The organism is Micromonospora sp. NPDC050795, from assembly GCF_044456785.1.
Lineage (GTDB): Bacteria > Actinomycetota > Actinomycetes > Mycobacteriales > Micromonosporaceae > Micromonospora.
Genome location: NZ_JBITGE010000043.1, coordinates 1 through 49,248 on the forward strand (window position 1 = coordinate 1; position 49,248 = coordinate 49,248).

General features: G+C 71.0%; 43 protein-coding genes, 1 tRNA gene and 2 pseudogenes. 30 read left to right on the forward strand and 16 right to left on the reverse strand.

All coding sequences use genetic code 11. From position 1 onward, the window contains the following. Positions 1-91: 91 nt before the first annotated feature. From ACIBEF_RS28280 to ACIBEF_RS28290, 3 genes are all read right to left on the reverse strand, one after another. Positions 92-742 carry an NAD-dependent epimerase/dehydratase family protein gene (locus ACIBEF_RS28280; protein WP_396796285.1) on the reverse strand — a complete coding sequence of 217 codons (651 nt, stop codon included), beginning with the start codon at positions 740-742 and terminating at the stop codon, positions 92-94. A gap of 91 nt (positions 743-833) precedes the next feature. Continuing rightward, the gene (locus ACIBEF_RS28285) at positions 834-1,256 is read right to left on the reverse strand and encodes a hypothetical protein (protein ID WP_396796286.1); all 423 of its coding nucleotides are present in this window, start codon (positions 1,254-1,256) and stop codon (positions 834-836) included. 363 nt (positions 1,257-1,619) lie between these two features. Then, positions 1,620-1,694: transfer RNA gene (locus tag ACIBEF_RS28290), tRNA-Leu, on the reverse strand. Positions 1,695-1,791: 97 nt separating this feature from the next. Between ACIBEF_RS28290 and ACIBEF_RS28295 the strand changes: the two genes are divergently transcribed. The 11 genes from ACIBEF_RS28295 to polA all read left to right on the forward strand — a co-directional run bounded on the left by ACIBEF_RS28295 (position 1,792) and on the right by polA (position 14,241). Then, complete coding sequence (locus ACIBEF_RS28295; protein WP_091408093.1) at positions 1,792-2,412, forward strand: ANTAR domain-containing response regulator; 621 nt, start codon at positions 1,792-1,794, stop codon at positions 2,410-2,412. Positions 2,413-2,425: 13 nt separating this feature from the next. Next, positions 2,426-3,595: a hypothetical protein gene (locus ACIBEF_RS28300; RefSeq protein WP_396796287.1), complete on the forward strand. Its 1,170-nt coding sequence runs from the start codon at positions 2,426-2,428 to the stop codon at positions 3,593-3,595. 257 nt (positions 3,596-3,852) lie between these two features. Further along, a complete protein-coding gene (locus tag ACIBEF_RS28305) occupies positions 3,853-5,013 on the forward strand; it encodes a branched-chain amino acid ABC transporter substrate-binding protein (protein WP_396796288.1) in 1,161 nt (386 codons plus the stop codon). A gap of 109 nt (positions 5,014-5,122) precedes the next feature. Continuing rightward, positions 5,123-6,073 (forward strand): branched-chain amino acid ABC transporter permease, encoded by a 951-nt coding sequence (locus tag ACIBEF_RS28310; protein ID WP_091407906.1) that lies wholly within the window; start codon positions 5,123-5,125, stop codon positions 6,071-6,073. Continuing rightward, entirely contained in the window at positions 6,070-7,179 is a 1,110-nt protein-coding gene (locus ACIBEF_RS28315; protein WP_091407909.1) for a branched-chain amino acid ABC transporter permease, read from the forward strand. The genes ACIBEF_RS28310 and ACIBEF_RS28315 overlap by 4 nt, the downstream gene beginning before the upstream one ends. Further along, positions 7,172-8,017, forward strand: coding sequence for an ABC transporter ATP-binding protein (locus ACIBEF_RS28320; RefSeq protein WP_396796290.1), 846 nt, complete (start codon positions 7,172-7,174; stop codon positions 8,015-8,017). Before ACIBEF_RS28315 ends, ACIBEF_RS28320 begins: the two co-directional genes overlap by 8 nt. After that, positions 8,007-8,717: an ABC transporter ATP-binding protein gene (locus ACIBEF_RS28325; protein ID WP_355007597.1), complete on the forward strand. Its 711-nt coding sequence runs from the start codon at positions 8,007-8,009 to the stop codon at positions 8,715-8,717. Before ACIBEF_RS28320 ends, ACIBEF_RS28325 begins: the two co-directional genes overlap by 11 nt. Positions 8,718-8,752: 35 nt before the next feature. Then, entirely contained in the window at positions 8,753-9,664 is a 912-nt protein-coding gene (locus ACIBEF_RS28330; protein ID WP_396796292.1) for an ABC transporter substrate-binding protein, read from the forward strand. A 3-nt stretch (positions 9,665-9,667) separates the two neighbouring features. After that, a complete protein-coding gene (locus tag ACIBEF_RS28335; protein ID WP_355007595.1) occupies positions 9,668-10,645 on the forward strand; it encodes an amino acid ABC transporter permease in 978 nt (325 codons plus the stop codon). 53 nt (positions 10,646-10,698) lie between these two features. Next, positions 10,699-11,451, forward strand: a complete 753-nt coding sequence (locus tag ACIBEF_RS28340; protein ID WP_396796326.1) for an amino acid ABC transporter ATP-binding protein — start codon at positions 10,699-10,701, stop codon at positions 11,449-11,451. Between the two features lie 90 nt (positions 11,452-11,541). Then, positions 11,542-14,241, forward strand: coding sequence for a DNA polymerase I (polA, locus tag ACIBEF_RS28345; protein ID WP_396796294.1), 2,700 nt, complete (start codon positions 11,542-11,544; stop codon positions 14,239-14,241). A gap of 161 nt (positions 14,242-14,402) precedes the next feature. On the opposite strand, the pseudogene ACIBEF_RS28350 reads toward polA, so the two are convergent. The 4 genes and pseudogenes from ACIBEF_RS28350 to ACIBEF_RS28365 all read right to left on the reverse strand — a co-directional run. After that, positions 14,403-14,747, reverse strand: a pseudogene (locus ACIBEF_RS28350) (DUF3140 domain-containing protein); the annotation flags it as partial. Continuing rightward, entirely contained in the window at positions 14,740-14,952 is a 213-nt protein-coding gene (locus tag ACIBEF_RS28355; protein WP_357199453.1) for a DUF2945 domain-containing protein, read from the reverse strand. The pseudogene ACIBEF_RS28350 and the gene ACIBEF_RS28355, both read right to left, overlap by 8 nt. Before the next feature lie 36 nt (positions 14,953-14,988). After that, complete coding sequence (locus ACIBEF_RS28360; protein WP_357264418.1) at positions 14,989-15,540, reverse strand: Uma2 family endonuclease; 552 nt, start codon at positions 15,538-15,540, stop codon at positions 14,989-14,991. Positions 15,541-15,646: 106 nt separating this feature from the next. Then, positions 15,647-16,453 carry a class I SAM-dependent methyltransferase gene (locus tag ACIBEF_RS28365; RefSeq protein ID WP_366342419.1) on the reverse strand — a complete coding sequence of 269 codons (807 nt, stop codon included), beginning with the start codon at positions 16,451-16,453 and terminating at the stop codon, positions 15,647-15,649. Between the two features lie 520 nt (positions 16,454-16,973). Between ACIBEF_RS28365 and rpsA the strand changes: the two genes are divergently transcribed. Continuing rightward, positions 16,974-18,485: a 30S ribosomal protein S1 gene (gene rpsA, locus ACIBEF_RS28370; RefSeq protein WP_396796295.1), complete on the forward strand. Its 1,512-nt coding sequence runs from the start codon at positions 16,974-16,976 to the stop codon at positions 18,483-18,485. A 760-nt stretch (positions 18,486-19,245) separates the two neighbouring features. Beyond that, the gene (gene coaE / locus ACIBEF_RS28375) at positions 19,246-20,427 is read left to right on the forward strand and encodes a dephospho-CoA kinase (RefSeq protein ID WP_396796296.1); all 1,182 of its coding nucleotides are present in this window, start codon (positions 19,246-19,248) and stop codon (positions 20,425-20,427) included. 8 nt (positions 20,428-20,435) lie between these two features. Here coaE and ACIBEF_RS28380 read toward each other — a convergent pair whose 3' ends face one another. Further along, positions 20,436-22,292 carry a hypothetical protein gene (locus ACIBEF_RS28380; protein WP_396796297.1) on the reverse strand — a complete coding sequence of 619 codons (1,857 nt, stop codon included), beginning with the start codon at positions 22,290-22,292 and terminating at the stop codon, positions 20,436-20,438. A 206-nt stretch (positions 22,293-22,498) separates the two neighbouring features. On the opposite strand from ACIBEF_RS28380, the gene uvrB reads away from it, so the two are divergent. The 4 genes from uvrB (at position 22,499) to ACIBEF_RS28400 (ending at position 27,012) form a co-directional block, all read left to right on the forward strand. After that, positions 22,499-24,607 (forward strand): excinuclease ABC subunit UvrB, encoded by a 2,109-nt coding sequence (gene uvrB, locus ACIBEF_RS28385; RefSeq protein ID WP_357230845.1) that lies wholly within the window; start codon positions 22,499-22,501, stop codon positions 24,605-24,607. A gap of 82 nt (positions 24,608-24,689) precedes the next feature. After that, positions 24,690-25,499, forward strand: coding sequence for a helix-turn-helix domain-containing protein (locus ACIBEF_RS28390; protein ID WP_396796298.1), 810 nt, complete (start codon positions 24,690-24,692; stop codon positions 25,497-25,499). A gap of 90 nt (positions 25,500-25,589) precedes the next feature. Continuing rightward, on the forward strand, positions 25,590-25,958 hold the full coding sequence (locus ACIBEF_RS28395; RefSeq protein WP_396796299.1) for a VOC family protein: 369 nt from the start codon (positions 25,590-25,592) through the stop codon (positions 25,956-25,958). A 196-nt stretch (positions 25,959-26,154) separates the two neighbouring features. Continuing rightward, the gene (locus tag ACIBEF_RS28400; protein WP_396796300.1) at positions 26,155-27,012 is read left to right on the forward strand and encodes a helix-turn-helix domain-containing protein; all 858 of its coding nucleotides are present in this window, start codon (positions 26,155-26,157) and stop codon (positions 27,010-27,012) included. A gap of 122 nt (positions 27,013-27,134) precedes the next feature. Here ACIBEF_RS28400 and ACIBEF_RS28405 read toward each other — a convergent pair whose 3' ends face one another. Further along, positions 27,135-27,428 (reverse strand): antibiotic biosynthesis monooxygenase family protein, encoded by a 294-nt coding sequence (locus ACIBEF_RS28405; protein ID WP_396796302.1) that lies wholly within the window; start codon positions 27,426-27,428, stop codon positions 27,135-27,137. A gap of 117 nt (positions 27,429-27,545) precedes the next feature. On the opposite strand from ACIBEF_RS28405, the gene pnuC reads away from it, so the two are divergent. The 3 genes from pnuC to ACIBEF_RS28420 all read left to right on the forward strand — a co-directional run bounded on the left by pnuC (position 27,546) and on the right by ACIBEF_RS28420 (position 30,638). Beyond that, positions 27,546-28,202, forward strand: coding sequence for a nicotinamide riboside transporter PnuC (pnuC, locus tag ACIBEF_RS28410; protein ID WP_396796303.1), 657 nt, complete (start codon positions 27,546-27,548; stop codon positions 28,200-28,202). Then, complete coding sequence (locus ACIBEF_RS28415; protein WP_396796305.1) at positions 28,199-29,323, forward strand: AAA family ATPase; 1,125 nt, start codon at positions 28,199-28,201, stop codon at positions 29,321-29,323. The genes pnuC and ACIBEF_RS28415 overlap by 4 nt, the downstream gene beginning before the upstream one ends. 316 nt (positions 29,324-29,639) lie before the next feature. Beyond that, positions 29,640-30,638, forward strand: a complete 999-nt coding sequence (locus ACIBEF_RS28420; RefSeq protein ID WP_396796306.1) for a TerC family protein — start codon at positions 29,640-29,642, stop codon at positions 30,636-30,638. A gap of 118 nt (positions 30,639-30,756) precedes the next feature. Here ACIBEF_RS28420 and ACIBEF_RS28425 read toward each other — a convergent pair whose 3' ends face one another. Continuing rightward, positions 30,757-31,680 carry an NlpC/P60 family protein gene (locus ACIBEF_RS28425; RefSeq protein WP_396796308.1) on the reverse strand — a complete coding sequence of 308 codons (924 nt, stop codon included), beginning with the start codon at positions 31,678-31,680 and terminating at the stop codon, positions 30,757-30,759. 59 nt (positions 31,681-31,739) lie between these two features. After that, positions 31,740-32,837 (reverse strand): mandelate racemase/muconate lactonizing enzyme family protein, encoded by a 1,098-nt coding sequence (locus tag ACIBEF_RS28430; protein ID WP_396796309.1) that lies wholly within the window; start codon positions 32,835-32,837, stop codon positions 31,740-31,742. A gap of 44 nt (positions 32,838-32,881) precedes the next feature. Here ACIBEF_RS28430 and ACIBEF_RS28435 point away from each other — a divergent pair, with 44 nt between their 5' ends. Further along, positions 32,882-33,679 (forward strand): tyrosine-protein phosphatase, encoded by a 798-nt coding sequence (locus tag ACIBEF_RS28435; RefSeq protein ID WP_357200524.1) that lies wholly within the window; start codon positions 32,882-32,884, stop codon positions 33,677-33,679. Here ACIBEF_RS28435 and ACIBEF_RS28440 read toward each other — a convergent pair. The 3 genes from ACIBEF_RS28440 to typA all read right to left on the reverse strand — a co-directional run bounded on the left by ACIBEF_RS28440 (position 33,648) and on the right by typA (position 37,260). Then, positions 33,648-34,349 (reverse strand): lysoplasmalogenase, encoded by a 702-nt coding sequence (locus tag ACIBEF_RS28440; RefSeq protein ID WP_396796310.1) that lies wholly within the window; start codon positions 34,347-34,349, stop codon positions 33,648-33,650. The two genes, ACIBEF_RS28435 and ACIBEF_RS28440, sit on opposite strands and share 32 nt — an antisense overlap. Positions 34,350-34,424: 75 nt before the next feature. Next, a complete protein-coding gene (locus ACIBEF_RS28445; RefSeq protein ID WP_396796311.1) occupies positions 34,425-35,276 on the reverse strand; it encodes a serine hydrolase in 852 nt (283 codons plus the stop codon). Between the two features lie 115 nt (positions 35,277-35,391). Continuing rightward, the gene (gene typA / locus ACIBEF_RS28450) at positions 35,392-37,260 is read right to left on the reverse strand and encodes a translational GTPase TypA (protein WP_396796312.1); all 1,869 of its coding nucleotides are present in this window, start codon (positions 37,258-37,260) and stop codon (positions 35,392-35,394) included. Between the two features lie 133 nt (positions 37,261-37,393). Here typA and ACIBEF_RS28455 point away from each other — a divergent pair, with 133 nt between their 5' ends. Both ACIBEF_RS28455 and ACIBEF_RS28460 read left to right on the forward strand, forming a co-directional pair. Further along, complete coding sequence (locus ACIBEF_RS28455; RefSeq protein WP_396796314.1) at positions 37,394-38,815, forward strand: DedA family protein; 1,422 nt, start codon at positions 37,394-37,396, stop codon at positions 38,813-38,815. Positions 38,816-38,849: 34 nt separating this feature from the next. Continuing rightward, positions 38,850-39,725, forward strand: coding sequence for a transglycosylase SLT domain-containing protein (locus tag ACIBEF_RS28460; RefSeq protein WP_396796315.1), 876 nt, complete (start codon positions 38,850-38,852; stop codon positions 39,723-39,725). Between the two features lie 46 nt (positions 39,726-39,771). Here the strand turns inward: ACIBEF_RS28460 and ACIBEF_RS28465 are convergent, their stop codons facing one another. Next, a complete protein-coding gene (locus tag ACIBEF_RS28465; protein WP_396796316.1) occupies positions 39,772-41,892 on the reverse strand; it encodes an MMPL family transporter in 2,121 nt (706 codons plus the stop codon). Positions 41,893-42,015: 123 nt separating this feature from the next. Between ACIBEF_RS28465 and ACIBEF_RS28470 the strand changes: the two genes are divergently transcribed. The 5 genes and pseudogenes from ACIBEF_RS28470 (at position 42,016) to ACIBEF_RS28490 (ending at position 47,204) form a co-directional block, all read left to right on the forward strand. Further along, complete coding sequence (locus tag ACIBEF_RS28470) at positions 42,016-42,531, forward strand: MarR family winged helix-turn-helix transcriptional regulator (RefSeq protein ID WP_393222824.1); 516 nt, start codon at positions 42,016-42,018, stop codon at positions 42,529-42,531. Positions 42,532-42,534: 3 nt separating this feature from the next. Beyond that, positions 42,535-44,210 (forward strand): annotated as a pseudogene (locus ACIBEF_RS28475) (CocE/NonD family hydrolase). A 158-nt stretch (positions 44,211-44,368) separates the two neighbouring features. Beyond that, positions 44,369-45,244 (forward strand): hypothetical protein, encoded by an 876-nt coding sequence (locus tag ACIBEF_RS28480; protein WP_396796318.1) that lies wholly within the window; start codon positions 44,369-44,371, stop codon positions 45,242-45,244. A gap of 107 nt (positions 45,245-45,351) precedes the next feature. Then, entirely contained in the window at positions 45,352-45,927 is a 576-nt protein-coding gene (locus ACIBEF_RS28485; RefSeq protein ID WP_396796319.1) for an ArsR/SmtB family transcription factor, read from the forward strand. Further along, positions 45,924-47,204: an MFS transporter gene (locus ACIBEF_RS28490; RefSeq protein ID WP_396796321.1), complete on the forward strand. Its 1,281-nt coding sequence runs from the start codon at positions 45,924-45,926 to the stop codon at positions 47,202-47,204. The genes ACIBEF_RS28485 and ACIBEF_RS28490 overlap by 4 nt, the downstream gene beginning before the upstream one ends. A gap of 48 nt (positions 47,205-47,252) precedes the next feature. On the opposite strand, the gene ACIBEF_RS28495 is transcribed toward ACIBEF_RS28490, so the two are convergent. Further along, positions 47,253-47,456 (reverse strand): cold-shock protein, encoded by a 204-nt coding sequence (locus ACIBEF_RS28495; RefSeq protein ID WP_007462771.1) that lies wholly within the window; start codon positions 47,454-47,456, stop codon positions 47,253-47,255. A 193-nt stretch (positions 47,457-47,649) separates the two neighbouring features. On the opposite strand from ACIBEF_RS28495, the gene ACIBEF_RS28500 reads away from it, so the two are divergent. Both ACIBEF_RS28500 and ACIBEF_RS28505 read left to right on the forward strand, forming a co-directional pair. Further along, the gene (locus ACIBEF_RS28500; RefSeq protein ID WP_396796323.1) at positions 47,650-48,333 is read left to right on the forward strand and encodes a class I SAM-dependent methyltransferase; all 684 of its coding nucleotides are present in this window, start codon (positions 47,650-47,652) and stop codon (positions 48,331-48,333) included. A gap of 101 nt (positions 48,334-48,434) precedes the next feature. Next, a complete protein-coding gene (locus tag ACIBEF_RS28505) occupies positions 48,435-49,043 on the forward strand; it encodes a VTT domain-containing protein (RefSeq protein ID WP_357230442.1) in 609 nt (202 codons plus the stop codon). Positions 49,044-49,248 lie beyond the last annotated feature (205 nt).

Here is a 49,248-nt window from a genome sequence, read left to right on the forward strand (position 1 = left end):
GGTCAGAAGGGTGTTGAGGTCTGTCGTCACAAACAGATCTTCAACACCCTTCGTCTATGCCCACACCCCGGGATCGTTAGGACTTACTCGTCTAGCGCAGCTCGCGGTTGCCCAACACCCGCACCGGCGAACCCTGCCGAGCCACCCGCACCATCGCCCGACCGATCCCGTCGGTAGTGGTGACCTGGTTCGGCAGCAACCGCCGCAGCACCGGAAACAGCGGGCGGGTGACCGCATACCCGAACCGGTACCACCGCGTCTTCGACACCGCCCCGTACGTCGGCTGGATGAACCCCGGCCGCGCCGCGTAACCGTTGGGCAGCAAATCCATGATCGCGTTCTCGGCACGCCCCTTGACCCGCGCCCACATCACCCGACCCCGACCCGACGAGTCCGTCCCCTGCCCCGAGACGTAGACGAAGGTGACCTGCGGGCTCACCTGCGCGAACAACCGCGCCGCCGCGAGGGGGTAGTCGTAGCTGACCCGCGTGTACGCGGCCTCATCCAAACCCAATGAGGACACTCCGAGGCAGTAGAAACACGCGTCGACACCGGTCAACTCGGCCCGCACCGCGTCCAACTCGCCCACGTCCGCGACCGTCAGCTCCCGCAGCTTCGGATCCCGCGCACCGGTCGGCCGCCGACCGACAGTCAGCACCTCGCGCACGTCATCGGCGAGCAGACACTCGCGCAACACACCCTGACCGACCATCCCGGTCGCACCGAAGACAACCACCCGCATCAGATCGCACCCCTGTCGCCGCCACCGCCACCGGCCTTCCGGCGGCGCCTCAGCCAGGCTGCCACGGTCGGCATGATGTGCGCGGTGCCGGTCAGGACTTGGGACCGACGTGCCGGTCCAGCGTGGCGACGGCGTCGCGCCGTGCCACCGACAGCGAGTTGCGTCGGTTCATCCGCCAGGTGACGCCGAGCAGGTCGAGGCTCCACTGGCAGAGCCGCATGATGTCGGCCGACTCGTTGACGAACATGTAGCGCGGGTAGATGTAAAGCCGGCCTCTCGTCGTGACCCGGTTGGCGACGCGGCAGCCGTCGGAGTGGAACAGCCCTCGCAGGAAGTCGCCGGGGTGTTGTTCGATGATCGGTCGTTGCCAGTCGGCGAGGACGATCGGTCGCTTGTGCTTCTTGCCGGGACCGTGCTGCGGGAGCAGACAGGGCCAGTGGAGGCCGTAACTCTGCACGCCCACGCAACCCTGCTTCTGGACCCGTTGCACCTTCGAGGCCAACACGGCTCGCATGGCCACATCGCACGCTTCGATGAGCCCGGGCCAAGCATCGGAACAGTAGATGCGCAACACCGGAACGCGTGCCGTCGTCACGAGGTGACCGTCGCCCAGGTAGAGACCGAGCAGGTACGCATAGGCTTCGGGGTCTGTCGGACTGTCGACACCGTCACGACAGCGGAAGCACCGGAGCTGGGTGCCCGCGAACGTCGCCTCCGGCCGGTCGTTGCACCAGTGCCACACTGTCCGGTAGGGCAGCCCGACAGCCCGGGCGGTGTCGGCGACAGAGCCGCCAGCGAGGAAGAGCTGCCGCGCACGAGCACGGATCTCAGGTGGATGCACGAGACCATGCTCGAACGCCCGTACGACATTAATTTGTGCCCTCGGTGGGATTCGAACCCACACTGTATGGAGTTTGAGACCATTGCCTGCTGCCAGTTGGGCTACGAGGGCGCTTCCCTGATTCAGCCCTGACAGGATACCCACTACGCTGAAGGCGGTGACACCCGGCTGGGCGGGTGCCTCGTTCGAACTGGTGGGGGTAGGGCTGGTGGCTGAGACGCCGACGGATGCCGAGCGTAGGCGCGTACTGATCGCCGAGGACGAGGCGCTGATCCGGCTGGACCTCGCCGAGATGCTCGTCGAAGAGGGTTACGAGGTGGTGGGGGAGGCCGGTGACGGCGAGACAGCCGTCCGCCTCGCCGAGGAGCTGAAGCCCGACCTCGTCATCCTCGACATCAAGATGCCGATCATGGATGGGTTGGCCGCCGCCGAGCGTATCGCCGGCGCCCGGATCGCCCCGGTGATCATCCTGACCGCGTTCAGCCAGCGCGACCTGGTGGAGCGGGCACGGGCGGCGGGCGCGATGGCGTACCTGGTGAAGCCCTTCCAGAAGAGCGACCTGGTCCCGGCGGTGGAGATCGCGCTGTCGCGTTACTCGGAGGTCGCGGCCCTGGAGGCGGAGGTCGCGAGCCTGACCGACCGCCTGGAGATCCGTAAGTCGGTGGAGCGCGCCAAGGGCGCGCTGATGACCACGTACGGGATGACCGAGCCGCAGGCGTTCAAGTGGATCCAGCGCACGGCGATGGACCACCGGATGACCATGAAAGAGGTTGCCGAGCGGATCCTCGCGGAGACCGCCGGCGGCGAGGTGACCCTGCCGGCACCCTGACCGGCGTCGACCCGTGTCGAGGCGGATGGGGGCGGTGCTCGGCGTTCTCGCCGTGCTGGTGGCGGCCTGTGAGTCCTCGGCCTGTCCCGCCTGTCCGGAGCCGCTACCGGTCCGGCCGGCCTGGCAGTCGGTGGTCCTGCCGGACACACCGGGTGTGCCGGGTCGACCGGTGCTGCGCGACGCCACGGCCTGTGCCGGCCGGTGGTACGTGGTCGGGGGTGTGGTCGATCCGGCCGGGGAGACCCACCCGGCCGCCTGGACCGGCCCGGACGCCAGTTCCTGGGTGCCGCTGCCGACGGCGCCGGTGACGTTCTACGGCCGACAGCACGTGCTCTCCGCGGCGGCCTGCCGAGACGGACGGTTGGCGGCGGTCGGGGCGAAGAACGGGGGTGCGCACGGCAATCCCCGCACGGGCACCTGGAGGCAGGCGTCGGACGGCTCGCTGCGCGAGGTGGACGCGCCCTTCGAGCGGTACGCCGGGCCGAAAGCGGTCAGCGTGGCCCGGCTGGCGGCGGGGCCGCGGGGCTGGTTGATCGCCGGTAGTCGGGTCGACGGTGCGGCGGTCTGGATCTCCCCGGATGCGGCCGCGTTCGCGCTGGTGGAGGGCGCGCCGGAGCTGGCCGGTGACGAGCGGGGTCGGACGGCGGCGTACGACGCGGTAGCCGTGCCGTCGGGCTGGCTGGTGGTGGGTTCGTTGCTGCCGCCCGGGGGTACGGCGCTGGTGCCGCTGGCCTGGTCCTCGCCGGACGGCCGGAGTTGGCGGCGGGCCGCCCTGCCGGTGGTGGATGGGCGGGGGCAGGCGCAACGGGTGGCAGTGGCTGGCGGCGTGCCGGTGGCGGTCGGGCCGGTGCGGGCTGGATTCGGCAGTTGGCGGCTCACGGCGCAGGGTTGGCGGCCGGCGGGCGGGTTCGGGGCGGTCGGGCCGGGTGTGGCGTCGGTGGCCGGGCTGGTGGCTGTCGGGCAGAGGTTGGTGGCGGTGACGAGGGACGGGGACCGTCACGCACTGTGGCTCTCGGTCGATGTGGGCGAGTCATGGCGGGCGGTGAGCATGCCGCGGCCCGTGCCGGACAGCGGAGATACTGCGGTCTCGGTGACCTCGACTGGAGATCGACTGCTGGTGGTGGCCGACGATGGAGAAACGTCGCGTGCCTGGTGGGCCGGGGTGTCGGACCTTGATCGGTAGCTGACGGAAGCCCTCTGGCCGGTGCCGACGAAACGAAGGTGAGAAAGCTTCACGACCGAAGGTTCTTACAGGGATCGTTTCCAATCCGCCACGGCGTGTAACGGTTCGGTCAACCCGCTCGCTTGGGGCTTACGTCACAGCTCCACGGTGGGATAACGTCCGGCCCCAGACCGGCGACGACGGTCTGGTTCGTCCGCCCCCGCAAGGGCCAATAGCCAGCGGGTGGTTCGGACCATGGGACGAGGAGGGTTCGGGCCTTGAGGCAAAAGCTCGCGCGCGTTATCGGTGGGGTCGCCATGGTGGCGCTCGTCGCCGGCGGAACCGCATGCTCCAGTGGCGATGATTCGGCAGGCGGCGGCGGTGACGCCTGCGGCAGCAAGATCGCGTTCTTCGGCGCGCTGACCGGCAGCTCGGCCGCGCTCGGCATCAACGAGAACAACGGTGTCAAGCTCGCCGTCGACAAGTACAACAAGGAAAACGCCGACTGCAAGGTCGAGCTGGCCGCCCTGGACTCGCAGGGTAGCCCCGACCAGGCGCCTGGTCTGGCGCAGAAGGCGATCGACGACACCAAGATCCTTGGCATCGTCGGCCCGGCCTACTCGGGTGAGTCCGAGGCTGCTGGCCCGCTGTTCAACGAGGCCGGCCTGGTGACCATCACCCCGTCCGCGACCCGGCCGAGCCTGGCCGACCAGAAGTGGAAGACCTTCTTCCGCGCGGTCGGCAACGACTTCAGCCAGGGCCCGGCGGCCGGCAACTACATGAAGAACGTGATGAAGGCCGACAAGGTCTACGTCATCGACGACCAGTCCGCGTACGGTGCCGGCCTGGCCGACGAGGTCAAGAAGGTGCTCGGCTCGGCGGTTGTCGGCTCGGACAAGGTCCAGGGCGAGGGCAAGCAGACCGAGTTCTCCGGTGTGGTCACCAAGGTCAAGGCCGCCAACGTGAAGGCGATCTTCTACGGCGGTTACTACCAGGAGGCCGGCCTGATCCGTAAGCAGCTCACCGCTGCCGGGGTCACCGCGCCGCTGGTCGCCGGCGACGGCGTCAACGACGGTGCGTACGTCACCTCCGCTGGCCAGGCGGCGGCCGAGGGCACCATCCTCACCTGCCCGTGCCAGCCGGCCGCTGAGGCCCGAGGCACCTTCGTGCAGGAGTTCAAGGCGCTGACCGGCACCGAGCCGGGCACCTACAGCGACACCGCCTACGACGCGGCGAACATCCTGCTGGCCGGTATCAAGGCTGGCAAGACCACCCGTGAGGGCCTGCTGGAGTTCGTGAAGGGCTACAGCGGCGAGGGTGTCGCGGCGAGCTACAAGTTCACCGAGACCGGCGAGCTGGACCCGGCTCAGGTCAAGGTGTGGGCCTTCAAGGTCACCGGCGGCAAGGTTGTCCCGGACCAGGAGATCCCGAAGTCCTGATGTTGGTCGCTGCTTCGGCGATTGAGTTGTGATCGCGGGTGCGGCCGGGAGCTGCTCGCTCCCGGCCGCACCCCAATTTTCTCTCCAGACGTGATGGAGCGTCCCTCCCTTGGACTTCAATGGACTGTTCTCCAACTTCGGGGAACTCACCACGACCGGCCTGACCCAGGGCGCGATCTACGCCCTGGTCGCGCTCGGATACACGCTGGTCTACGGCGTGCTGAGACTCATCAACTTCGCTCACTCCGAGGTCTTCATCGCCGGCGCGTTCGCGGCGATCTGGACCTGGAACGGCTTTGGACTCGACCAGAACTCACAGGTCAGTGGGATTGGATCGATCCTGTTCTACCTGCTGGTGGCGATGATCGTCGCCGCCATCGCCTCGGCGGGCACGGCGACGGTGATCGAGCGGGTGGCGTACCGGCCGTTGCGTAAGCGCAACGCCCCGCCGCTGGCCTTCCTGATCACCGCGATCGGCGCCTCGATCGCGATCTCCGAGGCCTTCGGCATCTGGACCCGCCGACTGCCGGAGGGCGCGCCCAGTCTGGTGAGCAGCAAGCCGCTGTTCCACCTTTTCGGCGTGCCGATCGACTCGGTGCAACTGCTGACGATCGGCGCGGCGCTGCTGATGATGGTCCTGCTGGACCTCTTCATCAACCGCAGCCGTACCGGTCGGGGCATCCGGGCCGTGGCCCAGGACGCCAACACCGCCGCGCTGATGGGTGTGAACAAGGACCGGATCATCCTGATGGTCTTCATCACCGGTGGTGCCATGGCCGGCGTGGCCGGTCTGCTGTACGACGTGCGGATCCAGACCCTGACCTACAGCGTCGGCTTCCTCCTGGGCCTCAAGGCCTTCACCGCCGCGGTGCTGGGTGGTATCGGTAACCTGCGCGGCGCGCTGATCGGTGGCCTGCTGCTGGGCGTGGTGGAGAACTACGCCGCCGGTCTGTTCGGCAGTCAGTGGAAGGACTTCGCTGCCTTCGCGGTGTTGGTGGTGCTGCTGATGTTCCGGCCGACCGGTCTGCTGGGCGAATCGCTGGGGAGGGCACGGGCATGACGACCGTCCTGGAGAGGGTGCGCTCTGGCCGCGAGGCGGCCGGAGAACGGTGGCGCGGTGCTCCGCGCTGGGTGCGTTGGGCGTTGCTGGTCGCGGTGATCGCGTTCTTCTACGCGCTGCCGAACAGGGAGTTCTACCAGTATCTCGGGCCGATCCCGACCCCCGGTGCGAACTTCACGCAGGTGCTGTTCACCGTCTCGATCTACGTGCTGCTGGCCGTCGGGTTGAACATCGTGGTCGGTTTCGCCGGCCTGCTCGACCTGGGCTACTTCGGCTTCTTCGCCGTCGGCGCGTACACCGTCGCGGTGCTGACGTCGCCGAGCAGCAACCTCAAGACGCTCTGGCCGTGGCTGCTCGTGGTGCCGCTGGCGATCGGGCTGACCATGCTCTCGGGCGTGATGCTCGGTACGCCGACGCTGCGTCTGCGCGGTGACTACCTGGCGATCGTGACGCTCGGCTTCGCCGAGATGATCCGGATCGCCGCGGTGAGCTCTGAGTTCCTCAAGGGCCAGCGGGGCTTCAACCAGATCCCGCACCCGCCCGGCAAGTACGCCGACGGCAAGCCGTTCTTCGGCGTGCTGGACGCCCGTCCGTACTACTGGCTGGTGCTCACGCTGATCATCCTGGTGGTGATCGGTGTGCGGAACCTGACGCACAGTCGGGTCGGTCGGGCCTGGATCTCGATCCGGGAGGACGAGGACGCCGCGCAGCTGATGGGTGTGCCGACGTTCAAGTTCAAGCTCTGGGCGTTCGCCTCGGGTGCCGCGATCGCCGGCCTGGCCGGCGCGCTCTTCGCGGGTAAGCAGAACTTCGTCAACTCGCAGAACTTCGAGCTGCTCAACTCGATCATCATCCTGGCGGCGGTGATCTTCGGTGGTTCGGGCAACATCGTCGGCGCGATCGTCGGTGGTGGTCTGGTGGCGTACATGATCGAGCGGTTCCGCGGCATCGAGCTGTTCGGCGTGGAGCTGTACGAGTACCGGTTCCTGATCTTCGGTCTGGTCCTCGTGGTGATGATGATCTTCCGGCCGGAAGGCCTGATTCCGAACCGACGACGGGCGGCGGAGTTCAAAGACCGTCGCAAGGAGGTGATCGTCGGTGAGTGACACCGATCAGACGCCGGCTGTTCCGGCGCAGGCCGGCGCGCCGGCGGTGGAGGCAGTCCCCAACCGGGAGCCGCTGCTGGAGGTCGACAATGTCACGCTGCGCTTCGGCGGCGTGGTCGCGCTCGACAACGTCAACTTCACCCTCTACAAGGGGGAGATCCTCGGGCTGATCGGCCCGAACGGCGCTGGCAAGACCACCTGCTTCAACGCGATGACCGGCATCTACCAGCCCACCAATGGTGAGATCCGGTTCCGTGGCGGCAAGATCAGCGGGAAGAAGCGCCACCAGATCACCCAGATGGGTATGGCCCGGACGTTCCAGAACATCCGCCTGTTCCCGGAGATGACCGCCCTGGAGAACGTCCAGGTCGGCGCGGACGCGCACCACAAGACCAGCGTGCTCTCCGCCCTGTTCCGGTTGCCTCGGCACCGGCGCGAGGAGCGTGAGGGACGGGAGAAGGCCGAGCGGCTGCTGGAGTTCGTCGGCATCCGGCACCGGCTGCACGAGTTCGCCCGCAACCTCTCCTACGGGGAGCAGCGGCGGCTGGAGATCGCCCGGGCGCTGGCCACCGATCCGGTGCTGCTCTGCCTGGACGAGCCGGCCGCCGGCTTCAACCCGGCGGAGAAGGAGGAGCTGCTCCAGCTCATCCGGCAGGTCCGGGACACCGGCGTGACCGTGCTGCTGATCGAGCACGACATGCGCCTGGTCATGGGCGTCACTGACCGGATCGTCGTGCTGGAGTTCGGAAAGAAGATCGCCGAAGGGCTGCCCGCCGAGGTGCGGGACAACCCGAAGGTGGTCGCGGCGTACCTGGGGGTGCCGGACGATGTTGCTTGAGATCGACGATGTGAGCCTGCTCTACGGGCGGATCCAGGCGTTGCACGGCATCAGCCTGACCGTGGCCGAGGGTGAGATCGTCGCGCTGATCGGCGCCAACGGCGCCGGGAAGTCGACCACCATGCGGGCGATCTCCGGGATCCGGCCGATCGCCACCGGCAGCATCCGCTTCGAGGGTGAGGACATCTCCAAGCTCCGAGCCGACCTGCGGGTCCGGCGGGGGCTCTGCCAGGCGCCCGAGGGCCGGGGGATCTTCCCCGGCATGTCGGTGCTCGAGAATCTGGACATGGGGGCGTACACCCGGCGCGACCGCGCCGGGATCGCCGAGGACCTGGCCCGGGTGCTCGACCTCTTCCCCCGGTTGGCGGAGCGACGTAAGCAGGCCGGCGGCACCCTGTCCGGCGGCGAGCAGCAGATGCTGGCCGTCGGTAGGGCGTTGATGAGCCGGCCCAAGCTGCTGTTGCTCGACGAGCCCTCGATGGGGTTGGCACCGATGCTGATCCAACAGATCTTCGACATCATCAAGGAGATCAACGAGCAGGGCACCACAGTCCTGCTGGTGGAGCAGAACGCGCAGCAGGCGTTGGCCCGAGCGCACCGGGCGTACGTGCTCGAGACCGGCCGGATCGTCAAGACCGGAACCGGCGCCGAGCTGCTGCACGACCCGGCGGTCAAAGAGGCATACCTCGGCGTGGCCTGAGCGGCCGTCACACCCCTCACGCAAGGAGTGCAGAAATGTTCAATACCAACGGTGCCCGGCGGGCGGCGCTCGGTGCCGCCAGTGCGGCGCTGATCGCCCTCTCGCTGACGGCGTGTGGGGAGAAGGAGAACAGCGGCTCGCCCGGTGCCGGCCCGACCGTCACGGCGGCGGCCGACTCGGCGTTGGCCGGCAAGGTGCCCGACGCCATCAAGGCCGACGGTGTGATCAAGGTCGGCACCGACTCGACGTACGCCCCGGCGGAGTTCCTCGACCTCGATGGCAAGACGGTGGTCGGCTTCGACGTCGAGCTGTTCAACGCGGTGGCGCAGAAGCTCGGTCTCAAGGCCGAGTACGAGTCGGCACCGTTCGACGCGATCCTGCCCGGTGTCGACTCCGGCAAGTACGAGATCGGCGTGTCGTCGTTCACGATCAACGCCGAGCGCCTCACGAGCGTCAACATGGTGAGCTACTTCTCCGCCGGCACCCAGTGGGTGACCAAGGCCGGTAACGCGGCCAAGGTCGACATTGACAACGCCTGCGGCAAGAAGATCGCCGTGCAGACCGGCACCGTGCAGGTCGACGACATCACCGCCCGGTCGAAGAAGTGCACCACCGGTGGCAAGCCGGCGATCGCCATCGACCAGTACCAGGCGCAGAGCGACGCCACGGCCGCCGTGTTCAGCGGCAAGAACGACGCCATGCTGGCCGACTCGCCGGTCGGGGCGTACGCGGTGAAGCAGAGCAACGGCTCGCTGGAGCTGATCGGCGACATCTACGAGTCCGCCCCGTACGGCTACGCCGTCAAGAAGGACCAGACCGCCTTCGCCGAGGTGCTCAAGGAAGCCGTCCAGGCGGTCATCGCTGACGGCTCGTACCAGACCGCGTTGAAGAAGTGGGGCGTCGAGGGCGGCGCCATCACCTCCTCGGCGCTGAACCCCGCCAGCTGACGCATGTCGTCGGAAACGGACACAACCGAACGGGCACGGCCGGAACCCATCCAGGCCGTGCCCGTCCGGCATCCCGGGCGTTGGGTAGCGGTCGCCGTGATCGGGGTGCTGGTGGCCATGTTCGTCCACCTGCTGGTGACGAACAAGGCGTTCAACTGGGCGTTCATGGTCGACGAGATGTTCCGGCCGCCGATCATGGAGGGTCTGCGCGGCACGCTCGCGTTGACCGTGCTCGCGATGCTGATCGGCGTCAGTCTCGGCGTTGTCGTCGCCATCATGCGGTTGTCGGAGAACCCGATCCTGCGGGGCGTCTCCTGGGCGTACACCTGGTTCTTCCGGGCCGTGCCCCGGCTCGTGCTGGCGATCCTCTTCGGCAACCTCGGCATCCTCTGGGCCCGGATCGAGTTCGGTCTCCCGTTCGATCGGCAGATCGGCGCGCTCTTCGGCGTCGACGACTTCGAGGCACGTCTGTTCGGCTTCTCCGCGCTGGAGATCCTCACGGGATTCGTCGCCGGCATGCTGGCGCTCGGGCTCTCCGAGGCGGCGTACATGGCCGAGATCGTCCGGGCCGGGATCCAGTCGGTGGACGAGGGGCAGACCGAGGCGGCGCAGGCGCTGGGTCTGAGCCGTACCCAGATTTTGCGTCGGATCGTGCTGCCGCAGGCGATGCGGGTGATCATCCCGCCGACCGGCAACGAGACCATCGCGATGCTCAAGGACACCTCGCTGGTGGCCTTCGTGCCGGTCTCCACCGAGCTGTTCTTCCAGCTCAAGGCCGTGGGTAACCGGACCTTCCAGGTCTTCCCGATGTACGTGGCGGCCTGCCTGTGGTACCTGCTGCTGACCAGCGTGCTGCTCGTCGGGCAGTACTACCTGGAGCGACACTTCTCCAGGGGATTCGGCAGGAGCGCCCAAGCGAAGATCAGACTGCGCGGGATCACCGCTGAGGCCGGCGGCAGCGCGAGCGAGGCGGGTCGGTGATGACGCAGGTGACGACATCGGCGGAGGCCGCGGATACGGCCGGCGACGGCGTGATGGTCCGTGCCGAGCAGGTGCACAAGTCGTTCGGGCCGGTGGAGGTGCTCAAGGGCATCGACCTGGAGGTCCGCAGCGGCGAGGTCTGTTGTCTGCTCGGGCCCTCCGGCTCGGGCAAGTCGACGTTCCTGCGCTGCATCAACCATCTGGAGAAGATCAACGCCGGCCGGATCCGGGTGGATGGCGACCTGATCGGCTACCGGGAACGCGGTGGCAAGCTGCACGAGATGCGGGAGAAGGAGATCGCCGCCCAGCGCCGCGCGATCGGCATGGTGTTCCAGCGGTTCAACCTCTTTCCGCACATGACCGCCCTGCAGAACGTCGCCGAGGCGCCGGTGCTGTTGGGCCGGGAGCGCAAGGCCGCCGCCCGGGAGCGGGCCGCCGCGCTGCTCGAGCGGGTCGGGCTCGGCGACAAGCTGGGCAACTACCCTGGGCAGCTCTCCGGCGGGCAGCAGCAGCGCGTCGCCATCGCCCGGGCGTTGGCGATGCAGCCGAAGTTGATGCTCTTCGACGAGCCCACCAGCGCGCTGGACCCGGAGCTGGTCGGCGAGGTGCTCGACGTGATGAAGGACCTCGCCCGCGACGGCATGACGATGATCGTGGTGACCCATGAGATCGGCTTCGCCCGGGAGATCGGCGATTCGCTGGTCTTCATGGACGACGGTGTGGTGGTGGAGTCCGGCGCGCCGCGCGAGGTGATCGCCAACCCCCGGCACGACCGGACGAAGGCGTTCCTGGCCAAGGTGCTCTGAGCCGACGCCCGGCGCGGCCGTTCCGTTCGGCCGCGCCGGGCGTCGTGCCGGTGTCCCGTCCTGTCGTAGCGGCGGACTAGAGTCGCTGCCGTGACAGCTACGACGCCGCGCCTGCTTCTCGTTGACGGACATTCCATGGCATATCGGGCGTTCTTCGCCCTGCCCGTGGAAAACTTCTCCACCACGACGGGGCAGCCGACCAACGCGGTGTACGGCTTCACCTCGATGCTGATCAACGTGCTGCGCGACGAGCAACCCACCCACATCGTGGTGGCCTTCGACGTCTCCCGCCACTCCTTCCGCACCGACAGGTACGCGGAGTACAAGGCCGGCCGCAGCGAGACCCCGACCGACTTCAAGGGGCAGGTCAGCCTGGTCAAGGAGGTCCTGGCCGCGCTGCAGATCCCCGTGGTGGAAAAAGAGGGCTTCGAGGCCGACGACGTCATCGCCACGCTCGCCTGCCAGGCCCGCGACCAGGGCATGTCGGTGTTGATCAGCAGCGGTGACCGCGACGCGTTCCAGCTGGTCGACGATCAGATCACCGTCCTCTACCCGCGCAAGGGCGTCTCCGACCTGGCCCGGATGGACCCGGCGGCGATCGAGGCGAAGTACGGCGTTGCGCCACAGCAGTACCGGGACCTCGCCGCGCTGGTCGGCGAGACCAGTGACAACCTGCCCGGCATCCCGGGCGTCGGCCCGAAGACCGCCGCCAAGTGGATCACCACGTACGGCGGGGTGGAGGGCGTCATCGCCCGGGCCGACGAGATCAAGGGCAAGGCCGGCGACAGCCTGCGGGAGCGGCTCGCCGACGTGATCCGCAACTACGAGATCAACCGCCTCGTCTCCGACCTGGAGCTGCCGCTACGCGCGGAGGACAGCCGCTGGACGGGTTGGGACCGGGAGGCGGTGCACCAGGTCTTCGACACCCTGGAGTTCCGCATCCTGCGCGACCGCCTCTACCAATACCTGGAAGCGGTCGAGCCGGAGGCCGAGTCCGGCTTCGACCTCACCGGCGAGGTGCTCACCGAGCCCGGCGCGCTGGCCGGGTGGCTGACCACGCACGTCCCGACCGGCACCCCGGTCGGGTTGGCGGTCAAATTCGACACCGGCCCAAACCGCCGGCACACCGCCTCGATCACCGGTCTCGCGCTGGCCACCGCCGGCGGCGCGGCGGCCTGGGTCGACCCGGCAAGGCTCGACCCGACCGACGAGGACGCCCTGGCCAGCTGGTTGGCCGACGAGCAGCGCCCCAAGGTGCTGCACGACAGCAAGCCGGCCGTGCTGGCCTGCGCCGCACACGGCTGGCAGCTCGCCGGCATCGTCCGGGACACCCAGATCGCCGCGTACCTGGCCCGCCCCGATCAGCGGTCCTACGACCTGACCGACCTGGCGCTGCGCTACCTGCACCGGGAGCTGCGGGTGGACGTCCCGGAGTCCGGCCAGCTCACCCTCGACGGCCTCGGGGACGAAGGGGTGGTCGAGCAGAACCTGATGCTCCAGGCCCGTGCCACCCTCGACCTGGCCGACGCGATCGACGCCGAACTGTCCCGCGACGGCGAGCAGTCGGCCCGGCTGATGGCCGGCGTGGAGCTGCCGCTGATGCGGGTGCTGGCCACCATGGAGAGCACCGGCATCGCCGCCGACACCGACTACCTCTCCGAGCTGGAGGCCCACTTCGCCGCCGAGGTGAAGGCCGCCGCGCAGGGCGCGTACGAGGCGGTGGGTCGGGAGTTCAACCTCGGCTCGCCCAAGCAGTTGCAGGAGATCCTCTTCACCGAACTGGGTCTGCCGAAGACCAAGAAGATCAAGACGGGCTACACCACCGACGCCGACGCCCTGCAGTGGCTCTACGCGCAGCAGCCGCACCCGGTGCTGGCCCACCTGCTGCGTCACCGCGACGTTGCCAAGCTCAAGTCGACAGTCGACGGGCTGCTGAAGTCGGTCTCCGACGACGGCCGGATCCACACCACCTTCAACCAGACCGTGGCGGCCACCGGTCGGCTCTCCTCCACCGAGCCCAACCTGCAGAACATCCCGATCCGCACCGAGGAGGGCCGTCGGATCCGTCGGGCCTTCGTGGTCGGAGACGGCTACGAGTCTCTGCTCACCGCCGACTACAGCCAGATCGAGATGCGCATCATGGCGCACCTCAGCTCGGACGACGCGCTGATCGACGCGTTCAACTCCGGCGCCGACTTCCACGCCGCCACCGCCTCGTCGGTCTTCGGGGTGCCGCTCGGCGAGGTCACCCCCGACCAGCGCCGGAAAATCAAGGCCATGAACTACGGCCTGGCGTACGGCCTGAGCGCCTTCGGCCTGTCCCAACAGCTCAGCATCAGCACCGAAGAGGCGCGCGGGCTGATGGAGAACTACTTCGCCGGCTTCGGTGGGGTGCGCGACTACCTCCAGCAGGTGGTCGCCCGGGCCCGCCAGGACGGCTACACCTCCACCATCCTCGGCCGACGCCGTTACCTGCCCGACCTGGTCAGCGACAACCGGCAGCGCCGTGACATCGCGGAGCGGATGGCGCTCAACGCCCCCATCCAGGGCTCCGCCGCCGACATCATCAAGGTGGCGATGCTGCACGTCGACACCGCGCTCCGCGAGGCTGGGCTGGGCTCACGGATGCTGTTGCAGGTGCACGACGAGTTGGTCTTCGAGGTCGCGCCGGGTGAGCGGGAGGCGTTGGAGGCCCTGGTCCGGCGGGAGATGGGCGAGGCTCACCCGTTGTCGGTGCCGCTGGAGGTGTCGGTCGGTCTGGGACGGGACTGGAACAGCGCTGATCACTGACCCTGTGTTGGTTGCGGTGTGGGGGTGCCCCGGAACCCCTGACCTGGTCGCCCTGGTCGCGGCCGCTGGCGTGGTTGGGCACTCGCCGACGGGCGCGGATCGTGGTTTTCTGAGCGACCAACGTCACCGGCGTTGCGCAGATCGTGCGGCCTGACCAGCTACTTCATGGGGTCGTGGCCCCAGTTCATGAGCGACCAGCGCCACTTGGTGTCGCGGACGTTGCCGGAGGGGCGCTGCGCCATGTGCCGGCGTACGTAGCCGACGACCTTGCGCATGTGCTTGTAGTCGGCCTCGGACAGATCGCCGCGTTTGCGACGGAGCAAGTTGATGATCTTCCGGCCGGACTCGTGCCCGACGGACTCGCCACCACCCGCACGACCGCCCTTGTGCCAGCCGACCTGTTTCGACTCGTCGGTCTCCAGCCACGTGGACAGCTCGCCGGGCTTCATGTTCACCGCCTCGGTGAACTCCCGGTAGGTGTCCCGGCCCTCGTCACTCTTACTCATGGCGCAGCGCCCCGGGGCGGTGGGCCACGTCGCGGCCCGTGCCGTCACTGCGGACCCGGTACTGCGGGTCGTCGGGGGCCGCGTTCACCGCCCGCCCGCTGACCCTGGTCCGTTCGGTGATCGTCTCCTGCACCACGCCGTACGCGCGGCTGCCGTGGGCCGACCAGGAGACATGGTCGCCCTTGTGAAATCTCGGTTCGGCCATGGTCCTCGGCTACCCGAGCCGGCTGGGGCGAAACGACTACGGCGTGATCTCGGCGACCGGCAGCTTGATATCGAACGGCTCAGCCAACTCGATCACGTCGGCACCGTCGGCGACCAGCTCATACTGCCGCTCACCGCCCGGCCCCACCCGATCGCCGATCCGGTACGCGTACACGTGCACCGGGTCCTGCTCGATCCGCCAGTAGAACGGGATGCCCGCCGCGGCGTACTCACCCGGTTTCGCGAACCGGTCGATCCGTCGCGTTCCCGGCGAGACGATCTCCACGGCGAGCACGACATCCTCCGGCCGCAGAGTGGACCGGGAAGGAGCCACGCCGGCCCGCCGTAGGAGCACGTCCGGCTGTCGGCTGGTATTGGGACTCAGCCCGACTCCGACCGCCTGGACGACTCGTAGGTCGGCCGGCGCGTGTTGCAGCAGCCAGTGCGCTAGCAACAGCGAGATGTCCTGATGGCCCAGGGTGGGGGAGGGCGTCACCTGGATGACTCCGTCGACGAGTTCGACGCGGGGGGCGTCGTCCGGCAGGGTGAGCAGGTCCTCCAGCGTGTAGTCGGCACGCTGCTGCCGCATCGGATCCGGACACCAGGGGCCAGGTGATGTCGGGACCGGCTCGGCGCTCATGGGCACGAGACTACCGGCGGTCGATGGCTCGCACGTCGGACAACGGGTGTGGCGCTCACCCGGAGGGCTTCTCGGTGACGAAGATGGCGGTGCCGGGGAAGAGTCGTCCGCGCAGCGGGCTCCACTGCCCCCAGATCCCCTCGTGTCCCTCCGGCCACTCCGGCTCCACCAGGTCCAACAGCCGGAACCCGGCACCGACCAGCTCACGGATCCGGTCACCGAGGGTGCGGTGCTGCTCGACGTAGGTGGCCACGCCGGTCTCGTCCTGCTCGACGTACGGGGAGCGGTCGAAGTACGAGTGCACGGCCGTCAGGCCGCCCTCGCCGGGGTCGTCGAGGAAGATCCACCGCATCGGGTGGGTCACCGAGAAGACCCACCGGCCACCCGGGCGCAGCACCCGGTGCACCTCGGCGAGCAGCGCCGCCGAGTCGTCCACGAACGGGATCGCGCCGAACGCGGTACAGGCGACGTCGAACGACCGGTCGGCGAACGGCAGGGCGAGCGCGTCGGCCTGCACCAGCGGTACGCGTACCCCGGTGCGGTCGGCGGCCTCGGCGGCGTGCCGCAACATGCCGGCGGACAGGTCGAAGGCGACCGGCCGGGCGCCCTGGGTGGCGAGCCAGCGGGCGGCGGCCGCGGCGCCGGCACCGACCTCCAGCACCCGCCGCCCCGACACGTCGCCGAGCAGCCGGGCGTCGGCCTCGCGCAGGCCCTCGGGGCACCACACGAAGTCCACGTCGCCGAGGAACGCGCCGTGTTCGGCCTGGTAGTCGTCGGCGTCGGTGTCCCACCAGCCGCGGTTGGCGCGCCGGGCCTCGGCGTCACCCACCCGGCGCCGGGTAACCCGGCTGTCGTCATCCACGCGCTCACGCTAGGCCCCACCCAGCCCATTGGGCACGGCGGCGCGTCCAGGATCTGCGCGACTCCTCGCGCGGTGGGCTTGATCGACTCGGCTTTGGCGACGTCGCGGTGTCCGAGCCGCTTCGAACCGCGCCGGCGGGCCCGGCTGCGACACCGCAGCGACACCCAGGAAGTCGGGGCGACCGGGCGCGGCCCGTGGTGCGCACCGCCGGGGCGGGAGGGGCTGCTGTGACGCAGGAGACAGCAGCGGTGTTTTCCGGGCGATTGTTCGGCTTTCGCAGGTCATCGCACGAAGAGAACCCGGGAGGGCTTGCACGCTGTGGTAATGCGCACGGTAGGCTAGACGATGCGCTCGCGGATCGCGTTGCCTCGGCAGGGAGCAGGTGCGCGGTCGACGGAGCCACATCATGATCTCACTAGGCGATCGTTCGGTGTGCCCGGCGACGGATCCGCTGGCGCGAACAGGTCACTGCGACACACCAGCCTGCTGTGACAACCCACCGACCGGAGCAACCGCCCACATGACGAGCAGCATCGAGGCCCCCTCGAGCGCCACCCGGGTCACCCACGACGATCTCGGTTCCGAGGAGGCATTCCTCGCCGCGATCGACGAGACCATCAAGTACTTCAACGACGGCGACATTGTCGAAGGCACCGTCGTCAAGGTCGATCGGGACGAGGTCCTGCTCGACATCGGCTACAAGACCGAGGGTGTCATCCCCTCTCGGGAGTTGTCGATCAAGCACGACGTGGACCCCGCCGAGGTTGTGACGGTTGGCGACCACATCGAGGCCCTGGTCCTCCAGAAGGAGGACAAGGAGGGTCGTCTGATCCTCTCCAAGAAGCGGGCACAGTACGAGCGGGCCTGGGGCACGATCGAGAAGATCAAGGACGAGGACGGCGTCGTCCGCGGTTCGGTCATCGAGGTGGTCAAGGGCGGCCTCATCCTCGACATCGGGCTGCGCGGCTTCCTGCCCGCGTCCCTGGTCGAGATGCGTCGTGTGCGCGACCTGCAGCCGTACGTCGGGCGGGAGCTCGAGGCCAAGATCATCGAGCTGGACAAGAACCGCAACAACGTGGTCCTGTCCCGCCGGGCCTGGCTGGAGCAGACGCAGTCCGAGGTGCGCACCGAGTTCCTCAACAAGCTGCAGAAGGGCCAGGTCCGCAAGGGCGTCGTGTCCTCGATCGTCAACTTCGGCGCCTTCGTGGACCTCGGCGGCGTCGACGGTCTGGTGCACGTCTCCGAGCTGTCCTGGAAGCACATCGACCACCCGTCCGAGGTCGTCGAGGTCGGCCAGGAGGTCGAGGTCGAGGTCCTGGACGTCGACCTGGACCGCGAGCGGGTCTCGCTGTCGCTAAAGGCGACCCAGGAAGACCCGTGGCGGCAGTTCGCCCGCACCCACGCGATCCAGCAGATCGTGCCGGGTAAGGTCACCAAGCTGGTTCCGTTCGGTGCGTTCGTCCGCGTGGACGACGGCATCGAGGGTCTGGTCCACATCTCCGAGCTGGCCGAGCGCCACGTGGAGATCCCGGAGCAGGTCGTCCAGGTTGGCTCCGAGGTCATGGTCAAGGTCATCGACATCGACCTGGAGCGTCGCCGGATCTCGCTGTCGCTCAAGCAGGCCAACGAGGGCTTCGTCGAGGGCGAGGAGCACTTCGACCCGACCCTCTACGGCATGGCCGCGACGTACGACACCGAGGGCAACTACATCTACCCCGAGGGCTTCGACCCGGAGACGGGCGAGTGGCTCGAGGGGTACGACAAGCAGCGCGAGACCTGGGAGAACCAGTACGCCGAGGCTCGTCTGCGCTGGGAGGCCCACACCAAGCAGGTGCAGACCTCTCGCGCCGCCGACGCCGAGGCTGCCGCCAACCCGACTCCGGCCGTTCCGGCCGCTAGCGGTGGCGGTGGCGGTGGCACCACCTCCTCGTCCAGCCCGGCCCCGAGCCGGCAGGCCGAGGAGCCGGCCGGCACGCTGGCCACCGACGAGGCGCTCGCCGCACTGCGGGAGAAGCTCGCCGGCGGTAAGTGACCCGCTGAACGACGACGGGCCCCGTCCCCGCGATCTCCGGATCGCTGGGGGCGGGGCCCTCGCCGTATCCGCCGCCCGCCCTGCCGCCCTGCCGCCTTGCCGCCTTGCCGCCTTGCCGGCCTTGCCGGCCTGCCGGCCTGCCGCCCCGCCGTCCCGCCGCCCTGCCGCCTTGCCGGCCTGCCGGCCGCCGCCCCGCCGGCTCGCCGCCCTGCCGGCCGCCGGCCCGCCAAGATCGTGCTCGATCCAGGATGTAGGGGCCTCCCCGCCGCCGTAGACCACTACATCCTGGTTCGAGCACGATCTTGGGGTCGTGCGCGTCCCGAACCCCGCTCCCGGTGTCTCCGGGGGCGGGGTTCTTCGTCATGATCCGTGCAACATCAGGGATGTTGCTGTCTCGCGCGCGTCGGAGGCAGCAACATCCCCGATGTTGCGGTGATCTTGGCGCGGGCGCGGGCGCGGGCGCGGGGCCGGGGCCGGGCGCGGGCGTGGGCGCGGGCAGGGGGTGAGGGTGCGGGCGTGGGCGCGGGCGCGGGCAGGGGGTGAGGGTGCGGGCGTGGGGCGCGGGCAGGGGGTGAGGGCGTGGGGTGGGAGGCGGACGGGGGCGTGCGGGGTGCGGGGTGCGGTGCGTAGGTGGTTCGTGCGGGTGCGGCGGGGGCCGGTCGAAGCCGGGGCGCGGGCGGAGTTGCGGGGTGGGTGGTGGCGAGGTCGCCGGGGTGGGGGCGGGTTGGCGGCGGGCTTGTCGATCCGGTTGACTGTTCGGGTGCTGAGGGTGGGGTTGACCGGCGGGATCGGGTCAGGAAAGAGCGCGGTGGCCGCGCGGCTCGTCGAGCGGGGCGCGGTGCTGATTGACGCGGACCGGGTGGCCCGGGAGGTGGTGGCGCCGGGTACGGACGGGCTGGCGGAGATCGTCGCCGCCTTCTCCGACGCGGTGGTGGACGCCGACGGCGCACTGGACCGTGCCGCATTGGGAGCGGTGGTGTTCGCTGACGAGACCGCCCGTCGTCGGCTGGAGGCGATCACCCACCCCCGGGTCCGGGCCCGCACCGCGGAACTGGCCGCCGCGGCGGCACCGGACGCGATAGTCGTCAACGACGTACCGCTGTTGGTCGAGGTGGGTCTCGCGCCGACGTACCACCTGGTGGTCGTGGTGCAGACGGCCGTGGCGACCCGACTGCAACGGCTGGCGCGTGACCGGGGGATGAGTCGCGCGGAGGCCGAGCGGAGGATCGCCGCGCAGGCCGACGACGCCCGCCGCCGGGCGGCGGCGGACGTGGTGCTGACCAACGACGGCAGCCTGACGGCGCTGCACGACGCCGTCGACCTGCTCTGGAAGCAGCGGTTGGTGCCCTACGAGGACAATCTGCGCCAGCGCCGGGTGGTCCCGCCCGACGAGGCCGAGTTGGCCTGGGCCGACGCGAGTTGGCCGGAGCAGTACGCGCGGCTGGCCGCCCGGATCCAGTACGCGCTCGGCTCGAATGCCCTCCGGATCGATCACATCGGTTCGACGGCGGTGCCCGGCCTGGCCGCGCAGAACGTCATCGACGTGCAGGTGGCGGTCGCCAGCCTCGCCGACGCCGACGGGCCGTTGGCCGATCGGCTGGCGAACGCCGGGTTCCCACGGGTACCGGGGCAGTGGTGGGACGACCCGCGTCCGGCCGGCAGGGGCCGCTGGGAGAAGCGGTTGCACGGTAGTGCGGACCCGGCCCGCCCCGTCCGTCTGCACGTGCGGGTGGCGGATTCGCCGGGTTGGCGGTACGCGCTGTTGATGCGCGACCACCTGCGTGCCGACCCGGATCAGCGAGCCACGTATCTGCTGCTCAAGCGGGACCTCATCGACGCGGCCCCGGTGGCCGGCGATTCCGGGACAGGCCGCAACCCGTGGTTCGACGAGGAGTACCTGCGGGCCGAGCAGTGGGCCGCGCAGACCGGCTGGCGTCCCTGAGGCATCGGTCAGCGGGCACCGGGCCGAGGGGCCGGAGAGCGAGGGGCCGGGGGCCGAGGGTTGGCAGTCAGTCGGGGCACGACGGCGGGCTGGAGATCCAGGTGTGCCCACGCGCCCGCGTCGGTCTGCAACTCGAGCCGGCGGAGCGACCCGTCCCGGTCGAGCCAGTAACGCAGCCGCCCGTCGGCCGGACCCGACTCGATGACGTCCACCGTCCGTCCGTCGGTGACGTCCTCGCGTACCCGCACGGCCGCGCCGCGCTGCCCGACCGATCCGGCGGCTATCGCGGCGTCGACCAGCACACTCAGGTCGTCTCGGGCGGGCCGGGAGACGCGCCATCCCCCGGTCGGGGGCGGTAGCGGCGGTCGGGCCGGCGCCTCCGCGGTGCCGCCGCCACCATCGGCCGCGGGCAGGTCCGCCCGGGCCAGGCCGGCGGCGTCGCGGCGCAGCAGGGTCCGGCGATCCGGTACGCCCAGGTCGGCGACCGCGAGGTACGCGCTGCGCGCGGTCCAGCTCAACCAGCCTGCGCCCCGCAGGTTCGTCTCGGTGCCCACTGGTGCGGTCAGCGTCACGGTGGCACCGCCGTGGGCGCGGAGCCGGGCCGGCAGCCGGTCGAGCCGACGTTGTTCGGCGTCGGTCAGCGCGCGGGGCAGACCGGGGCGACCGCCGAGTGCGTCCACCGGTCGTAGTGTCGGCCGGTCCTCGCGGTTGAAGATCATCGTGACCGGCCCGGTGCCGGGCAGCACGGTTACCAGCTTGTGCAGCCGGGCGTCCTGATCGAGCCAGTACCGGGTCTGTCCGTCCGGGGCGGGCGTCGCGGCGCTGGGGGTGCAGATGGCCGTGCTGGCGGCTGGCGCGCTGGGCAGTGGTGCCTGAATGACGTCCAGTGGGCCGGCCGGGACGGCCTCGCGGGCGATCCAGCGCGCCCCGTCGGACGGTGCGGTCCGGGTCGTGGTGTCGGGGCGGTCGGCGGCGAGATCGAGGAGCAGGTCGAGCACCGGTGCCAGGTGTGCCCCGGGTGCCGGTCGGTGCAGCCGCCACCGGTCCGTCGGGGGCATCAGTGGTGGTGCGGCGGGGGTGGGCACCGCCGCCGGATCGGGCCGGATCACCAGCACCGGACCGCTCTTCTGCAACAGCCCGCGTTCGGCACCCGCTCCCGGCCCGCCCACGTCGAGGTAGAGCAGTGACCGGGACCAGTCCACCCAGCCCACCAGTTCGATGCGGGCGGTGCCGGTTCCGGCCGTGACCCGTACGCCGGCGCGCAGGTCCCGCAGGTTGGTGACCCGCACGGCGGCCAGCCGCTCACCCTCCGGCAGGGTCAGCGGCCGGGCCGGCTCGGGCGGGTCGGGCGCCCAGCTCAACAGCCCGAGCACCAGCGCCGTCGCGGACGTCACCGCCGTCAGACCGAGCAACAGCAGCACCGCACGCCGACGACGGCCGGCCGAGGGCGGCCCGGCGGTGTCGGCGGCCTCGGTGGTGTCAGTGGTGTCCGGGGTGTCGCCGCTGCGGGTGGTCTCGCGGTTCTCCGCGAGGCTTCGCTCGGCGGCGGCCCGCCGCGTGTCGTTGGTCTTGCGGCCGGCGGTGGCTCGGCGCGCGCCGCCGGTGGACCGGCCGGTCGGGCCCTTGCCGCCGGTCGGGCCCTTGCCGGTGCTCGTGCCCTTGCCGCCGGTCGGCCCCTTGCCGCTGACCGGGTCGCTGCCGGTGCTCGGGTCGTCCGGCGGGGGTGTGGCGGTGCGGGCGGTGTCGGGCGTCGGGGTCGGAGAGGTGTCCACGGAGATGAAACGGGCGGGGAGGCACCGGGGTGACGAGCAGGGGCGCTCGCGGCGGCCGGTCTGCGCCTCGAGCGCGACCACACGGGTGCGCACGCCGGACGAGCCGGGTGCTGCGACCGCAGTGCCGGGGGTGACCGGCCGTGATGTTGGCCTGGCCACCGGCCCGGTCGGCCGCCGCGAGCGGCCTACATAGAGAGGGTAGTCCCGGTGACATGGGCCACACAATGGGAATATTGAAGCCGATCACGTACCTGGCGTGACGGCCGTTCCTGTCGGACCTCCGGCGTACCGTTGACGGCATGGCGCTCGACATTCCCCGGCTGGACAGCCGCTTCCAGGTCGTCAGTGACTTCCAGCCGGCCGGCGACCAACCGGCAGCCATCGATGACCTTGAGCGCCGGGTTCGGCGTGGCGACCGCAACACGGTGCTGCTCGGCGCGACCGGCACCGGCAAGAGCGCCACCACGGCGTGGCTGATCGAGCGGCTGCAACGCCCCACCCTGGTGCTCGCCCCGAACAAGACGCTCTGCGCGCAGCTGGCCAAGGAGTTCAGCGAGCTGCTGCCGCACAACGCTGTCGAATACTTCGTCTCGTACTACGACTACTACCAGCCCGAGGCGTACATCCCGCAGACCGACACCTACATCGAGAAGGACTCCTCGATCAACGAGGAGGTGGAGCGGCTGCGGCACTCGGCGACGATGTCGCTGCTCACCCGCCGCGACGTGATCGTGGTGGCGACCGTCTCGGCGATCTACGGCCTGGGCACCCCCGAGGAATACCTCAACCGGGCGGTGAAGGTGCAGATCGGGCAGGAGCTCGACCGCGACCAGTTGTTGCGCCGGCTGGTCGACATCCAGTACACCCGCAACGACATGGCCTTCCAGCGCGGCACCTTCCGGGTTCGCGGCGACACGCTGGAGATCATCCCGGCGTACGAGGAGCTGGCGATCCGGATCGAGCTGTTCGGTGACGAGGTGGAGAAGCTCTACTACCTCAACCCGTTGACCGGTGACGTGGTCCGCGAGGTCGATCAGCTGGTGATCTTCCCGGCCACGCACTACGCGGCCGGCCCGGAGCGGATGGAACGGGCGATCCGTGACATCGAGGTCGAGCTGGCCGAGCGCCTCGCCGAGCTGGAGCGGCAGGGCAAGCTGCTGGAGGCGCAGCGGCTGCGGATGCGCACCACCTACGACATCGAGATGATGCGGCAGGTGGGCTTCTGCTCCGGCATCGAGAACTACTCGATGCACATGGACGGGCGGCTGCCCGGCAGCCCGCCGCACGCCCTGCTCGACTACTTCCCCGACGACTTCCTCACCGTGGTCGACGAGTCGCACGTGACCATCCCGCAGATCGGCGGCATGTACGAGGGCGACGCGTCGCGCAAGCGGATGCTCATCGACCACGGCTTCCGGCTGCCCAGCGCTGCCGACAACCGGCCGCTGCGCTTCGACGAGTTCCTGGAGCGGGTCGGCCAGATGGTCTACCTCTCCGCGACCCCGGGCACCTGGGAGATGGAGCAGGCTCAGGGCGAGTTCGTCGAGCAGGTGATCCGACCCACCGGTCTGGTCGACCCGGAGGTCGTGATCAAGCCGACCAAGGGTCAGATCGACGACCTGATGCACGAGATCAAGCTGCGGACCGACCGGGACGAGCGGGTGCTGGTCACCACGCTGACCAAGAAGATGGCCGAGGACCTGTCCGACTACCTCCTGGAGAACGGCATCCGGGTGCGCTACCTGCACTCGGAGGTCGACACCTTGCGCCGGGTGGAGCTGCTGCGCGAGCTTCGCAAGGGTGACTACGACGTGCTCGTCGGCATCAACCTGCTCCGCGAAGGTCTGGACCTGCCCGAGGTGTCGCTGGTGGCGATCCTCGACGCCGACAAGGAAGGCTTCCTGCGCAGCGGCCGGTCGCTGATCCAGACCATCGGGCGGGCCGCCCGTAACGTCTCCGGCCAGGTGCACATGTACGCCGACAAGATCACCCCGTCGATGGCGGCGGCGATCGACGAGACCGATCGGCGTCGGGCCAAGCAGATCGCGCACAACGAGGCGCACGGCATCAGCCCGGAGCCGCTGCGTAAGAAGATCCACGACATCCTGGACGACATCTACCGCGAGGCGGAGGACACCGAGAACTCCCGGGTCGGCGGCGCGGTGCGTCAGCTTTCCCGAGGCAAGGCGCCGGTCAAGGAGACCCGCAGCCGGAGCCGGTCCGCCGCGAGCGCCACCTCACGGGAGGGGATGGCCCGCGCCGACCTCGCCCAGCTCATCCAGGAGCTCAACGACCAGATGCTGGCCGCCGCCCGCGAGCTCCAGTTCGAGTTGGCGGCCCGGATCCGCGACGAGGTCTCCGACCTGAAGAAGGAGCTGCGCGGCATGGACGCCGCCGGCGTGAAGTGACGGCCACCCGGTCGGCCCCGCCCAGCGCACCGCTCGGGCCCGGCCGACCGGGGCACGCGAAGGGCGGGCACTGTTGACGGCGGTGGCGCCGATCGGTGAGGTGGTCTTCGGGCTGCCCGACGCCAGCCTGCGTCCGTTCGTCGACAGGTACGTGGGCTACCGCGAGCGGGCTGACGTGCCGCTCGTCCGTCGGGAGTCGGCGGGCGCCTTCGTGGTGCTGATACTGGGCTGGGGCGCTCCGCTGGACGTGACCGACCCACGTAGCGCCGAGCGTGGTGTCGCCGCTGTCGACTCGTTCGTGGCCGGCACCTTCGACAGTTGGTGCACCACGCGCACCGTGGGCGTGGGGGAGGGCGTCGAGTTGCTGCTCGCCCCCCTGGCCGCCCGCCGGCTTCTCGGTCTGCCCCTGGGTGAGCTGACCAATCGGGCCGTCGGCGTCGGGCAGCTCCCGGGCCGTTGGCTGGATCGACTGCGCGACCGGCTCGCCGAGGCCACCGGCTGGTCGGAGCGGTTCGACCTCCTCGACCGGGTGCTCGCCGCCCGGCTGGCGGCGTCCCCGCCGGTGGACCCGCGGCTCGACTGGGCGTGGCGGTGGCTCGCCGCCAGCGGTGGGCGGGGGAGCGTCGGTGTGCTCGCCGACGAGTTGGGCTGGAGCCGCCGTCACCTCGCGTCCCGGTTCCGGCAGGAGGTCGGGCTGCCGCCCAAGATGGCCGCCCGACTGCTGCGTTTCCAGCAGGCTCATGCCGCGTCCGCCCAGGTCGGCGGGGCCGGGCGGGGAGTCGACTGGGCCGCCGTGGCGGCGGGCTGCGGCTACTACGACCAGTCCCACCTCATTCGGGACTTCCACGAGTTCGCGGGGGCCACGCCGGCCGCGCTGCTCTCCGGCCGCTGACGGCCGCCGGCCGACCGGAGCCGGTTCGGCGACCCGCCGAGGTCACATTCGTCCAATCCGGAGCCGCGCCACCGGCCGCAGAATCGGGTCATGCGAACCATCTATCCGATCTTCCGTTATCCCGATCCCCGGGCCGCGATCGACTGGCTCGGTGCCGCCTTCGGTTTCCGGACGCATGCCGTGCACGAGGCGCCGGACGGTGCGGTTGCGCACGCCGAGCTGGTTCTCGACACCGGCATGATCATGCTGGGTGGTCGGACGGACGCCCCGCCCCGGCCGGCCGACGACGACTGGTCGGTCTACGTGGCCGTGCCGGACGTCGACGCCCACTGCGCCCAGGCCCGCGCGGCCGGCGCCGAGATCATCCGCGAGCCGTTCGACACCGACTACGGCTCCCGTGACTACGCGGCCCGCGATCTGGCCGGCAACGTCTGGTCCTTCGGCACCTACCGACCCTGAGTCCGGCCACGCCGATCGGGGATGGACGGCACGCCGGGACCAGCATTCGCGACCCGAAACCGCACTGACCTGCGGAAACAATGCGCTTCGGCGAGCCGGTCCGGCCAGCGGTCTCGAACACCCTGGTTGCGGTGCGCGAGCGAGCTATTGCACTGGGTGATCGTCCTGCGTAGTCTCCCTCGGTGGGGAGGCCGGGATGCCGCTGCCAACAAGTCCTGTCATTCGACGAGCACGTCTCGGCGCAGAGCTGCGCCAACTTCGTCGGCGCGAGTCGCTGACCCTGGAGCAGGTCTGCGACCGGCTGGGCTGGGCCTCGACGTCGAAGCTGTCCCGCATCGAGCTGGGTCAAAGTCGACCGGACCTCGCCGACGTGCTCGACCTGCTGGACGTCTACAAGGTGCCCACGCCCGCCCGGGAAGCGCTGATCGTCATCGCCCGGGACGCGGCGACCAGTCGAGGCTGGTGGAAGACCCTGGGCGAGATGAGCGAACGGCAGCGCACCTACGCCGAGTTGGAGGCGGGCGCCGCCGACATCGTCGAGTACCAGCCGTCGGTGGTGCCGGGGCTGCTCCAGACGCCCGCGTACGCCCGGGTGCTGGTCAGCGCCGGTGCCCAGCTCACGCCGGACGTCGATGTGGAGGCCGAGGTGCGCGCACGGGCACTGCGGCAGGAGGTGCTTCGACGGGCCTACCCGCCGCGCTACACGGCGGTGCTCGCCGAGGCCGTCTGCGACCCGGGTGACCTGCCGGTGGCGGTCTGGCGTGAACAACTGCGTCACCTGGTCGCCGTGACCGGCCTGTCCCACGTGACGGTGCGGCTGTTGCCCCGCGGAGCGGCCGGTGGCGGGCTGCATCCGCTCACACCGTATTCCTGCTACGCCTTTCCCGACCCGGCGGACCCGCGCACGGTCATGCTCGAGGCGTTGACCACCGACGTTCGGTTGGCCACCGTGCTCGACGTCGACCGCTACGAGCGGATGACCGCGGCGCTGCTGGCCGCCGCGCTGTCACCGGAGGAGACGGTCACCGTGCTGGCCCGCCGCGTCGGCGAGTGAGTGTTGACCGGTGCCGACGGTGACGCGCCGCGCGGCCACCGGACCCGGCGCCCCCGAGCCCGTCGGGGCCGGCGGCCGGCGCGTGCGCCCGGCACGATAACCGCGGGGTACGACAGCTCGGCTCAGGCCGGCACGTCGAGGAAGTGTTCGACGATGGGCGGTCCCGCGAAGTGCGGCCCGATCAGCGCCCGCCACGCGTCGAACCGTTCGGTGGCCCGGAAGTTGTCCTCGTGCGCCTCGACCGAGTCCCATTCGACGAGCAGCACGAACCGGGTCGGTGACTCGATTCCTCGGGTCATCCGCACGGATCGGCAGCCGGTCGCTCCGGCGAGCACCGGGTGACCCTCGGCGTACGCGGCGGCGAACGCGTCCTCGTGTCCGGGCAGTACGTCGATCAACGCGACCTCAAGCACCATGTCGGACAGCCTCCCACGGCGGTCGGGGCGGTCGGTGTCGCGGGTCCGTGCCGGACCACTGCCTGGACTCCGCCTCGGCTCGACCGAGGGCGTTGACACGGACCCTAGGGTGGCCTCGTGATCATCGATTGGCTCACCGGCACCGCGTTTCGGGTGGCCGGGACGGGCACCACCTGGGCGGAGCTGCTGGGGTTCGGGACCGGTGTGCTCAACGTGTGGTTGGTGGCCCGGCAGAAGATCGCCAACTGGCCGATCGGCATCGCCAACGTGCTGCTGCTCATGGTGCTGTTCTGGACCGCCGGGCTGTATGCCGACGCGGGGCTCCAGGTCGTCTACGTCGCGCTCGGCTGCTACGGCTGGTGGCACTGGCTGTTCGGGGGCGAGCGGCGCACCCGGCTCACTGTCAGCCGGACGGGGCGGCGGGAGTGGCTGGGGCTGGCGGCCGCCGGGCTGCTGCTCACCGGCGCGCTCTGGGTCCTGCTGGACCGGGCCACCGACTCGACAGTGCCGCTGCCGGACGCGTTGACCACGGCGCTGTCAGTGCTGGCGACGTACGGGCAGACCCGGAAGCGGGTGGAGAGTTGGTGGCTCTGGATCGCCGCCGACCTGATCTACATCCCGCTGTACGCGTACAAGGGGCTGCACCTGACGGCCGTGCTCTACCTGGTCTTCCTCGCCCTGTGCGTGCTCGGGTTGCGGGCCTGGCGCGCCGATCTGCGTCGGGCCGACCGGCCGAGCGCGGTCCCGCCCGGCCCGGCCCCGGTCACGGCGTGAACCCCGCGACATCCGGCGGGCCGCCGTCACCACGCGGGCCGGCACGTCGGTCCGCCGCCGAGTTCGGACACGGGATGGTGGTGGGCAAGTTCTATCCGCCGCACGCCGGGCACCACGCGCTGATCCGGGCCGCGGCCGCCCGCTGCGCCGAGGTGACCGTCGTCGTGGCGCCTTCGCGTCGGGAGTCCATTCCCCTTGCGCTGCGCCTCGACTGGCTGCGCGAGGTGCACGCGGACACGCCGTGGGTCCGTGTGGTCGGCCGGTACGACGACCACCCGGTGGACTACGCCGATCCGGCGGTCTGGGACGCGCACTGCGCGGTGTTCCGCGAGGCGGTCGGGTCGGAATCGGTGGACGCGGTCTTCTCCTCCGAGGCGTACGGCGTCGAGTTGGCGCGCCGCTTCCACGCCGTACCCGTGTCGGTTGATCCGGACCGGCGGACCGTGCCGGTGTCCGGGACGGCCGTGCGCGCGGACCCGGCGGGTCACTGGCGGTGGCTGAGCCCGCCGGTGCGGGCGTGGTTCGCCCGGCGGGTGGCGGTGGTCGGGGCCGAGTCGACCGGGACCACGACGATGGCGGCGGCGCTGGCCGGGCACTACGGCACGTCCTGGGTGCCGGAGTACGGCCGGGAGTTGACCGCTCGCAAGCTGGCCCGGCTGCGGGAACGAGCGCCGGAGGCGACCGTCTTCGACGTCACCTGGGACCGGGACGACTTCCGCGCGGTGATGCGCGAGCAGCAGGCGGCCGAGGACGCGGCGGCCCGGACGGGCGGGCCGCTGCTGGTCTGCGACACCGACGCGCGGGCGACGGCGGTGTGGGAGGAGCGCTACCTGGGCAGCGCGTCCGAGGAGGTACGGGCGGCGGCCCGCCGGCCGGCGCTGTATCTGCTGACGGATCACCGGGGGGTGCCGTTCACCGATGACGGGCTGCGCGACGGTGAGCACCTGCGGGCCTGGATGACCGAGCGTTTCCGGGCCGAACTGGCCGGGTGCGGGGTGCCGGTGGTGGAGTTGACCGGGCCGCACGCCGATCGGTTGGCCTCGGCGGTGCGGGCCTGCGACGACCTGCTCGCTGCCGGCTGGTCGCTCGCCGACCCGATCGCCGCACCCGACGTGCACTAGCCTCCTAGGAAGCATTAGCGGGTGTGCGGTGGGACGCGTCGAGGGGTGTCCGGCGCCACCGGGTGCCCGGGGTGTGATCACGGGGCGTGGTGGGCAACAATGGTCATCGAGGAGGGGAGTATTCCCCCGCAACGGAGTCGTCAGCACGGTCGATCGCCGGAACCACGGCGCCCGACCCGGCCCCGTAGGTCGCCGCCCCCAGGGGCGGCGGCGGAAGAGACCTCCGACAGTCACCAGAGTGAGCGACAGCGGCACGCCGGCTCCCGCAGGGGCGTACGGTGTGCCCGACGCCGCGTGTCTGCCGGAGGAATGAACGTTGGACGTGTCCGGATTGGTGTGGGCGGGGACGCTTGTCGCACTGACTGCGGTTCTGCTCGTCGACCTGTTGATCATCGGTCGGCGCCCGCACGAGCCGAGTGTGCGGGAGTCGAGCCTCTGGGTTGGCTTCTACGTCGGCCTCGCCCTGCTCTTCGGTGCCGGTGTCTGGCTGACCTCGGGGGCCAGCGCGGCCGGCCAGTTCTACACCGGCTGGCTCACCGAGTACAGCCTCTCGGTGGACAACCTCTTCGTCTTCGTGATCATCATGGCGCGCTTCGGGGTGCCTCGGCAGTACCAGCAGAAGGTGCTGCTCGTCGGCATCGTGCTGGCGCTGGTGATGCGCGGCGGGTTCATCGCCGCGGGTGCGGCGCTGATCACGCAGTTCTCGTGGGTCTTCTACATCTTCGGTGCGTTCCTGATCTACACCGCGGTGAACCTGGCCCGGCAGGGTGAGCCGGACGAGGACGAGTTCTCCGAGAACGTGCTGATCCGGTGGAGCCGCAAGGCGTTGCCGATCTCGAAGGACTACGACGGTGCGAGGCTGACCACCCAGGTGGCCGGCAAGCGGCTCTTCACCCCGATGCTGATCGTGATGATCGCGATCGGCACCACCGACCTGATCTTCGCGTTGGACTCGATCCCAGCGATCTTCGGCATCACCCAGGAGCCGTACCTGGTCTTCACCGCGAACGTCTTCGCGCTGATGGGCCTCCGGCAGCTCTACTTCCTGCTCGGTGGCCTGCTGGACCGGCTGATCTACCTGAGCTACGGCCTGGCCGTCGTGCTCGGGTTCATCGGGATCAAGCTGGTGCTGGAGGCACTGGCCGACAACAACCTGCCGTTCATCAACGGCGGCGAGCACGTCGGCTGGGCGCCGCACATCCCGATCTGGTTGTCGCTGCTGGTCATCATCGGCACCCTGGGCGTCGCCACCGCCGCGAGCCTGGTGAAGTCCTCCCGGGACCGGCGTCGCGAGTTGACCGACGCCCGACACTGACCGGTCGCCGGCCGGGTGCGGACAGGCACCCGGCCGGTGTCGGAAGTGCTGACCGGCCTGTGCCGGGCCCAGCGCCGCCCGACGCCTGGACTCCGACTCGGGTCGACCGAGACCCGCCCTAGACCCGGTGCGCGCCCACCAGTGTGGCGGTCCGTTCTGCCGGCAGTTCCTCTTCGAGGACCCGCCGCCGCCGGTAGCAGGCGTGCAGCATCCGGCGCTGACCGCCGTCGCCGGGAGCGGCGGTGACGATGCCGATGTGGTGGATCTTGCGGCCCGGTCGGGCGAAGAAGTAGAGATCGCCGGGGCGTTCCGCGCCCAACGACAGTGGGGTGGTGGCCACGGCCTGATCGTCGGCGTCGCGGGGCAGCAGCACCCCGAACCGCCGCCAGGCCAGATGCACCAGCCCCGAGCAGTCGATGCCGTGCGCGGAGAGACCGCCCCAGATGTAGACCACGTCCAGCAGCCGCTGTGCGACCGCGAGCGCCTGCGCGGCGGCCGGCGACGCGACCGCCGACGACACCAGGTGACGGTCGGGCAGCCAGAGCGGGGTGGCCCGACCGGGCACGTGCACCGGCCGCCAGTCGTCGATCGCGGGGCCGGCCGGGACGAGCCGGGTGCCGACGACGACGCCGGGCAGCACCACCGGCCCGTTCGGGGCGGCGTGCAGCCCGGTGACCGTGGCGTCCACCACCAGCGGGTGGTCGATGCCGGTGTGGGTCGGGTCGAGAACGGCCAACTGCTCGGCGGGAAGCCAACCCGGGTAGCCGCGGGGGTCCAGCTTGGCGGCTGGTTGTTCGACGGCGACGACCCGGGCCCAGCCGTCCGGGCGTAGCTCACTGACGAGGACCCGTTCGCCGAGCAGGAGTTGGCTCAGCACGCAGTCGCCGACCTGCTGGTCGGTGTCCATCCCGGAGACCCAGGTCGGAATGTCGGCGCCGGCGGTCAGCGCCGGACGGTCGACGGGGCGGACGGCCTCGGGGGAGGTCCACAGCGTCGCCACGGCGATCCGGACGACGGCCTCTCGGCCCGGTTGCAGCTCCACGTCAACCCCCAGATCGTGTCGGCTGTCCAGGGAAACCCTATGAAAGAAACCGACAGTCATCAACCATGGGCCTGCACTTTTGCTTCAGCGATGCCGGAGATGCCCAGGCCAGGGGCATCCGGCAGCACCACCGTAGCCCCGTCGTAGCGAATGCCGCCCTGCACCGGTGACCAGGCCAGCCACCAGGCGGCGTCCAGGTCGGGGACCGCTGTGGTGCCGTACGCGGCGACCAGGCTCGCGGCCGCCCCGATGCCGACCTGGCTCTCCATCATCGAGCCGACCACAGTGCCGAGGCCGTGCGCGGAGGCCAGGTCGAGGAGGGTGCGGGCCGGGTGCAGTCCACCGCACTTGGCCAGTTTGACGTTGACCAGGTCGGCGGCCCGGCGGCGGATCACCTCCACCAGGTCACGGACCCCGAAGACCGCCTCGTCGGCCAGGATCGGCACTGACACCCGGTCGCTGACCCAGGCCAGGCCGTCCAGGTCCCAGCGGGCCACCGGCTGCTCGACCAACTCCACGTCGAGCCCGGCGTCCTCGATGCCGCGGATCACCCGGACCGCCTCCCGGGGCGTCCAGCCCTGGTTGGCGTCCAGCCGGATCCGGGTGCCGGGGCCGACGGCCGCCCGTACCGCGCGTACCCGGTCCAGGTCGCCGGCCGCGTCGGTGCCGACCTTCAACTTGAGCACGCCGAAGCCGTCGGCCTGGCGCTGCCGTGCCGCGGTAGCCAGGTCCACCGCGTCGCCTGCGGCGAGGGTGACGTCCGTCGGGACCCGCAGCGTGGTGCCCCCGAGCAACCGCACCAGGGGTACGCCCGGTCGCCGCGCGGCGAGGTCGTGCAGGGCGACGTCCACCGCCGCCTTCGCGGCCTCGTTGCCGACCACGGCGCGCTGCACCTCGGCGCACCGGGTCACCAGGTCGTCCGGGTCACGGCCGATCAGCCGTGGGCCGAGCAGTTCACGGACACACGCCTGCGCGCCGGCGACGGACGCGCCGGTGACCTGCCAGACCTGCGGCGCCTCACCGAAGCCGGACCGGCCGTCGCTGTCGACGAGTTCGACGATCAACGTGTCCACTGTGGTGGTGCGACGTAGCGCGGTGACGAACGGGGTGTGTAAGGGGGCGGAAACCCGGTGGGTGCGTACCGCCGAGATCGTCATGTCAGGCACCCTATACGGAGGTTCACCTTCGGAGGGGAGACCGCATGACCGGGCAGGGCTGGGAGCTGGTGGGTGCGCCGAACGCGCGGGACCTGGGCGGGCTCGTCGGCGCGGACGGGCGGAGGGTCCGGGTCGGCCAGTTGATCCGCACTCCGGCGCTGGGTCGGCTGACCGACGAGGACCTGCCGGTGCTGGCGAAGCTGGGGCCGGCGTGCGTGGTGGATCTGCGCGACGCCTCGGAGATCGCGGTCGCGCCGGAGGACCGGTTCGCCGGTGAGCCACGGGTGGTGCGCCTGCCGGTGCACGACGCGGAGCACCCGGTCTTCACGTACGTCTCGGCGGTGCTGCTCGGACACGACCTGAACGCGTACGCCGAGCTGGCCCGGCAGGGCACGGCGGGGGCGATGGAGGCGATCTACCGCTGGTTCGTCACCGGTGAGTCGGCGCGGGTCGGTTTCGCCGAGGCGGTGCGGCTGGCGTCCCGCCCGGAGAATCTGCCGCTGCTCTACCACTGCTCCGCCGGCAAGGACCGCACCGGTTGGCTGACCGTCATCCTGTTGACGGCGCTCGGGGTGGACGAGGCGGCCGTCCGCGCCGACTACCTGCGCAACAACGAGCTGACCGACAGCCTGCGGGCGGTGATCGTCGAGGCGATGCGTCGGCGGAATCCCGAGTTGGACGTCGACGCGGTGGTGCCGGTGCTGGAGGTCCGCGCCGAGTATCTCGACGCCGGTTACGCCGAGGTGCGTCGGGTGCACGGCTCGTTCGACGCGTACCTGCGCGACGGGCTGGGGCTCACCGACTCCGACCTCAGGGCGTTGCGGGCGCAGTTGCTGGAGTGACCGGCGCGTCGGTGGGTGTGCCGGTGCGGGCGGCGCAGCCGGTGACGATCAGTGCCTGGCCGGCGGCGTAGGTCGCCATGACCAGCACCGGCGCGCCAGGTGGTTGGGCCACCTCGGCCACCCCGGCGGCGATCAGCAGGTCGGAGCCGAGGAACAGCGCCGCGCCGACACCGACCCGCCAGCCCTGGGTGGCGGCGGTGCTGGCCATGGCGGCCAGCGCGATAGCGTAACCGGCCACCGGTACGGCCAGCCCGGCATCGGAGAGTCCCGCCCACATCCAGGTCAGCGCGATGACGGTCAGCGCCGCGTACCCCAGTCCGACGACGGCCAGCGGCGTACGGCGCAGCGCGGTCGCGGCGCCGCGTCGGGTGAAGGCCGCGAGGTAGCAGAGGTGCGTGCCGAGGAAGCAGGCCATGCCGGCGAGGAACCAGCCGGTTCCGTCGATCATCAGGGCGATGTCGCCGCCGGTGGCGAAGGCCAGCGCGGCGAGCAGCAGCCGGTCCGGTCGGGCCGCGCGTTCGGTGCTGACCCGCCAGAGGTACGCGGCCAGCAGCGGCATCAGCAGCGGCTTGGTGAGCAGGAAGGCCAGGCCGCCGCCGGTGGCGTTGGCCAGCAGGTTCGCGGCCGTCACGACGAGGAAGGCGATCAGCACGGTGCGACTGCGGGGCATCGGCGGCTCCGGGGTGGGGGTGCGAGCAGCGTAGCCGTAGTCGGCGGTGCTGGCCTCGCCGCTGAGGCGCTCGGGTCAGAGGTGGTGGCGGGCGGCCCAGACCTGCGCCGAGATGTGCGCGAGCAGCAGGCAGGCGTCGTCCTCCACCTGGTCGTCGCCGTCGGCCAGCTCGGCGGTGGTGCAGACGGCGATCAGGTAGGGCGGGGCGTCGTCGGGCAGCACCACGCCGGCGGCGTGGCGGACGCCGCGTACCCAACCGTTCTTGTGCGCGATGCGGGTGCCCGTGGGCAGGCCGGCGGCGAGGTCCTCGCGGTGTTCCTGGGCGAGCAGGACGTCCAGCATTGTGGTGCAGGCCGCCGGTGAGGCGAGTGGGCCGGGGGTGTCGGCCCCGGTGGCCAGTGCGCCGAGCAGGGCGGCCAGGTCGGCGGCGGTGACCGTGTTGGTGATGCCGGCCTCACGGGCGGCGAAGTCCTCGATGCCGCGGCCGGTGACGCTGTTGCGGGCTCCGGCGAGCGCCCAGACCTCGGCGACCGCGGGCAGCCCGACGTGGCCGAGGACGAGGTTGGTGGCGAGGTTGCTGGAGCGCACGATCATGCGGTCGGCCAGCCAGCGCAGCGTCGCGGTGCCGCCGATGCGCTCCCAGACCGCGTCGTCGTTGTCGTAGGGCTGCGCGTTGGCGAAGCGGGGTGCGCCGGGCTGGGCGGAGTCGAAGTCGTTGACGACCGGGACCGGGGCGTCCAGGTCCAGGGTGCCGGCCTCGGCGGCGCGGTGCAGCGCGGCGAGCACCGCCACCTTCATGGTGCTCGCGGCGTAGTGGCCGGCGTCGGCGTGGCGGGTCCAGGTCGGCGGCGCGTCGAGGCGCCCCACGTACGCGGAGACGGTGCCGGGCACCTGGTCCAGGTGGGCATCGAGATCATCCCAGGTCATGCCGGTGACCGTAGCGGATCAGGTGTGGGTGGGCTCGCGTACCCGTCGGGGTCAAAAACGACCGGGCGCGCCGGCCGCAAGCGGTCGACGCGCCCGGTGCCGGGTGCTGGGTGGGTCAGCCGGCGTGCTTGCGGCGGGCGGCGGCGCGGCCCCGCTGCTGCTGGTCGAGCACCACCTTGCGGATGCGCACGGCGGTCGGGGTGACCTCGACGCACTCGTCCTCGCGGCAGAACTCCAGGGCCTGCTCCAGGGAGAGCTTGCGCGGCGGGATCAGCTTCTCCGTCTCGTCGGAAGTCGACGCCCGCATGTTGGTGAGCTTCTTCTCCTTGGTGATGTTGACGTCCATGTCGTCGGAGCGGGAGTTCTCCCCGACGATCATGCCCTCGTACACCTCGGTGGTCGGCTCGACGAAGAGCTGGCCGCGCTCCTGAAGGTTGATCATCGCGAAGGCGGTGACCGCGCCGGACCGGTCGGCGACGAGCGAACCGTTGTTGCGGGTCCGCAGCTCGCCGAACCACGGCTCGTAGGACTCGAAGACGTGGTGCAGGATGCCGGTGCCCCGGGTGTCGGTGAGGAACTCGGTGCGGAAGCCGATCAGGCCGCGCGCGGGCACCAGCCACTCCATCCGGATCCAGCCGGTGCCGTGGTTGACGAGCTGCTCCATCCGGCCCTTGCGGGTGGCGAGGAGCTGGGTGATCGCGCCCAGGTATTCCTCCGGGGCGTCGATGGTCAGCCGCTCGACCGGCTCGCAGGTCTTGCCGTCGATCTCCCGGGTGACCACCTGCGGCTTGCCGACGGTCAGCTCGTAGCTCTCCCGGCGCATCTGCTCGACCAGGATGGCCAGCGCCAGCTCGCCGCGGCCCTGCACCTCCCAGGCGTCCGGCCGCTCGGTGGGCAGGACCCGCAGGGACACGTTGCCGATCAGCTCCTTGTCGAGCCGGTCCTTGACCATGCGGGCGGTGACCTTGGAGCCCTTGACCCGGCCGACCAGCGGCGAGGTGTTGGTGCCGATGGTCATCGAGATGGCCGGCTCGTCGACGGTGATCAGCGGCAGCGCCACCGGGTCGTCGACGTCGGCGAGGGTCTCACCGATCATGATCTCGGGGATGCCGGCGACGGCGATGATGTCGCCGGGGCCGGCGGTCTCGGCCGGCTTACGCTCCAGGCCCTCGGTCATCAGCATCTCGGAGATGCGGACCCGCTGGGTGCTGCCGTCGGTGCGGCACCAGGCGACCGTCTGACCCTTGCTGATGGTGCCCTGGCGGACCCGGCACAGCGCCAGCCGGCCGAGGAACGGCGAGGCGTCCAGGTTGGTGACGTGCGCCTGCAACGGCGCGCCGTCCTCGAAGGCGGGTGCCGGGATGGTGTCCAGCAGGGTGCGGAACAGCGGCTCCAGGGAGGTGCTGTCGTCGGGCACCGAGCCGTCGGCGGGCTGGGTCAGCGAGGCGATGCCGTCGCGGGCGCAGGCGTAGACGATCGGGAAGTCGATCTGCTCCTCGTCGGCGTCCAGGTCGAGGAAGAGCTCGTAGGTGTCGTCCACGACCTCCTTGATCCGGGCGTCCGGACGGTCCACCTTGTTGATCACCAGGATGATCGGCATCCGGGCCCGCAGCGCCTTGCGCAGCACGAAACGGGTCTGCGGCAGGGGGCCCTCACTGGCGTCGACGAGCAGCACCACACCGTCGACCATGGTCAGGCCGCGCTCCACCTCGCCACCGAAGTCGGCGTGGCCGGGGGTGTCGATGATGTTGATGGTGACCGGGTCGGAGCCGTCCGCCGGCAGGTACCGCACGCCGGTGTTCTTGGCCAGGATCGTGATGCCCTTTTCCCGCTCGAGGTCACCGGAGTCCATCACCCGCTCGGTGTTCTCGCCGCGTGCGCCGTACGCGCCGGCCTGCCGCAACATGGCGTCGACCAGGGTGGTCTTGCCGTGGTCGACGTGAGCGATGATGGCGACGTTGCGGAGGTCGGTGCGAAGCTGCATACCCTCTATCCTTCCGCCTGCGCTCGCGCAGGCTGCGTCGGGGTCACCCCCAGGTGCCCCTGATCTATGGTGAAACCGCTGTGCCGGTGGTTCCCCCGGCTGGCATGCTGGCTCCCGTGTCCTGGGGGCCTGAGTGCACGACCTGCTGACCTGGGTGCAGGGTCTGCCCACCCTGTGGATCTACCTGGTCGCCGCGCTGATCGTGGCGGGCGAGACCGCGGTGATCTTCGGCCTGCTCGTGCCGGGTGAGGCTACCCTGCTGCTCGTCGGCTTCCTCACCTACAACGGTACCTTGCGGCTCGGGCCGGCGTTGCTCGCGATGATCGTCGCGGCGGTCCTCGGCGATGGGCTGGCCTTTCGGGCCGGACGGCGGTACGGCTCCCGGCTGCGCGCCGGGCTGGGTCACCGGGTCGGGCCGCAGCGGTGGGCCCGCGCCGACGCCATGCTGGCCCGCCTGGGTGGGCGGGGGGTGTTTGCCGCCCGATGGGTGGCTTTCGCCCGGACCCTGGTGCCCCGGCTGGCCGGTGCGGCCGGTATGCCGTACCGGCGGTTCGCCCTGTGGAACCTGGCCGGGGTGGTGACCTGGGTGGGCGGCTCGGTGCTGCTCGGTCACCTCGCCGGTGAGTCGTACGACACGGTCTCCCGGCTTCTGGGCCGGGCCACCGGGGTGGCGTTCCTGCTGCTGGCCGGCCTGGTGGGTGTGGTGCTCGTGGCTCGGTGGCTGGGCCGCAACCCCGACCCGGCGCGCGCGCTGCTGTCCCGGGCTGGCGCTCTGCCCCCGGTGCGGTGGCTCACCGCCCGCTACGGGGTGTTGTTCTTCCTGGTGGCCATGCGGATCGGCCCGGCCTGGACGCTGCTGCTCAATCTGGCCGCCGGGTTGCTGCTGCTGTTCGCCGCCGGGCTCGCCATCGCCGGTCTGCTCGCGGTGGCGGTCCGCAACAGTGGTCTGGCGGCGCTGGACGGTGCCATCGCGGGGTGGTTCGCGGTTCGGCGTACCCCGGACGCCGCCGACGCCACACTGGTCGTGGTGTCGGTGGTACGCGGGTCGGTGCTGATCCTGTTGGTGGCGCTGGTGGCGGCGGTGCTGGCGTGGCGCAACCGGCCCTGGCGGGCGGATCTGCTCAGCGTGGTCGGCACGGCGGGCGCGTTCGTGCCGCTGGTGGTGCTGGCCGTCGTGGCCGAACTGACCGGCCCGCACGGGACCGCCCCTGGTGGCGGTGAGGTGGCGGCGCTCTCCACCCAGAGCGCCGTGGTCGCGGCGAGTTTCTGCACCCTGGCGTGGCTGGTGTCGCGCAGCGCCCGGTGGCCGGTGGCGGTGGCTGCCTGGACCGCCGCGACGGCGGGGGTGCTCGGGATCGGCGGCGCGCGGCTCTATCTCGGACTGGAAACGGCGAGCGGGACGGCCGCGGCGGTGCTGCTCGGGGTGCTCTGGACCGTGGTGTTCATGGTCGCCTGGGCGACCCGGGACCGGGCGGTGGGCAATGGTCAGCCCCCGGTGGACCAGGCCCCCCGGCGGCCGTCGCAGGGGCAACGCCGCCCGGTCGAACCTTGTTAGGGTGCGGCGACAATCACACGGGGGAGGCAACGGCATGGTTCGACGCACCGAACGGCTGGGCGCCGCAGTGCTCGCCGGGCTTCTGCTGGCGAGCGTGCTCGTCGGCTGCGCCGCCAAGGGGGAGAGCCCATCGGGCGTGGCCGCGCCGGTCGCCATCACCGACGGGCCGACCGATGCCCCGTCCGACGAGGTCGACGGGGAGCCGAGCCCGTCGGTGAGCGCCGTGGAGTCGATGGGTTCCGCGCCGAGTCGGAGCGCCACCCCGAAGCCGAAGACGAGGAAGAAGCCGACCCGGGCGGCGCCGAAGCCGCGCGCGGTGCCGAAGCCGCCCACCGAGACCGAGGTTCCACCGGCGCCGCCGAAGCCCGCGCCGAGTTCCTGCAAGCCGACCTACAAGGGCAGCCAGGCGTCCCGGTCCGAGGTGAAGGCGGCGCTGACCGATGCGGCCAGCCGCACCTACTGGCCGTCGTCGGCACCGGACATCAAGATCCCGCTCAACCTGCTCAAGGCCACCGCGTGGCAGGAGAGCGGCTGGCAGTCCAACATCTACGCCTGCGACGGTGGGGTCGGGCTGTTGCAGGTGATGCCGGACACCGCGACGTGGATGAACCAGCGGTTCGAGAAGAGCTACAAGATCGACGCGTACCAGGACAACGCCTACCTCGGCGCGACCTACCTGGCCTGGGCGACGAAGTACATCGGCGACATGTACTTCGAGTCCGACTTCCGGCTCGACCCGGCACTGTGCACCAGCGAGCTGAATTCCTGCCTGCTCAACGCCGTCATCGCCGCGTACAACTTCGGGCACGGTGCGGTGGCTCAGGAGGGGAAGCCGCTGACGATCCCCAACCCGTCGTACGTGCGTAACGTGCGGGCACTGATGAACGAGTGCGTCTGCCTGTCGTACTGACTCTCGTCGGGGCCGTGGCGGGTTCGCCGCGGCCCCGACGGGCCGGTCAGTCGTGTGCGGCGACCGGCTCGGGCGAGCGCGGGGTGGCCGGGTCGGGCGTGATGCGGCCGGGCCACCAGAAGCGGTCGCCGAGCAGGAACGCCAACGACGGCACCAGGACCGTACGGACCAGCAGGGTGTCGAGCAGCACACCGATGCAGACGATGATCCCGATCTGGGTCAGGGTGATCAGCGGCAGCACACCGAGCACGGCGAAGACCGCGGCCAGCAGCACTCCGGCGCTGGTGATCACACCGCCGGTGACCCGCAGGGCGGAGAGCATCCCGGCGCGGGTGCCGGCGCTGCGGGCGTCCTCCCGGGCCCGGGTGACCAGGAAGATGTTGTAGTCCACCCCGAGCGCCACCAGGAACACGAAGGCGAGCAGCAGCACACCGCTGTCCAGCGCCGGGAAGCCCAGCACGTGGTCGAAGAGCAGCCAGGCCGCGCCGAGGCTGGCGAAGTACGAGGCGATCACGGTGAGCACCAGCAGCAGGGGCGCGAGCAGACCGCGGAGCAGCAGCACGAGCACGGCGCCGACCAGCAGCAGGATGATCGGCAGGATGAGCCGCAGGTCCCGGTCGTTGGCCTCGTCGGAGTCGTACGTGGCGGCCACGGAGCCACCGACGATCGCCCCGGACGGGGCGTCGGCGCCGTCGGCGGCCGGCGGCGCGGAGTCGGGGACGGCGGCGACTGCCGCGCGCAGCGCCTCGATCGCGCGGTCCGAGGCGGTGGTGCCGGGTTCGGCGTCGAGGACCACGTCGACCTGGGCGACGGCCGTGCCGGCGTCGCCGGGTCGCGCCGAGGCGACACCGGGTACCGCGGTGGCGGCGTCGGTGACCGCCCGCACCGCCGCCGGGGTGGTGATCACGGCGACGGGCTGGGTGCTGCCGGCGGGGAAGGCCCTGGCCAGGGTCTGTGCGCCGGTCACCGCCTCCGGCTCGGCCCGGAACTGCTCGGTCTCGGACAGGCCGGTACGGATGCCGAGCCCACCCAGCGCCAGGCCGCCGAGCAGCACCGTGGCCAGCGTCGCGACCACCACCGGGCGGCGTTGGACGGCGGCGCCGAGCCGACCCCAGAGCCGACCCTCGCGTACCGGGCCGCCGACCCGGGGCACGAACGGCCAGAACAGGCCGCGACCGAAGAGCACCAGCACGGCGGGGAGCACGAACAGGGCCGAGAGCATGGCGAAGACCACACCGGTGGCGCAGGCCACGGCCAGCGCCCGGTTGGTTTCCTGCTCACTGAGCAGCAGGGTGAGCACGCCGAGCACGACGGTGCCGCCGCTGGCGAGGATCGGCTCGGCGGTGCGGCGTAACGCGGCGCGCATCGCCGCGAACCGGTCCTCCTCGCGGCGCAGCTCCTCCCGGTAGCGGGCGATGAGCAGCAGCGCGTAGTCGGTGGCGGCGCCGAAGACCAGGACGCTGGCGATGCCGGTGACCTGACCCTGCTGGAGGTTGATGCCGACGCCCGGCACGATGACGTCCACCGCGCGCAGGGTGAGCTGCTCGGTGGCGGCGACCACGACCAGCGGCACGATCCACAGGAACGGGCTGCGGTAGGTGATCAACAGCAGCAGCGCGACCACGGCGGCGGTCACCACGAGCAGGGTGACGTCGGCGCCGTCGAACACCGAGGAGAGGTCGGCGGTGAACGCCGGGGCGCCGGTCACCTCGGCGGTCAGCCCGTCGGGCAGGTCCGCGAGGGTGGCGCGCAGCTGGGTCACCGCGTCGGTGACGACCTCCTGCCCGCCGGCGGTGTCCAACGGCACGGCGACCAGGGCCACCGCGCCGTCCGGGGAGACCTGGGCGGGGCTGACCTGCCCACCCACTGCGAAGCGGCGCAGGCCGTCGGCGCGAGCGCCGACGGTCGCCCGGTCGGTTTCGCTCAGCGCGCCGCCGTCACCGCGACTGATCACCACGATGGCCGGCTGCACGTCGCTGGAGGGCAGCTGATCCTGCAGACGTTGCACCTGGGTCGACTGCCACTGCACGGACAGGCCGGTGGCGGAGACCGGTGCCGGGTTGTCCGGCTGGGGTGTCCCGAAGACGGCCGCGCCCACGACGATCGCGGCGGCCACTGTGAGCCAGGCGGCCAGCCGGCCACGAGCGACTCTGGTGAACACAGACATCAGGTGACCTCAAGGTATTTCGGAAGCCGAGTATCTTGATGGCCGAGATTATCCGGGGCTGCTCTATGCTGCAACCCGGGGGATCAACGACGGGAAGAGCGGCGCGAGGTGGCGACTCACGGCATGTACCGACGGCGCGACACGCGCCGCGAGCAGCTGGCCGCGGAGATCACCAACAACCTCCGGCGGTACGCGGTGGACGCCCAACAGGTCGGCCACGCCTTCGCCAACCTGCACGGCCTCAACCCGACCGACCTGCAGGCGTTGATCGCGGTGATGGACGCCGAGCTGCTCGGTGACCCGATCACCCCCGGCCGTCTCGGCGAGCAGCTGAACCTCTCCTCCGGCTCGGTCACGGCCCTGATCGACCGTCTGGAACGGGCCGGGCACATCCGCCGCGACCGGGACACCGTCGACCGGCGCAAGGTGCTGCTGCACTACGCCGACCAGGGCGCCGCGCTGGCCATGGAGTTCTTCCGGCCGCTGGGCGCCCGTACCGACACGGTGATGGCCCGCTTCAGCGAGGACGAGCTGGAGGTGGTGCACCGGTTCATGGAGGAGATGAGCGAGTCGCTGCGCGGGCACCGCGACGCGGTGCGCGCCACCCGGCCGGAGTCACCCCGCCGCCCGACGGGCTGACCGGTGCCGCACCTCGTCACCCGCCTCGCCAGCGCCGCGCTGCGCCTAACCCCGACCCGCCCCGGCCCGGTGCGGGTCAGCCGTGACCTCGCGGTGCGGGCCCGCGACGGCGTGGTGCTGCGCACCGACCACTACGCCCCGGCCGTCCGTGGTGCGCCGACCGTGCTGATCCGCACCCCCTACGGGCGGGGTGGGCCGCTGCGGCTGCTCGGTCGGCTGCTCGCCGCCCGGGGTCGACACGCGGTGATCCAGTCGTGCCGGGGCACCGGCGGCTCCGGTGGAACATTCGCCCCGCTGGTGCACGAGCGCGACGACGGCGCGGACACGCTCGACTGGCTGCGTCGCCAGCCCTGGTGGTCCGGGCAACTCGGCATGTTCGGGGTCAGCTACCAGGGCTTCGCCCAGTGGGCCCTGGCCGCCGACGCCGACGAGGAGCTGCGCGCCATGGTCGCGGTGGTGACCGCCTCGGCCACCCGCGACTCGACGTACGCGGGAGAGTCCTTCGCCCTGGACACCGTGCTGACCTGGGCGGAGCTGCTGCACGCGCAGACCGTGCCGTGGCTGGCCCGGCAGTGGGAACTCAAGCGCGGGCAACCCCGGCTGGCCGCCGCGCTGGAGCACCTCCCGCTGGCCGAGGCCGACCGGGTGGCCACCGGCGTGACCATCCCGTTCTTCCAGGAGTGGCTACGGCACCACACACCGCAGGCCGCGTACTGGCGGTCCCGGGTCTTCGCCGACCAGGTCGCGAAGGTGCGGGCGCCGGTGGTGATGGTCATCGGTTGGCACGACATCTTCCTGCCCGCCCAGCTCGACGACCACGCCGTGCTGCGCGCCGCCGGCACACCGCCGCGCCTGGTCATCGGCCCATGGACGCACGGCAGCCCCGGACTGTTCGTGGGCGCGCTGTGCGAGGGGTTGGCCTGGCTCGACGAGCATCTGCCGGCCACGACTCGATCGCACAGCCCGGCGGGACCAGCCCGGCCGCCCGTGCGCCTTCACGTCGGCGGCGCCGGTGGCGGCTGGCGGGACCTGCCGGACTGGCCACCCCCGGCGGTCCAGACCGCCTGGCACCTGCAACCCGGTGGGGCGCTGGCGGCACGCCCACCTGTCGTGTCGACACCGGACGCGTTCCGCTACGACCCCGCCGACCCCACCCCGTCGCTCGGCGGTCCACTGCTCGTCGCCCAACGGGCCGGCCCGGTCGACAACCGGCGGGTCGAGGCCCGCCCCGACGTGCTGACCTACACCAGCGCCCCGCTGACCGCGCCGGTCGAGGTGATCGGCCCGGTCCGCGCCGAGATCCACCTGCGCAGCGATCTGCCCTACCTGGACGTTTTCGTTCGTCTGTGCGACGTGGACCGCCGGGGTCGCTCGTGGAACGTGTGCGACGGTCTGGTGCGGGTAACGCCCGAGCGCTTCCCGGCCGACCCTTCCGGGGCGCTGCGGATTCCGGTGCCGCTCTGGCCGACCGCGTACCGCTTCGCCGCCGGGCACCGACTGCGGGTGCAGGTCTCCGGCGGCGCCCATCCACGGTGGGCGCGCAACCCCGGCACCGGCGAACCGCTCGGCACGGCGGTGACGCTACGTGCCGGTTGGCGGCAGGTTCTGCACGACCCGGCGCACCCTCGGCGCTGCTGCTGCCGATCGTCCACTCTGCCCCGCACCAACCTCCAATCTGAACAGACCCCTCCTGAGCTGGGCGTTTACCGGAAATGCGGGCTATGGTGGAGTCAACGCCCGGCGCCGTGCACCAGTAGGCCGGGCTCGCCCGAAGCCCAGCACCGCGTACGCGGTGTGACGTCGTGCCCGGTCCCCACCTCTCGGAAAGGGGGACCCCATGACCCGGGCCCCGGCTAACCTTCTGGCCGTCCGAAGTCTGCTCCTCACTCACCTCGACAACGCTCCCGGGCCCGACGACCTGGATCCGGGCGAGGTCGGCATCGTCGGTGACTCGGCCCACCGGGGCGGCTACCACTGCGGATCGGACCGGGTGGTCCCCAACGACTACTCGGTGGTCGAGTCGCCTCGGGACCGGGCCGGGCTGACCCTCGACGCGGCGGCGCTGGACGTCGGACAGTTCGATGTCCGTTCCGGTGGCCGATCGAACACCCTGCCCAGCTTCTCGGTCTGGTGCGTCGCGCAGTGCGTCGCGAACGCGGCAGACACCCGGGACATCCGGGAGATCATCTACAGCCCCGACGGCAGCACTGTGAAGCGGTGGGATCGCCTCGGCAAGCGCACCACCGGCGACAGCTCACACCGTTGGCACACCCACTTCAGCTTCTTTCGCGACGCCATCAAGGCGGGCCGCGACCAGCAGCCCCTGTTCCGCCGCTACCTCAGTTCCATCGGACTCCTGGAGGACGACGACATGACCCCCGAAGAGCACAACTGGCTGGCCACCGTCCACAAGAACCTCACCGTCCTGGACGGCCGCAACCCGATCGGGCAGATCTACACCCGGATGGCGATGGGTGAGGACGCCACCGTTGCGAACTTCAGGCCGGCCCACCCGACCCTGAAATCGCTCGGTCTGCAGGTCACCGCCCTGCAGGCCGCGCTGACCGAGTTGTCCAACCGGGACTTCACCGACGAGGAGGCGATCATCCAGGGCGTGCTGGCCGGGCTGACCCCGGAGGAGATCGCTGCCGCGATCCCGCCCACGATCGCCAAGCAGGTGGCCGACGAGTTGGCCCGCCGGCTCGTCGCCTGAGCGAGGGGCGGTTCGTAGCCGCCGGGCCGCCCCTCTTGACGCAATCCGCAACGACTGTTGGGCAATAAGTGTTGCGCAATAGTCGTTGCGGATGTCAGGCTGTCGACATGAACAGCCCCGACGTACGCCAGGTCACCGACTCCCGGGTGCTGGCCGCCATGTCCCACCCGCTGCGCCGCCGGATGATGGACGTGTTCAAGGTCCACGGGCCCTCCACCGTCGGGCTGCTCGCCGAGCGCACCGACCAGGCCCCCGCGAACGTCAGCCACCACCTCAAGGTCCTCGCCGCCGCCGACCTGGTCGCCGAGGCGCCCGAGTTGGCCCGGGACCGGCGCGAGCGGTGGTGGCGCCTGGTGACCAGGGGGTTGCGCTGGTCCAACGCCGACTTCGACGCCGACCCGGCCTCCCGCGCGGTCGCCGACGCCGCCACCTCGCTCAACCTGGACCGGCACGTCGCCCTGGCCCGGGCCTGGCACGCCGCCGACGAGAGCACCCAGGCCACCTGGAACGACGCGCCCTTCTCCACGGACCACTGGCTGAACCTCACGCCGCAGGAGTTGGCCGAGCTGAGCCACGAGATGATCGAGGTCCTCGGCCGCTGGGCCGACCGGGAGCTACCCGACGACGACGCCGACCGCAGGCCGGTCTTCGTCTTCGTCCACGGCGTACCGGCCCGACCGTGACCATCGCCACCCGCTCTGACGACGCCGACGTCCGGCCGACCGGAGGGCTGCTGCGGCACCGCGACTTCCGGCTGCTCTGGGCCGGCCAGGCGGTCAGCAGCGTCGGCAGCAACGTCACCACTGTCGCGCTTCCGCTGGTCGCGGTCGCCGTCCTCGACGCCGGCACCTTCCAGGTGGCGGTGCTCACCGCGGCGGCCTGGCTGCCCTGGTTGCTGATCGGCCTGCCGGCCGGCGCGTGGGTCGACCGGCTGCCCCGCCGACCGGTGATGGTGATCTGCGACCTGCTCTGCGCGGTGGCCTTCCTCAGCGTGCCGCTGGCCGCCGTGCTGGACCGACTCACCGTCGCGCAACTACTGGTGGTGGCCCTCAGCGCGGGCGCCGCGCGGGTCTTCTTCGAAACCGCCGACCAGGTCTACCTGCCGGTGCTGCTGCGACCCGGGCAACTGCCGGAGGGCAACGCCAAGCTCCAGGCGACCCAGACCGTGAGCTACGTCGTCGGACGCGGCCTCGCCGGCCTGATCGCCCAGCTCGTCGGCGCCGTCGCCGCGCTGCTGCTGGACGCGTTCACATTCCTGCTCTCCGCGATGTTCCTGTTGCGCATCCGCACCCGCGAACCACGCGTACGACCCTCGCAGCGGTCCCGATCGCTGCGCCGGGACATCACCGAGGGGCTGCGCTTCGTCATCAGGGACCCGTACCTGCGGGTGCTCACGCTCTTCGGCGCGGCCAGCAATATCGGGCTGACCGGCTACCAGGCCGTCCTGGTGGTCTTCCTGGTCCGTGAACTACGTCTCGAACCGGGCCTGGTGGGTGGGCTCGTCGGTGTGATGAGCGCCGGCGGGATCATCGGCGCGCTGCTCGCCACCACGGTGGCCCGGCGCTGCGGCACCGCACGGGCGCTGCTGATCGCGGCGGCGCTCACCGGCCCGCCCGCGCTGCTCATCCCGCTCGCCGCGCCCGGCGTCGGGCTGGCCTGGCCAGCCCTCGGCGGCCTGCTGATCGGTCTCGGGGTGGCCATTGGCAACGTGGTCAAGGGCGCCTTCCGGCAGACCTACACGCCACACCACCTGCTGGGCCGGGTGACGGTGAGCATGCATCTGCTCAACTACGGCACGATCCCGCTGGCGGCCGTGCTGGCCGGTGCCATCGGCGCACGTTACGGCGTCGAGACGGCAATTGTCGTGATGACCGCCTGGCTGGCGTTCACCCCGTTGATTCTGTTGGTCGGACCAATCCGGAGGCGGCGGGACCTGCCCGCCGCCCCGGCGGCGTCTTGAGTGCGCTGCGACGGCGGCCGGAGACCGGCCGCCGTCACCGGCACGGAGCTACATCGGGCGGACGTTGTCCGCCTGCGGACCCTTCTGCCCCTGGGTCACCTCGAACTCGACCTTCTGGCCCTCGTTGAGCTCCCGGTAGCCGCTCGAAGCGATGGCGGAGTAGTGGACGAACACGTCCGGCCCTCCACCGTCCTGCTCGATGAAGCCGAAGCCCTTTTCCGAGTTGAACCACTTAACCGTGCCGGTTGCCATGCATCTCTCCCTGTTCAAAGCGGCTGACCCTCGGCCTCTGGCCGATGATCGCCCGTACCTGTCCGACAGTAACGGGCAAAACCCCGATCCGCTGGCCGAAGTGCCGTAGGTATTTGACTGAACTCGGGTGAACTCTGCGCGGCGGCATGTGAAACCCGCCCCGACCAACCGCCGCTGCGGCATGCTTGCGCCGATGAGTGATGCCGCAGCCGACGCGATGACCGAGCTGGAACGCGAGATCCACGCGCCCGGTGCTGGTCTGGACCGGCTCCGGTTGATGCCCACCCCGTTCGTCCCCGAGGTGCGGCTGCACCTGGCCGAGGACGCGATCGTCTGGTGGGCCCGGATGGAGGCCGCCGCCGGACGGGCGCTGCCCGCGCCGTACTGGGCGTCCGCCTGGGCCGGGGGACAGGCCCTGGCCCGCCACCTCCTGGACCACCCGGAACTGGCCGCCGGTCGCCGGGTGCTCGACCTCGCCGCCGGGTCCGGTCTGGTGGCCATCGCCGCCGCGCTCGCCGGCGCCGCGGAGGTGATCGCCAACGACATCGACCCGTACGCCGTCGCCGCCGTCACCCTCAACGCGCGGGCCAACCACGTCGCCGTCGACGCCACCGGGGACGACCTGCTCGACAGCACCGAGGCGAAGGTCGACCTGGTCCTCGCCGGAGACGTCTTCTACGACCGCGCGATGGCCGACCGGATGCTGCCCTTCCTGCAGCGGGCCGCCGCCGCAGGTGCCGACGTGCTGGTCGGCGACCCCGGCCGCGGACACCTGCCGACGGACCGCCTCACCGTGCTGGCCGACTACCCGGTACCCACCACCGAACCGTCGGTCGACTCGTCGCTACGCCACGTGCAGGTGCTGCGCCCCGCCTGAGGCGCACCCCCGACTCAGGGGCGACCCCGAGGCGGATACCAGGGGTCACTGGGGGCTACGACCGGATGTCCGAAGTGGCGCCACGGCCATAGCGTCGACGCATGACGCAATGGCTGGCCCAGATCGGAGAACTACCGGTTCTGCTGCTGATGGGCGCGCTCGGGCTCGTCATGCTCTTCGACGCCGTACCCCTGCTGGGTGTCCTGGTCCCCGGCGACGTCGCGATCCTCGCCGCCGTCGGCGTCGGCCGCCCGAGCACCGGGCTGGCCACCTTCACCGCGGTGCTGATCGGTTGCCTGGCCGGCTGGTCACTGAGCTTCCTGGTCGGCCGTCGCTACTCCGACCGACTGCGCGACAGCCGCATCGGTGGCTGGATCGGCGAGGCCCGCTGGACAGCGGCCGAAGGAATCCTGCGTCGCGGCGGCGGCCGGATGATGGTGGTCGCGCCGTTCCTGCCGGTCTTCAACGCGCTCCTGCCACTGGCCGCCGGCGGGCTGCGGATGTCGTACCGCCGATTTCTCGGCTGCGCGACGATCGGCGCGGCCGCCTGGGCCGGTCTCTACCTCGCCCTGGGCACCGCGTCACGGTCGGTGGCCGCGCTGCTGCCGGGCGACCCCAGCCCGCTGCTGGTCACGATGGGGGTCGGGCTGGTGCTGGCTTCCGTCGCGTTGCTGGGGGCGCGGCGGCGGTTGTTCGCCGTCGTCGGCTGAAGCTGTTCTTCGCTCTGGGGGGTGGGGCGCTTGGAGTCGGGCGCGGTGGGGGGTCTGCCGTGCCCGGCTCTGGGGCCGGGTTGCGGTGGGTGGGGCGGGGGGGGGCGCCCCCCCCGGGGGGGGGGGGGGGGGGGGGGGGGGGCGGGGGGGCGGGGGGGGGGGGGGGGGGGGGGGGGGGGCGGGAGGTGGTGGGGGAGCGGGCGCA

What these genes read in the sequence shown, in the direction of transcription:
- ACIBEF_RS28280 (WP_396796285.1), bottom strand. Translation starts at nt 742, where the DNA reads ATGCGGGTGGTTGTCTTCGGTGCGACCGGGATGGTCGGTCAGGGTGTG.
- ACIBEF_RS28285 (WP_396796286.1), bottom strand. Translation starts at nt 1,256, where the DNA reads ATGCGAGCCGTGTTGGCCTCGAAGGTGCAACGGGTCCAGAAGCAGGGT.
- ACIBEF_RS28315 (WP_091407909.1), top strand. Translation starts at nt 6,070, where the DNA reads ATGACGACCGTCCTGGAGAGGGTGCGCTCTGGCCGCGAGGCGGCCGGA.
- ACIBEF_RS28325 (WP_355007597.1), top strand. Translation starts at nt 8,007, where the DNA reads ATGTTGCTTGAGATCGACGATGTGAGCCTGCTCTACGGGCGGATCCAG.
- ACIBEF_RS28330 (WP_396796292.1), top strand. Translation starts at nt 8,753, where the DNA reads ATGTTCAATACCAACGGTGCCCGGCGGGCGGCGCTCGGTGCCGCCAGT.
- ACIBEF_RS28335 (WP_355007595.1), top strand. Translation starts at nt 9,668, where the DNA reads ATGTCGTCGGAAACGGACACAACCGAACGGGCACGGCCGGAACCCATC.
- ACIBEF_RS28340 (WP_396796326.1), top strand. Translation starts at nt 10,699, where the DNA reads ATGGTCCGTGCCGAGCAGGTGCACAAGTCGTTCGGGCCGGTGGAGGTG.
- ACIBEF_RS28355 (WP_357199453.1), bottom strand. Translation starts at nt 14,952, where the DNA reads ATGGCCGAACCGAGATTTCACAAGGGCGACCATGTCTCCTGGTCGGCC.
- ACIBEF_RS28360 (WP_357264418.1), bottom strand. Translation starts at nt 15,540, where the DNA reads ATGCGGCAGCAGCGTGCCGACTACACGCTGGAGGACCTGCTCACCCTG.
- rpsA (WP_396796295.1), top strand. Translation starts at nt 16,974, where the DNA reads ATGACGAGCAGCATCGAGGCCCCCTCGAGCGCCACCCGGGTCACCCAC.
- uvrB (WP_357230845.1), top strand. Translation starts at nt 22,499, where the DNA reads ATGGCGCTCGACATTCCCCGGCTGGACAGCCGCTTCCAGGTCGTCAGT.
- ACIBEF_RS28395 (WP_396796299.1), top strand. Translation starts at nt 25,590, where the DNA reads ATGCGAACCATCTATCCGATCTTCCGTTATCCCGATCCCCGGGCCGCG.
- ACIBEF_RS28400 (WP_396796300.1), top strand. Translation starts at nt 26,155, where the DNA reads ATGCCGCTGCCAACAAGTCCTGTCATTCGACGAGCACGTCTCGGCGCA.
- ACIBEF_RS28405 (WP_396796302.1), bottom strand. Translation starts at nt 27,428, where the DNA reads ATGGTGCTTGAGGTCGCGTTGATCGACGTACTGCCCGGACACGAGGAC.
- ACIBEF_RS28430 (WP_396796309.1), bottom strand. Translation starts at nt 32,837, where the DNA reads ATGACGATCTCGGCGGTACGCACCCACCGGGTTTCCGCCCCCTTACAC.
- ACIBEF_RS28435 (WP_357200524.1), top strand. Translation starts at nt 32,882, where the DNA reads ATGACCGGGCAGGGCTGGGAGCTGGTGGGTGCGCCGAACGCGCGGGAC.
- ACIBEF_RS28440 (WP_396796310.1), bottom strand. Translation starts at nt 34,349, where the DNA reads ATGCCCCGCAGTCGCACCGTGCTGATCGCCTTCCTCGTCGTGACGGCC.
- ACIBEF_RS28445 (WP_396796311.1), bottom strand. Translation starts at nt 35,276, where the DNA reads ATGACCTGGGATGATCTCGATGCCCACCTGGACCAGGTGCCCGGCACC.
- typA (WP_396796312.1), bottom strand. Translation starts at nt 37,260, where the DNA reads ATGCAGCTTCGCACCGACCTCCGCAACGTCGCCATCATCGCTCACGTC.
- ACIBEF_RS28460 (WP_396796315.1), top strand. Translation starts at nt 38,850, where the DNA reads ATGGTTCGACGCACCGAACGGCTGGGCGCCGCAGTGCTCGCCGGGCTT.
- ACIBEF_RS28465 (WP_396796316.1), bottom strand. Translation starts at nt 41,892, where the DNA reads ATGTCTGTGTTCACCAGAGTCGCTCGTGGCCGGCTGGCCGCCTGGCTC.
- ACIBEF_RS28470 (WP_393222824.1), top strand. Translation starts at nt 42,016, where the DNA reads ATGTACCGACGGCGCGACACGCGCCGCGAGCAGCTGGCCGCGGAGATC.
- ACIBEF_RS28480 (WP_396796318.1), top strand. Translation starts at nt 44,369, where the DNA reads ATGACCCGGGCCCCGGCTAACCTTCTGGCCGTCCGAAGTCTGCTCCTC.
- ACIBEF_RS28485 (WP_396796319.1), top strand. Translation starts at nt 45,352, where the DNA reads ATGAACAGCCCCGACGTACGCCAGGTCACCGACTCCCGGGTGCTGGCC.
- ACIBEF_RS28495 (WP_007462771.1), bottom strand. Translation starts at nt 47,456, where the DNA reads ATGGCAACCGGCACGGTTAAGTGGTTCAACTCGGAAAAGGGCTTCGGC.
- ACIBEF_RS28500 (WP_396796323.1), top strand. Translation starts at nt 47,650, where the DNA reads ATGAGTGATGCCGCAGCCGACGCGATGACCGAGCTGGAACGCGAGATC.
- ACIBEF_RS28505 (WP_357230442.1), top strand. Translation starts at nt 48,435, where the DNA reads ATGACGCAATGGCTGGCCCAGATCGGAGAACTACCGGTTCTGCTGCTG.